The sequence below is a fragment of the Chelativorans salis genome (assembly GCF_025336525.1).
GTDB lineage: Bacteria > Pseudomonadota > Alphaproteobacteria > Rhizobiales > Rhizobiaceae > Chelativorans > Chelativorans salis.
In genome coordinates, this window is sequence record NZ_JAOCZP010000004.1 from 334,619 (window position 1) to 389,711 (window position 55,093).

Sequence of the window (55,093 nt, forward strand, 5' to 3'; positions counted from 1 at the left end):
CCGGCACGGCTATGATCATCGCCTCGGGCAAGGAGATGAACCCGCTCACGGCTATCGGGCAGGGTGCGCGGGCCACCCTCTTCAAGGCAAGCCGCACACCGGTGCGCGCTTACAAGACCTGGATCGCCGGGCAGCTCGAGCCGGCTGGCAGGATCGGCGTCGATGAGGGCGCCCTGAAGGCACTGCGCTCGGGCAAAAGCTTGCTGCCGGCGGGTGTGAAATCCGTTTCCGGCGCCTTTTCGCGCGGCGATACCGTCGCCATCATTGGGCCGGACGGGCATGAGGCGGGGCGCGGGCTGGTTGCGTATGACGCCGCCGATGCCGTAAAGATCGCCGGGCTCAAGACCGGCGACATCGCTGCCGTACTCGGCTACGAGGCACGCGCGGCCATGGTGCACCGCGACGACCTTGTGTTGTCACCGCCGTCGGGTGCGCGCGAGGTGGAGGGACAGAATGCTGAAGGCGCATAAACATACAGGCGAGAACGTCGCCGCGCTGATGGCCGATCTCGGCGCCCGGGCCCGCGCCGCCGCCCGTCCGCTCGCCGTTGCTGCGCCGGAAACGAAGAACGCCGCTCTCCTCGCCATGGCCGAGGCACTTGTCGCGCGTGAGGGCGAGATCCTCGCGGCCAATGCCAAAGACATGGAGAAGGGCAGGGCGGCAGGGCTTTCCGCGTCGCTGATAGACCGGCTGAAACTCGACGGCCAGCGCATCGCCGCGATGGCGGACGGCATCCGCGCCATAGCCGGGCTGGACGATCCGGTGGGCAGCGTGATTGCCGAGTGGGACCGGCCCAATGGCCTACATATCGAGCGCGTGCGCACGCCGCTCGGTGTCATCGGCGTCATCTACGAAAGCCGGCCCAATGTGACGGCGGACGCCGGAGCGCTGTGCCTGAAGGCGGGTAACGCCGTGATCCTGCGCGGCGGCTCCGATTCGGCCCATTCGTCGGCGGCCATCCATGCCTGCCTCGTCGAGGGGCTGCAGAAAGCGGGCCTGCCCGAGGATGCGATCCAGCGCGTGCCGGTGACCGACCGCGCCGCCGTCGGCGAAATGCTGAAGGGGCTTAACGGTAATCTTGACGTCATCGTGCCGCGCGGCGGCAAAAGCCTTGTGGAGCGGGTGCAGAGCGAGGCGCGGGTGCCGGTCTTCGCCCATCTGGAAGGCATCTGCCATCTCTATATCGATAAGTCGGCGAAGCTCGATATGGCAGTTTCCATCGCCGTCAATGCGAAGATGCGGCGCACCGGCATCTGCGGGGCGGCGGAGACGCTGCTCGTCGACCGCACGGCGGCGGACACGCATCTGGTCCTCGTACTGGAGGCGCTCGCCGCTGCCGGTTGCGAAATCCGCGGGGACGAGGCGGTGCACGCCCGCTTTCCCTCCGCAAAACCGGCGAGCGAGGAAGACTGGCATACGGAATATCTCGACGCCATCATTTCGGTGAAGCTGGTGGAGGGCGTGGCCGACGCCATCTCGCACATCGAGACCTATTCCTCGCACCACACGGAAGGCATCGTGGCGGAGGACGCTGCGGCAGTGGAGCGCTTTTTCAACGAGATCGATTCGGCGATCCTTCTCCACAATGCCTCGACCCAGTTCGCCGATGGCGGTGAGTTCGGCATGGGGGCGGAGATCGGCATCGCGACGGGCAAGATGCACGCGCGCGGCCCGGTGGGCGTGGAACAGCTCACCTCCTTCAAGTATCGCGTGCGCGGTACCGGCCAGACCCGGCCTTGAAGCGATGAGTTTTTCCGGGGAGGACGTGCCGGTGCATTACCTGCGCATGCCTCATGTGGAAAAGGGCATGGCGGTGGGGCTGTTCGGCGGCTCATTTAACCCACCCCATGCCGGCCACGCCCTGGTGGCGGAAACCGCGCTCAGGCGCCTGCGGCTCGACCAGCTCTGGTGGATCGTAACGCCGGGCAACCCGCTGAAGGACAATAGCGGGTTGGCGCCGTTGTCCGAGCGTATCGAGCGCTCGGAAGCCTGCGCCAAGGATCCGCGAATCAAGGTGACCGCCTTCGAGGCCGGCTACCGGCTGCGCTACACGGCCGATATGATCGACCTCGTCAGAAGACGCAACCGCGGAGTCCATTTCGTCTGGATCATGGGCGCCGATTCCCTGCGCGACTTCCATCGCTGGGAGCGTTGGCGCCACATTGCGCGGACGGTGCCGATCGCCGTCTTCGACCGGCCCGGCGCCACGCTCTCCTTCCTCTCCTCGACCATGGCCAAGGCGTTCGGCCATGCGCGCATCGATGAGAGCGACGCCCCGCTTCTGGCGCGCATCACACCGCCAGCATGGACCTTCATCCACGGGCCGCGCTCGTCGCTTTCCTCGACTGCGCTGCGTGACGCGGCGCGGAGGGAGGAAGGCCGCTGATCGCCGCGCTACAGAGGCAATCCTTGCGCCGCACAACATCTCTTGTCTTGAAACTGACAAGCATGTCTGCCTATCTATTGGATATCGTGCGGCATGCGCCGGCGATACGGTTGTTCTTGTTGGAAAGGAAAGACACTGAGAACAGCACTTCAGAAGAAGGCAGATATCATGCCTTCGCCGGCCGGGGCGCCTGAAAGCAGCGTGTCTCGCGCCGTAAACGCAGCGCTCAGGAGTCTGGAAGACTCCAAAGCCGAAGACATCGTCTCCATCGACATCCATGGCAAGTCTCCCCTGGCGGACTACATGATCGTAGCCTCCGGGCGGTCGCATCGTCATGTCGCTGCCGTGGCGGAGCATCTCATCCGTGCGCTCAAGAACGCCGGCATCGGCGCGGCGCGGGTAGAGGGCTTGGCAGGCGCAGACTGGGTGTTGATTGATTCGGGCGACATCATCGTTCATGTGTTTCGCCCGGAGGTCCGGGAGTTCTACAACATCGAAAAGATGTGGCAGACGCCGGATCTGGAGGACGAAACGGTGCACTAGCGGCCTGCGCCCGTTTTCGGGCGCGCCGATAGCTTGACGTTGCGCATGGCCGCGGCCGTGCGGAGATGTTGTTCGGCGTCGAGCGGCGCTCGCGTTCTGCGGGCATGATCTCTTCGGGAAACCGGCGTTCCCGGACAGCGCGAAGGATGCGCTTTCAGAAATTGCCTTCTCGAGATTGGCCCGCGATTGGCCCTGGGATGGGAGGAGGGTTCGATTCGGATCGTTGTGCATGCGGTGGGTCGCATGAAGGCGGGCGCCGAGAAAGAGCTCGCCGAGCGCTATTTCGATCGCCTGGCAAAGGCCGGGCCGGCGGTGGGGCTGGAGTTTGCCGGAGTGAGCGAAAGCCCCGAAAGCCGGGCGCGCACGGCGGGCGCGCGCAAGCGTGAGGAAGGGCTGAGGCTGGCGGAAATCGTCAGCGGCGGTACATTGGTCCTGTTGGACGAGCGCGGGAAGAACCTTACCTCTCGCGCGATTGGCGAAAAGATGGCCGCCTGGCGCGATGCGGGCGAGCGCCGCCTGACCATCGCCATCGGCGGACCGGACGGACATGACGAGGCGCTGCGGCACCAGGCGGCTTTGAGCCTGTCTTTCGGGGCGCAGACCTGGCCGCACCAGCTCGTTCGTGTCATGCTGGCCGAGCAGCTTTACCGTGCCGCGACGATCCTGACCGGCCATCCCTATCATCGCGACTGAGCCGGCCGCCGGAGACGGCGCGGCTTGCGTGCTGGATCGAAAATATCTACCTTAGGTTGCGGCTTTGGAAGGCCTATGGTTGATGTTTCGTTAACGAAATCTTCTCTAGAATGGAGATGAAGAGGTTTCCTGCGGCGGTCATATGAAAGCGAGACGGATCAGCCATGCCGGGTGGAGGGCGGCCATGCTCGTGGCCGCCATGTCGCTCGCCGCTATGCTGCCTCGCAATGCCGGGGCGCAGGGTCTCGACGGGCTGGAAATGCGCCAGAGCGAGAGCGTCGAGGAGTATCGGCGCCTGTCGCAGGAACTGGTGCTGTCGGAACAGCGCCAGCAGGAACTGGCCGCCGAAATCGCCGCGGTGAAGGACGACAGCGCAGCGCTGACGGCGGCGCTGATCCAGGCGGTCAAGACCGAACGCAAGCTCAGCGAGGATATCGAGGACATCGAGCGCAGGCTGGTGACGCTCGCCCGGCGGGAGGACGATCTCAGACAATCGCTGAGAAACCGCCGCGGCACGCTCGCGGAGGTGCTGGGCGCGCTGCAGCGGATGGGGCTGAACCCGCCGCCGGCGATTCTCGTGCGGCCGGAGGATGCGCTTTCCTCCGTGCGCAGCGCCATCCTGCTCGGCGCCGTGGTGCCGGAGATGCGGGCGGAAACCGAGATGCTGGTCGTCGATCTCAGGGATTTGGCCCGCGTAATGACGTCGATCCGCACCGAGCAGGAGCGGCTTCACGAAAAGATGACCGCCCAGGCGGAGGAGCAGGAGCGCCTAACCCTGCTCTTGAAGGAGAAGCACCGCGCCAAGGTCGAAGCCGAGGAGCGCATGCAGGAAGAGCGCGCCGCGGCCGAGGAGCTGGCGGCGCGGGCGCAGAACCTGCAGGAACTGATAGCCTCGCTGGAAAATGAGATCGAGACGCTGCGCGAGGCCATGAAAGACGGCGAGGAGGCCGGGCCGGGCCAGCTCTCCGAGGCGCTGCCTTTCGCCCAGCGCAAGGGCCTCGTGCCGCTTCCTGTTTCCGGCCGGTTCGCCAGCCGTTTCGGCGAGGAGGACAGCACGGGAAGCAGCCTCAACGGCGACATTCTAAGAACACAATCGGGCGCAATCGTTACAGCGCCGGCAGATGGAACGGTGCTTTACGCGGGGCCTTTCCGATCCTACGGTCAGCTCTTGATACTCAATCCCGGCGATGGGTATCATATCGTGCTGGCGGGGATGGACCGTCTGAACGTTTCACTCGGTCAATCGGTGCTGGCGGGAGAGCCGGTGGGCATGATGGGCGAGGCAAGATTAGCAAGTATCGCGGCTCCGACTGTGGGCAACACCACGCCGGAGCTTTATATAGAGTTCAGGAAAGACGGGAAACCGGTCGACCCGAAGCCTTGGTGGGCGCGGGAGCTATCTGGAAGGACGGGAAATGATACGTAAATTGTCGCTGCTGTTCGCCGGCGCGCTGATTGGCGCATCTGCCGTGAGCCTTGTCCACGGGACGAACGGCACGGCGGCCAATGCTGCGGGAACGGAAACTTATCGGCAGCTTGCCATCTTTGGCGATATCTTCGAGCGCGTTCGCGCGCAGTATGTGACGCCGCCGGACGAGAAGGAGCTGGTGGAGAGCGCCATCAACGGCATGCTCACCTCGCTCGATCCGCACTCCTCCTATCTCAACGCCGATGCGGCGCAGGACATGCGCGTCCAAACCAAGGGCGAGTTCGGCGGCCTCGGCATCGAGGTGACGATGGAGAACGAGCTCGTCAAGGTGGTCTCGCCCATCGACGACACTCCGGCAGCCCGGGCGGGCGTGCTTGCCGGCGATCTTATCGAGAAGATCGACGGCGAAGAGGTGCGCGGCATGACGCTCGGCGACGCCGTCGACAAGATGCGCGGTCCGGTGAACACGCCGATCGATCTGTCGATCCTGCGCCAGGGGCAGCAGAAGGCGATCAAGATCACCATCGTCCGCGACGTCATCAAGGTGAAGGCGGTCAAGCATCGGGTCGAGGGCGATGTCGGCTATCTGAAGGTCACCTCCTTCACGGAGAAGACGACGGACGATCTTCGCGCGGCGATGGAAGCCATTCAGAAGGAAGTGCCGGAGGATGAGCTGAAGGGCTACGTGCTCGATCTCAGGCTCAATCCGGGCGGCCTGCTCGACCAGGCGGTCAATGTGTCGGACGCCTTCCTCGACCGCGGCGAGATCGTCTCGACGCGTGGCCGGGAGTCCAGCGACATCGCCCGCTTCGGGTCGCAGCCGGGTGACTTGGCCAATGGCAAGCCCGTGGTCGTGCTGATCAACGGCGGCTCGGCAAGCGCCTCGGAAATCGTCGCCGGTGCGCTGCAAGATCACCGCCGCGCCACCGTGCTCGGCACCCGGTCCTTCGGCAAGGGGTCTGTCCAGACGATCATTCCGCTGGGCGAGAATGGCGCGCTGCGCCTGACCACGGCGCTCTACTACACGCCGTCCGGCCAGTCGATCCAGGGCAAGGGCATCACGCCGGACATCAAGGTCGAGCAGCCGCTGCCCGAGGATATGCAGGACATCGATGTGTCGCGCGGCGAATCGGATCTGCGCGGCCACATCCGCGGCGAGGCCGAAAGCGAGGAGGGCTCCGGCTCCATCGCCTACGTGCCGCAGGATCCGGAAGAGGATGAGCAGCTCGCCTACGCGCTGGACCTCCTGCGCGGCGACAAGACCGATCCTGCCTTTCCGCCCAATCCCGACAAGGCGGTCATGAACCAGCAGTAGAAGTACCGGCGCCCTTCTCTCCGAGGGGCGCCGCCGCTCGACCGCGCGGCGGGACTTTGGGGGAAACGCGGCGCGCATGGAACCGGTTTGCAACGACATCGACCAGCCGCTCGGCCAGAAAAAGGCTGGGCGTGGGGCGTTAAGGTGGCGGCGGCTGGAGACAAGTTCCATCTTCCTTACCCTGTGCGCCGTGGCGGTTTTCGCCGGCTCTGGCGCTATCGCATTGCGCGAGCGGCCGTTCCGCAATCCGCCACCGGTAGCGATCTCCGAACCAGGTATCGTCGTGGAAGAGCACGCGGACGCGCGGAGCAGGGCGGACGGCATATCCGTGAAGACCGCTGGAGCGCCGGGCGCCGCAATCATCCGCGTCAATCCGGATGTACCTTCCTCGGGCGACAACGCCATCGTCATTCGTGATCCTTCGGCGTTCGGACAAAACCCGCGTTTCGCCCATCTGCCCGACCGCGCCCTGATCGAGGAATCCCAAACCGGGCCGCTGCCGGTGCGTGACGCTGCGGGGCGACGTCCGTTCGATGTCTATGCGCGGCCCTGGTCCGGCGCACGGGGCGCGCGGATTGCTATCGTCATCGGCGGGCTCGGCATCTCGCAGACCGGCACACAGGAGGCCATCCGCAAGCTGCCGCCGGAGATCACACTGGCCTTCGCGCCGCTGGGCAACAGCCTCACGCGGTGGATGCAGACGGCCCGGCAGGAGGGCCACGAGGTCATGCTTCAGGTGCCGCTCGAACCCTTCGGCTACCCGAACAACAATCCCGGCCGGCACACGCTGCTCGCCGATGCGGCGCCGGCCGAAAATCTCGAAAGCCTGCGCTGGGCACTGTCACGCATCACCAATTACACGGGCGTGGTGAACTACACCGGCGCACGCTTCACCGCGGATGCGGGGGCGATGGACATCTTGATGGGCGAGCTTGCCGAGCGGGGGCTTGCCTATCTTGACGACGGCACCTCGGCGCGCAGCGTGGCCGAAGAGGTGGCGCGGGCCAAGGGCGTTCCCTTCGCCGCCGGAGACACGGTCATCGATGAGGAGAAGGAGCGCGGCGCCATCCTGGACAAACTGGACGAACTGGAGCGCATCGCGCGGGCGCGCGGTTTCGCTTTGGGCAGCGGTTCGGCGATGGAGGCGACGGTGGATGCGGTCGCCGCCTGGGCCAGCGAAGTGCGCAAGCGCGGCATCGAGCTGGTGCCGATGTCGGCCGTGGCAGTCGATCCGGAGCGGAATTGAGGGGGCGGAATGAAGAAGAAGGGCCTCAAGGCCGAAGACCTGCCATACCGGCCCTGCGTCGGCATCATGGTGCTCAATGCGGCGGGCGCGGTGTGGGCGGGCCGGCGCCTGGTCGAGCCCAGGGACGAACTGCACGGCGCCACCATGCTGTGGCAGATGCCGCAAGGCGGCATCGACGCCGGCGAGGACCCGCTGGAGGCCGCCCGCCGGGAACTTTACGAGGAAACCGGCATGCGTAGCGTCTCGCTGCTTGCCGAGGCGCCCGGCTGGATCACCTACGACCTGCCGGAGCACCTTGTCGGCATGGCGCTCAAGGGACGCTTCCGCGGTCAGAAGCAGAAATGGTTTGCCTTCCGCTTCGAGGGCGAGGAAAGCGAGATCGCCATCAACCCGCCGCCGGGCGGACACGCGGCGGAGTTCGACGCCTGGGCCTGGAAGCCGATGGAAGAGCTGCCGGGGCTCATCGTGCCCTTCAAGCGGCAGGTCTACGAGGATGTCGTGGCGGCCTTCCGGCACCTGGTGGCGTAAGGCGCCCTCCCGATAAAGTTACGGATGCCAGACAAGCCGGCCCCGTTCGCTAAGGCGGGGATAGATTTTACCGCACTTTCCCGTCAACCCATTGATCCCCCACAAGCTGCAAACTTTTCTCGCAGGAAAATTCGCCCCCACCTCACGCCGCCCCTATCATGGTCCCATCGCTCTCGCGGGAACCGGGTCCGGACCGGAGATCAGGGAGAGCGGCGGCAGCCTCCCCTCCGGGTCGGTTCCGGAGGCATGTGAGGGCCCGCGAACAGGCCGGAGTCCGGCAGGCCCATCGCAAGATGGGCGATACCGGATGCGGAAAAGCCGCAGGGTTCGGCAAAGGCGCTTCACTGCGTGTGTCCGTCCGGAGCCAGAAAGAGCCCTTAGACCGGTCGAATGTCGGGACAGCGGCCGGTGGGGCGCGTTGCTCGCGCCTTAAAATGAATAGAGTGGCTCGGACAACGCGCCCCGCTTCCCACGTTCTTTGACATAGCCCGGCTTCGAACGAAGCGCGGCAACGAAGAGGTATGGAACAATGTGCGGCCGCCCTCCCCTCAAGGGGGAGGGAGGGCGACATCAGCCTACCGCCACTCGCGAATGTCCACGAAGTGCCCGGCGATCGCAGCCGCTGCCGCCATCGCCGGCGAGACGAGGTGGGTGCGGCCCTTGAAGCCCTGACGGCCCTCGAAATTGCGGTTCGAGGTCGAGGCGCAGCGTTCGCCTGGCTTCAGCCGGTCGTCGTTCATGGCCAGGCACATGGAGCAGCCGGGCTCGCGCCAGTCGAAGCCGGCTTTGATGAAGATCTTGTCGAGGCCTTCGGCCTCGGCCTGCGCCTTCACGAGGCCGGAACCCGGCACGATCATGGCGTTGACGCGCTCATGCACTTTGCGTCCCTCGGCGATCTTCGCCACTTCGCGCAGATCCTCGATTCGGCCGTTGGTGCAGGAGCCGATGAAGACGCGGTCGAGCGCGATGTCGGTGATCTTGGTGCCGGGCGTCAGGCCCATATAGTCGAGCGCGCGCTTTTTCGACTGGCGCTTGTTCTCGTCGGGAATCTGGTCCGGATCCGGCACGGCGCCGGTGACCGAGATCACGTCCTCAGGCGAGGAACCCCAGGTGACAATGGGCGGCAGGCTGGCGGCGTCGAGCTTCACCACGCGGTCGAAATGGGCGCCCTCGTCGGTATGCAGCGTCTCCCAGTAGGCGCGGGCCATGTCCCAGGCCTTGCCCTTGGGGGCGCGGGGGCGGTCCTTGATGTAGGCAAAGGTGGTCTCGTCGGGCGCGATCAAGCCGGCGCGCGCGCCGCCCTCGATGGACATGTTGCAGACCGTCATGCGGCCTTCCATGGACAGTGCGCGGATCGCCTCGCCGGCATATTCCATCACATGACCGGTGCCGCCCGCGGTGCCGATCTCGCCGATGATGGCGAGGATGATGTCCTTGGCCGTCACGCCCTCGGGCAGTTTGCCGTCCACCTGGATCAGCATGTTCCTGGCCTTGCGCTGGATCAGCGTCTGGGTGGCCAGCACATGCTCGACCTCGGACGTGCCGATGCCGTGGGCTAGCGCGCCGAAGGCGCCGTGGGTGGAGGTGTGGCTGTCGCCGCAGACGATGGTCATGCCGGGCAGGGTGAAGCCCTGCTCCGGGCCGACGATGTGGACGATGCCCTGCCTGCTGTCGGCCTCATTGTAATATTCGATGCCGAAATCGGCCGCGTTCTTCGCCAGCGCCTCGACCTGGATGCGGCTTTCCTCGTTCTTGATGCCGAACTTGCGGTCCGGCGAGGTCGGCACATTGTGGTCGACGACGGCGAGCGTCTTTTCCGGGTGGCGCACGGTGCGGGCGGCAAGGCGCAGGCCTTCGAAAGCCTGCGGGCTGGTGACCTCGTGCACCAGGTGGCGATCGATGTAGATGAGGCACGTGCCGTCATCCTGCCGGTCGACCAGATGGTCGTCGAAAACCTTGTCGTAGAGCGTGCGGTGTTTTGTCATGGTCTGCTGTTCCTCGAAAGCGGAGAAGGAAGTGCCCGAAGGCGGTGTTTTTCGTCCGCTCAGGGAAGTCGGCACAGGAGCGCGCCGGAAATGCGCGCGAAAAAGCGGCCCGGCAGGCGCTTCACGTCCTGCAGAACGAAGGTCTTGCAGGATGGATGTGTGAAAAATCTATCCATAGGCGCGTCATACCAGCGTTTTGCGCTTTCGGCAATTGAAGGCGCGGACGCTCCTCACTCCTCATCATCGCGTGTGTCATCATCATGCGCGTCTTTCAGATCAAGCTGTATCTCAAGGCGACGCAGGGCAGCGAGCACCAAAGCGCCCAGAAGGCAGGCGAGCACCGCGATCAGCCACAGGCCGAGTCCCGTCGCAAGGCCGACGGCGGCGGCAAGCCACATGCCGGCGCCCGTTGTGAGCCCGCGCACTTGGCCGCGCTTGAAGATAATGAATCCGGCGGCGAGAAATGCGACGCCCGCGGTGATCGCCTCGACAAGGCGGACGGGATCAGCCCGCACCTGCTCGTCGCTGAACGCCGGCATGGAGACGATCTCCACCGCGACGATGGCAAAGGTGGCCGAGGCGAGACAGACGAGCATGTGCGTCCTCAGGCCGGCCGGGCGGGCGAGCAGTTCACGCTCGAAGCCCACGATACCGCCGAGAAAAATGGACAGGGTGAGGCGGACGGCGATCACCTGCCAGGGTAGCGTCGTCCCCAATGCAAATTCCTGAAGGAGTGCTTCCATGCGGCAGTGAACGTCCTGCAGATGGAAGGGGTTCCGGTTCAGGTCGCCGTACTGCGGCGCAGCCGCCGCTCCAGCGCGCGCAGCGCTAGTGACAGGCTGACCGTCAGGAGCAGGTAGATATAGGCGACGATGGAGTAGGTCTCGAAGAAGCGGAAGGAGCCGGAGGCATAGATCTTGCCCATCTGCGTGATATCGGCGACGCCGAGCACCGAGACCAGCGAAGAGTCCTTCACCATCGCCACGAAATCGTTGCCGAGCGGCGGCAAGATGGTCCTGAGCGCCTGCGGCATGACGATGAGGCGGAAGCGCTGGAAGCGCGAGAGGCCGAGCGCCTGCGCGGCCTCGATCTGCCCCTCGTCCACCGACTGGATGCCGGCGCGGAAGATCTCGGCAATGAAGGCCGAATAGCCGATGGTAAGTGCAATGACAGCGCGCCACAAAAGGGAGACGTCACGCACCTGGAGCGCATCGATCAATCCTGCTTCCTGCAGCGGGGCAGTAAGCACGTTCCAGCCAACCACGAATGCCGGCACGCCGGCGAAGGCAATCCAGAACAGGAGCACCAGAACCGGCACACCGCGGATGATCTCGACATAGAAACGCGCCGTCTGGCGCAGCAGCGCCCTTTTCGACAGCGCCATCAGCGCCACAAGGAGCCCCAGCGCGGAGGCAAACGCAAAGCCGGTGACGGTGACGAAGACGGTGATGAGGACGCCGCGCGATATGGTGGAGATGACTTGGCGGTAGAGATCGCTCGTCGCCACAAAGATGGCGATACCGACGGCAAGCGCCCCGGCGGCGACAAGCCACCAGGGAAACTCCTTCTCGGCTGCGGCGGGGCGGGAAACGGCCATCAGCGGTGGCGGGCGGCAGCCCTTTCACCCTTCACGCGCGGCTTCATTCGCCCAGCTTGTAGTCGAGGAACCACTTCTTGTTGAGCGCATCGAGCGTGCCATCAGCTTCGAGCGCGGCGATGGCGGCGTTGATGGGTTCGACGAGGTCGGAGCCCTTGGGGAAGATAAAGCCGAAGTCTTCCGATCCGAGTGGTTCGCCGATGACTTTCAGCGCTCCGTCGGAGGCTTCGACATAGCCATTAGCGGCCACGCCATCGGTGAGCACGAGATCGACGTCGCCGGCCCTGAGCGCCTGGACCGTGGCGCCGAAGGTCTCAAAGAGCTTGATCCGCGGGTTCTGCTCGTTCCCGTCAAGCACGTCATAGACGGAAACGTAGAAAGGCGTGGTGCCTGGCTGGGCTGCGATCAGCAGGTCCTCCTCGGCCGCAAAGCTCTCTGCATCGGTGAAACGCTCCTCGTCGGCCCGCACCAGCATGCGCATTTCGGAGTGCATGTAGGGGTCCGAGAAGTCGACGCTCTCCTTACGGTCGTCACGGATTGTGATACCGGTCATGCCGATGTCGTACTGCCCGTCGGAGACCGCCTGGATCATCGCGTCCCAGCTGATGTTCTGATAGGTGATCTCGAAGTTCAGCCGTTTGGCGATCTCCTCCATGGCCTCATATTCCCAGCCGATCTGCTGCCCCGATTTGGGATCGACGAATTGCAGCGGCGGATAGGCGTTTTCGGTCACGATAGTGACGTTGCGGCCCTCCAGATCCGGCAGGGCCTGTGCGTGGGCGACAGCCGTAGTGGTGAGGATGGCGAATGCGCCGGCAAGAAATGTGCGAAACGACATGATTGATTCCCCCTGTGGCTGGCCGCAACTGCGGCCGGGTTCGGCGCCGCACCTTAGAGCATCGGGCGAAGAAGGTGGATACCGTTTTGCGCGGTTCACAGGAACCCGCACGGGTGGGAGCAACAAAAAAAAGAGCGCCAGGCGGCGCTCTTTTTCAACAAACATGGCTTAAGAGGTTTACTCGCCCTGCGTCTCGGCGGGGGCCTCTTGGTTGGCGGCTTCCGCTGCCTTGGCCTCGGCTGCTTCCTCCGCCGCCTTCTCCGCGGCCAGCGCTTGTGCCGCGGCGATCTTCTCGGCCTCGATGCGGGCCTTCTCGTCAGCCGCAGCCTGGCGCTCTGCGTCATTCAGCTTGCGGGCGCGGGCACCGGTGTTTTCACTGATGCGCGCGGACTTGCCGCGGCGGTCGCGCAGGTAATAGAGCTTGGCACGGCGCACCTTGCCGCGGCGCACCACCTCGACCGCCTCGACCAGCGGCGAATAGACCGGGAAGACGCGCTCCACGCCCTCGCCGTAGGAGATCTTGCGCACCGTGAAATTCTCGTTCAGGCCGGCGCCGGAGCGGGCGATGCACACGCCCTCATAGGCCTGCACGCGGGTGCGGGTGCCCTCGGTTACACGTACCTGCACGCGAACAGTGTCGCCGGGCGAGAAATCGGGAAGGGTGCGCTGGGCGGTGATCTTCTGAGCCTGCTCGGCCTCGAGCTGACGGATAAGGTCCATCGTCTTGTCCTTTTGTTCTTGACGACCGCCAGAGCGCTCGTCCCGCCGGCAGTCCCGCTTGACCGCCTGAAGGGTGCGCCTCCCCAGGGAAGCGCAAGAGCGAATTCACGTTCTTTAGCTTAAGTTCCGGCCATGGACCCCCATGGCAGCTTCGGTGCGGCGCACATACACCACATTGCATGGGGAATCAACAGGGTGGCTATATCTGCTCAGCGATCATGAACTATCCGACCAGGCATGGGATTCGCCTTGTAGTGCTCCAGCCTCGTTTCAAGCGAGCCAACATGGAGTTCCAGCTTGTGTCCGTCCGGGTCGAGGAAGTAGAGGGAACCTCCCTCGCTTGCGTTGGTCTTCCAGCTTCTTGCGACTTTCTCTATGCGCATGCAAAGCGCCTTGAACGTCGTCGGCGAGATGTCGAAGGCGATGTGTGTATAGTCGGGGTGTGGCAATGTGCGTGCCGCCGGGTCCAGCGACAGGCACAGCCACAGCGCGCCGGCTTCCATATACGCGCCCTCGGGCCATTCGGCTCGGAGAGTCATCCCGAGCGTCTCGCGGTAGAAGGCGATCGACCTGTTCAAGTCGCTCACCGCCAGCGTGATATGATTAAGGCCTGAAACCTTCGGCGTTTCAGTCATACTGGCGCTCACCCGCCGATCCTGCCCAGATGGGTGTCCTTGAAGTCGCTCGTGTGCTTAAGGCCATAACCGAGTGTGCGGTCGATGGCGATGTGGGCGGCGAGGATGAGGGCGATCTGGGTGAGGAGCGGCAGGCCTGCCGCCAGCCCCGCCAGCCAGAGCAGCACCGGCACTATCCAGCTATGCGCGGCGTTATAGCACCAGGCGCCGAGGCGCGGGCTGGCGAGGTAGCCGGCCATAGAGATGTCGGGTACGAGGATGAGCGCGGCGAACAACCACCAGCTTCCTCCGGAGAGCTGATAGGCAACGAGCGCGGCCAGGGCCAATGCCGCGTTTTCAATCCTCAGCAGTGGCTTCATTTGCTTTTTGCCGCCTCCTGATATGCGGCCCACAGGTCAGGCCGCCGCTCCCGGGTGATTTTCTCCGCCTCGGCGAGCCTCCATTCGGCTATTCTGCGGTGATTGCCGGACAGGAGCACTTCCGGGATTTCGCCGCCCTCGAAATTTTGCGGCCGCGTGTAGTGCGGGTGTTCCAAGAGACCGCTTTCGAAGCTTTCCTCGGTGCCGGAGGATTCGTTGCCCATGACACCTGGCAGGAGGCGCACCACCGCATCCAGCAGCACCAAGGCGGCCGGCTCGCCGCCCGACAGGACGTAGTCGCCGATGGAGACCTCCTCCAGGGCGCGTGCTTCGATAAGGCGCTGGTCGACACCCTCGAAACGTCCGCAAAGGATGACGGCGCCGGGGCCGGTGGCAAGTTGGCGTACGCGGGCCTGGGTGAGGGGGATCCCACGCGGGCTCATGAGGAGTTTTGGGCGGGGGTCACCTTCGGGAGCGGCGTGGTCGATGGCGCGGGCCAGCACGTCGGCGCGCATGACCATGCCGGCGCCGCCGCCGGCGGGCGTATCGTCGACGCTGCGATGCTTGTCAGTGGCGAAGTCGCGGATCTGCACGGCTTCCAGCGACCAGGTGCCGGAGGCCTTAGCGCGGCCGGCGAGCGAAACGGCGAGCGGCCCCGGAAACATTTCTGGATAGAGGGTCAGCACGGTGGCACGGAAGCTCACCGGTTGCCTCCCGCCGATTTAGGTCCGCGCGGGCGCGCCTTCGGGTCCGGGTGTGCATCTTCATCGGTCGCCTTCTGATGGTCGAGGCCGGCGGCGGCGCTGTCGAGGTGCACGATGCCCTCTGCGATGTCTACCCTCGGCACCGCTTCGTGGGTAAAAGGGACCATGAGCGTCGGCCCGGCGTCAGGGCGGATTTCGAGAATGTCACTGGCCCCGAAATTATGGATGGCGACCACCTTGCCGACCACCTCCCGCGTCTCGTCGAAGACGGGCAGGCCCACCAGGTCGGCGTGATAAAACTCCTCTTCCTCAAGTTCCTCCGGCAAGGCAGAGCGGTCCACGAACAATGCTTCACCCGTCAGGGCTTCCGCTGTGTCGCGGTCCGTTACGTCTCCGAAACGAACGATCACGACATCCTTGGCGGGCCGGACGGAAGTGACGGTCAGAGCGCGGCCGTCCGCTGTGAAGAGGGGGCCGTAGTGGCCAAGCGCCATGGGATCGTCGGTGAAAGGTTTCACGCGCAGCTCACCGCGGATGCCATGGGCCGCGCCTACAACGCCGAGCTGGACTGGATTCCTAGGCTTTGTCATATGCCGACGCTCTTCTTATCCGTCCTGCCGGTCTGGGTGGCAAATCGCTCGTTCCGCCCGTCGTCCTGGCCGAGGTGGTGTTGCTCCCGTGATGACACGTGAGCAGCGGAAGGGCCAATCACCACGAAACATGTCGTCGACGATATGTTAGGACTTGGCCAGCTTTGATGCCACCGTCTCGATGCGTTCGGCAAGCTCGGCCAACGTGCCGGTCAGCGTAGCATCGTTCTTGTCGGCCTTTGAGAGCGCATCGTCGCGCGTCTTGCGCAGGGTGGCGATCTCGCTCTCCATGCCATGGACCCGTTTCTGCAATTCGGCAAACTCATCCATCACCATGATGCCGGCCATCACCGTGAGACGCTGATCGCCGATTTCGCCGAAAGAGTCCTTCAGATGCGCTACATAGCGGTCAAACCGCTGAGCGAGGTCGATCAGGTGTTCCTCCTGACCCTCATCGCAGGCCATGCGGTAGGCCTTGCCGTCGATGGTGACCGTTACCTGTGCCATGAGCCTATCGATCCAAGACTGCGCGGATGGTCTCCATGGCCGTCACCAGCCTGCGCGAGACCTCTCGATTTACCTCCGCCAGGCGCTCCGCGCGTGCTTCGGACTTGTCGATCTCTTGGGCGAGGCGGGTGCGGTCAGCACCCATGCGCTGCACTTCGGCTTCGGCTTCGGCGTAATCACTTTGCTTCTCGATCCGGTTATCGGCAGCGGCTTCCAGCCCCTCGATGGCTTTACCAAGGCGGCCGATCACTTCTCTGAGTGTGGTATCAGCGTTCATTGCAACCCATTCCCAGCCCGCCCGCCTGCGAATTGTGCGCAATCATAAGATTTTACCACTGAAAGATTACGCGGCGGATGAACCCGCCGTCAACACACTTGGCGGCTATCCCCTGATTTGCTTTTGCTTTCGGGACAGCGTCTGAACTTTCCGGCCCCACCGCCGTTTATTGACTTGGGCAACGCACCTGCTATGTGTCGCCTGCTTTCTCGGGCGCACACCGCCCAATGCCTGAAAATGCCGGCAGCCGACCAGCGAGCAAAGATGATTTCACGCGAAAAACACGACCGGATGGCAAACGCGATCCGCTTTCTGTCCATGGACGCCGTCGAAAAGGCGAAGTCGGGTCATCCCGGCCTACCGATGGGGGCGGCCGATATTGCCACGGTGCTGTTCACCCGCTTCATGACGCACGACCCGAAGAATCCGCACTGGGCGGACCGCGACCGTTTCGTGCTGTCGGCCGGGCACGGGTCTATGCTGCTCTACTCGCTGCTTTACCTGCTCGGCTACGAAGACATCACCATCGACGAAATCAAGAATTTCCGCCAGCTCGGCTCGCGCACGGCCGGCCATCCCGAATATGGCGATGCGGCGGGCATCGAGACGACGACCGGGCCGCTCGGCCAGGGCTTTGCCAATGCAGTAGGTATGGCGCTTGCCGAAAGGCTGCTCAACGCCCGCTACGGCGACGACCTCGTAGACCATTACACCTACACGCTCGTGGGCGATGGGTGCCTGATGGAAGGCATCAGCCAGGAGGCGCTGGCGCTTGCCGGACATCTGAAGCTCGACAAGCTGATCGTGCTGTTCGACGACAACCAGATCTCCATCGACGGGCCAGTCTCGCTGGCCGATTCCACCGATCAGTGCGCGCGCTTCGAGGCGTCGGGCTGGAACACCATGCGCGTGGACGGGCACGACCCGGATGCCATCGCCGCGGCCATCGAGGAGGCGCGCGAATCGGACCGGCCGACGATGATCGCTTTCCGCACCACCATCGGCTGGGGTGCGCCGACCAAGGCGGGCACCAACAAGGCACATGGTTCGCCACTGGGCGCCGATGAGATCGCCAAGACGCGCGAGGCGCTCGGCTGGGACGCCGAACCGTTCGTTGTACCGTCGGACATCCTGGACGACTGGCGGCTCGCCGGCCTGCGCTCTGCCAAAGAGCGCAAGGCCTGGGAGGCGCGGCTGGCCGCAGCGGACACGGAGACCCGCGCCGAGTTCGAGCGGCGTATGCGCGGCGACCTGCCGGAGGCGTTGCCGACGACGATCGCCGAGTACAAGAAGAAGCTGGCGCGGGAAAATCCCAAGGTCGCCACGCGCAACGCCTCGGAGATGGCGCTCGATGTCATCAATGCGTGCGTGGTGGAGACCATTGGGGGTTCGGCGGATTTGACCGGCTCCAACAACACCAAGACAAGCCAGACGGCGGACGTGACGCCCGGCGACTATTCCGGCCGCTATATCCGTTACGGCATCCGCGAGCACGCCATGTCGGCGGCGATGAACGGCATTGCGCTGCATGGCGGCCTCATTCCTTATGGCGGCACCTTCCTCACCTTCTCCGACTATGCTCGGCCGGCGATGCGGCTCGCTTCGCTGATGGGCATCCGCACCATCTTCGTCATGACGCATGATTCCATCGGGTTGGGCGAGGACGGACCGACGCACCAGCCGGTGGAGCATCTGGCCGCACTCAGGGCCATCCCGAATCACCGCGTCTTCCGCCCGGCCGATCCGGTGGAGACCGCCGAATGCTGGCAGCTTGCCCTCGAATCGAAGAAGGCCCCGTCAACACTGGCACTGACGCGACAGAAGCTGGAGCCGGTGCGTCACGAGTATGAGGAAGAGAATCTTTGCGCGCGCGGCGCCTATGAGCTTTTGCCTGCCGGCGACGAGGCGAAGGTGACGCTTTTCGCTAGTGGCTCGGAAGTCGAGATCGCGGTCGCCGCGAAGGCACTTCTGGAAGCGCGGGGGCGCCCGACGCGCGTCGTCTCCGTACCCTGCTTCGAGCTGTTCGAGGCGCAGGACGAAGATTATCGCCAGGCCATCATCGGCAAGGCGCCCGTGCGTGTCGCCGTCGAGGCCGGCATCCGCCAGGGCTGGGACCGCTTCATCGGCTCCGCCGGCGCCTTCGTCGGCATGACCGGCTTCGGCGCCAGTGCGCCGGCGCCGGATCTCTACAAGCATTTCGGGATTACGGCAGAGGCCGTGGCGGCAGCGGCGGAAGAGCGCTTAGCCACTGCTTAAGAATTTTTTAGGTGCGACGCTGGGCCACCCTTTGGCGCCGGCAAGGCCTGTTATTCTGTGTTGGACGCCGCTATGAAAGCGGCGTCTTCCCGTCGTGCCCCGTGGGCACGCATCACGTTCGCCGGAGGTAGTTCATGACCGTTAAAGTAGCCGTCAACGGATTTGGCCGCATCGGCCGTAACATCGTGCGCGCCATCTATGAGTCCGGCCGCAAGGACATCGATATCGTCGCCGTCAATGACCTCGGTCCGGTGGAGACCAATGCGCATCTTCTGCGCTACGACAGCGTGCACGGCCGTTTCCCGGGTGATGTGAAGGTTGAGGGCGATACGATCGTCGTCGGCTCCGACTCCTTCAAGGTGCTGGCCGAGCGGGATCCTACCAAGCTGCCGTGGAAAGATCTCGATATCGACATCGTGCTCGAGTGCACAGGCATCTTCACCTCCAAGGAAAAGGCTTCCACGCATCTGACGGCCGGTGCCAAGCGCGTGCTCGTCTCTGCGCCTTCCGACGGCGCAGATCTCACTGTGGTTTACGGCGTCAACCACGACAAGATTACCGCCGAGCACCGTGTTATTTCCAACGCCTCCTGCACCACAAACTGCCTAGCCCCGGTCGCCAAGGTGCTGAACGATGCCTTCGGCATCGAGAGAGGCTTCATGACCACGATCCACGCCTACACGGGCGACCAGCCGACGCTGGACACCATGCACAAGGATCTCTACCGCGCCCGCGCGGCGGCCATGTCCATGATCCCCACTTCCACGGGTGCGGCCCGCGCCGTGGGTCTTGTGCTGCCGGAGCTCAACGGCAAGCTGGACGGTGTATCGATCCGTGTGCCGACACCCAACGTTTCGGTCATCGACTTCAAATTCGTGCCGAAGAGGAAAGTGACGGTTGAAGAGGTGAACCAGGCGCTGGTGGCGGCGACCAAGGAGGGGCCGCTCAAGGGTATTCTCGCCTATACAGACGAAAAGCTGGTTTCCGTGGATCTCAACCACAATGCTGCGTCCTCGACCTTCGCACTCGATCAGACGAAGGTGATCGAGGGTGAGTTGGTCAGGGTCATGTCCTGGTACGACAACGAGTGGGGCTTCTCCAACCGCATGGCCGACACGGCGGTGGCTTTCGGCAAGTCTATCGGCTGATTAAGCTTCATTTTTGGTTTTTCTGCCATTAACGCCCGGCCAAGCGGCCGGGTGTTCTTCTTTGGCCCTTGCTTACGCTGCCTATTCACCGCAATTTGGTCGCGAATCGCATTTCAGAGAGGGTAATGGATCAAGGCATCTACCTGATAACGCTCATCGGCACCGCACTTGTGCTGTTTGCCGCGTTCTCCAGCCTGATTGCCTTCCGCTTCGGCGCACCATTGCTGCTCATCTTTCTCGGAATCGGCCTTGCCGCGGGTACGGACGGGCTGGGGCTCGACTTCGACAACGCCTCGGTCGCCTTTTTTATCGGCTCGCTGGCGCTGGCGGTGATCCTGTTCGATTCCGGTTTCGGCACGTCCTTCGCCAGCTTTCGCGCCGCTGCACTCCCGGCCATCATCCTAGCCACCTTCGGTGTGCTCCTGACGGCGGGGCTGGTGGGCGTTGCTGCCCACTTTGTGGTGGGCTTTGATTGGTTGGAATCCTTTCTGCTCGGCGCCGCCGTCGCCTCCACAGACGCGGCCGCCGTCTTCTTCCTGCTGCGCGTCGGGAACATCTTCGTGCGCGATCGGGTGCGCTCGACCCTTGAGGTGGAGTCGGGATCGAACGACCCGATGGCGATCTTCCTTACGCTTTCCCTTGTCAGCCTGATCGCCGCCGGCGCCCCGCTGGAGCCGGGCAAGCTCGCCGGTGACGTGGCGCTGGGCTTCCTCAGGCAGATGGGCATCGGGCTCGCCGCTGGGCTTGCCGGCGGCTATCTGATCGTGCGGCTGGTCATGCGGCTCAAGCTCGAGCAGGGGCTGGTGCCTATTTTCGTGCTCGCGCTTTCGCTCCTGGTCTTCGCGCTCACCGGTGCCCTCGGCGGCTCCGGGTTTCTTGCCGTCTACGTGGCGGGCCTCGTGGCCGGCAATGCGCAGATGCGTTCGACAGGGATGCTGAAGCGGTTCCAGGACGGGGTGACGTGGCTGGCGCAGATCATCATGTTTCTGGTGCTGGGGCTGTTCGCCACGCCCTCGCAGTTCGCCGAGATCGCGCTGCCAGCGCTCTTCATCGGGCTCTTCCTCATCTTCATCGCCCGGCCGGTGGCGGTGACGCTGTGCCTGGCGCCGTTCCGCTTCTCACGTGCGGAAACGGCCTTTATCTCCTGGGTGGGCCTGCGCGGGGCGGTCTCGATCCTGCTCGCCATCACGCCCCTGATCGAGGACCTGGAGGGTGGCCGCAGCCTGTTCAATATCGTCTTCATCATCGTGCTCGTCTCGCTGGTGGTGCAGGGGTGGAGCGTTGGGCCGCTCGCCCGCCGGCTCGGACTGGTCGTGCCAACACGCACGGGACCGGTGGACAAGGTGGAGCTGGAGCTGCCGGGCTCCGCGCATCATGAGCTGCTGGCTTATCGCGTCGTCGCCGGGAGCCCGGTCGAGCGCGGCGAGCGCATCCCCCGCTGGGCGCGTCCTTCTCTCGTGGTGCGCGACGGCCGCTCGATGAGTTTCCAATACGCCGGCAGGCTGCAGGCTGGTGACCGCATCTATATCTTCGTGCCCGACCGCTATCCAAGGCTCCTCGACCGGCTTTTCGCCAGTCCGGCGAGAGTGGATCCGGAGGATGCGGAGTTCTTCGGCGCCTTCGCTGTGGACCCGGAGCGGCCCGCCGCCGACATCGAAGCCGCCTATGCGCTCGGCCTCGACGCGGAGGAGCAGGCGCTTTCCATCGCCGATTTCGTGCGCAAACGGCTGGGCGGACGCGCGGAGTACGGCGATCGTGTTCCGCTTGGCAGCATCGAGCTCATCGTGCGTGAGGTGGATGAGGACGGTGCGATCACTGGTATCGGCCTTTCCGTCGACCCACCGGCAAAGCCGGCCGAAGTGCCCGTCTTCATCAGCCCCAGCGAGGTGGCAAGCCGGCTTTGGGGCTTCGTGCAGCGCTGGCGGGCGGAAAGGCGCCGGCGTGCGGCGGATGCCACGACGGAGCGGCCCGACAAGTGATCGTGTCTTGCCTCGTGCGCCGTGGCCTGTATGTTCGCGAGCGCAATCATCACATTCTCGAGGCAGCGGATCGATGGCCGACTTCAGAACCCTGGACCACCTCAAGGATATCGCCGGCAAGCGTGTGCTTGTGCGTGTCGACTTGAACGTGCCGATGAAGGAGGGCGCGGTGACCGATGCGACGCGCATCGAACGGATCGCTCCGACCATCACCGAGCTTTCCGACCGCCGGGCAAAGGTCATCCTGCTTGCGCATTTCGGCCGGCCGAAGGGGGAACCGGCCACGGAGTTTTCGCTTAAGCCGGTAGCTAACGCCATGGAGGCCATACTCGACCGCCGCATCTATTTCGCCGCCGACTGTGTAGGCGAGGCCGCCAGGGAGGCCGTCGAGGAGATGAACGATGGCGACATCCTGCTTCTCGAGAACACGCGCTTTCATACCGGCGAGGAAAAGAACGACGCGGATTTCGCCAGGACGCTGGCCGAGAACGGCGATATCTATGTGAACGATGCCTTCTCCGCCGCCCACCGCGCACATGCCTCCACGGAAGGCCTTGCGCATCTCCTGCCGGCCTATGCCGGGCGCACCATGCAGGCGGAACTTGAGGCGCTGGAGAGGGGCCTGGGACAGCCGAAGCGGCCGGTGCTGGCCATCGTCGGCGGCGCCAAGGTTTCCACCAAGATCGACCTTCTTCTGAACCTCGTGAAGAAGGTGGACGGGCTGGTGATCGGCGGCGGCATGGCAAATACTTTCCTCGCCGCACGTGGCACGAAGGTCGGCAAGTCGCTATGCGAGCACGATCTTGCCGAGACAGCCAAACAGATCATGATCGACGCGGCCACCGCCGGCTGTGCGCTCATCCTTCCGGCCGACGCGGTGGTGGCGAAGAAGTTCGAGGCGGGGGCAGAGAGCGAGGTGGTCGACATCTCTGCCGTTCCCGAGGATGCGATGATCCTCGACGTCGGGCCGAAGAGTGTGGAAGCGGTCAATGAATGGCTCGACCGGGCCGACACGGTGGTGTGGAACGGGCCGCTGGGTGCGTTCGAGATCGAACCGTTCGACAAGGCTACCATGGCCGCCGCGCTTCACGCGGCGCAGCGTACGCGCGAAGGGCTTTTGGTTTCCGTTGCCGGAGGCGGGGATACGGTGGCCGCCCTCAACCAGACTGGCGTGGCCGACGATTTTACCTACGTGTCGACGGCGGGCGGTGCTTTCCTAGAATGGATGGAGGGTAAGACACTGCCCGGTGTTGCAGCACTGTCAAAATAATTGCTTTTCTTTCAATCGATTAGGTAGACGCGCCCCGCATTCCGTTTTTTTCTTTCATCTGGTAACGGCTTCTGAAACGTGTACAGGAGGCATGGAAGATGAGCGAACGGCTTGAAGATATCGCGGCCAGGATGACGGCCACCGGCAAGGGCATTCTGGCGGCGGACGAAAGCACAGGCACTATCAAGAAGCGTCTCAATTCGATCGGAGTGGAATCCACCGAGGAGACACGCCGTGATTACCGGGAAATGCTATTTTCCGCCCAAGAGGCGATGACGAACCATATCTCCGGCGTCATCCTCTATGACGAAACCATTCGCCAGAAGGCGAAGGACGGAACGTCGTTGGTGGAGGTTATCGCCAGCTCGGGCGCTGTCCCCGGAATCAAGGTGGATAAGGGCGCGAAGCCTCTGGCGGGCTTTCCCGACGAGAAGATCACCGAGGGCCTGGACGGCCTGCGAGAGCGGCTTGACGAGTACTACCGACTCGGCGCGCGCTTCGCCAAGTGGCGGGGCGTGATCGCCATTTCCGACGATTTGCCGACATGGGGCGCGGTGAAACAGAACGCGCAGGCGCTGGCGCGCTATGCGGCCCTTTGTCAAGAGGCGGGGATCGTGCCCATCGTCGAGCCGGAAGTGCTGATGGACGGGGCGCCGGGCGACCATTCCATCGACCGTTGCTACACCATCACCGAATGGGTTCTGAAGACGGTGTTCCAGGAGCTCTACGACGCGCGTGTCTCGCTGGAAGGCATGGTGCTGAAGCCGAACATGGTTATCGACGGCAAGAACGCACGCAAGGCGAGCCGCGAAGAGGTGGCGGAGAAGACCGTGCGCTGCCTGAAGGCCACGGTCCCGGCGGCAGTGCCCGGCATCGCATTCCTGTCGGGCGGCCAGTCGGACGAGGAGGCGACCGCGCACCTATCTCTCATGAATGCCGGTTACGACGTGCCGTGGACGCTGACCTTCTCCTATGGCCGTGCGCTGCAGGCGGCAGCACTGAAGGCGTGGGGCGGTAAGCAGGAGAACGTGGCCGCCGGCCAGCGTGCCTTCGCCCATCGTGCAAAGATGAACGGGCTTGCCGCGCGCGGCGATTGGAAGGAAGAGCTGGAGAAGGCCGCCTGATCCAGGCCGCGCTCAGCCGCGGCCGTGGCTGAGCGCGACGGTGAGCATGATGGCGGCGAGCGCCACGATGGCGAGCTTCCAGAAATCGCTGCGTTTCTTCAGGCCGGGAAGGCCGAGCGGCCGGATGATGTGCAGGATCATCATGGCCACGATCAGAAGCGAGAGGATTTTTGTCATTGGGCGCCCGGCACTGGGTGAGTGTTTGCCCTTGTGCCCTCCTTTCGGCTGCCGTGTCAAAAAGCGGTTGCCGCGCTTAAGGCCTCATCAGAAGCAGCTTGACCTGGCGCCGGCGCCGTCACAGGTTCCCGCCGAATGAAACGATCGAGGTGAGACGATGGCACTGGACGGGAAAACGGCAATCGTGACGGGCGCTGCCGGTGGCATCGGCTATGCCATCGCGGAGCGCTTCCTGCGCGAGGGCGTGCGGGTGGTGATCGCGGATGTTGACGCAGAGAAGGGCGCCAAGGCGATCAAGGATTTGGAGAAGCTGGGCGAGGTCGGTTTTGTCAAGACAGACGTGGGGAAGAGCCTCGACGTGCACAATCTCGTTGCCTCGACCATCGATTCGCTGGGCGATATCGATATCCTCGTCAACAATGCCGGTATCGTGCACGGTGCGGATTTCCTCGATCTCAAGGAAGAGGACTTCGACCGGGTGCTGCGGGTGAACCTGAAGGGCGCCTTCCTGGTGGGGCAAGCGGTCGCCCGCTACATGGTCGACAAGGTGAAAGGTGGCGGGGCACCCGGGGTCGTCATCAACATGTCGTCGGTCAACGCCGTCTTCGCCATTGCCAACCAGGTGCCTTATTCCGTCTCCAAGGGCGGCATGAACCAGCTCACCAAGGCAATGGCGCTGTCGCTTGCACCGCACGGCATCCGCGTCAACGCCATCGGACCGGGCTCGATCATGACCGACATGCTGGCGAGCGTGAACGCCGACCCGGCGGCCCGCGACCGTATCCTCTCGCGCACACCCATGGGACGCATCGGCGACCCGCAGGAAATTGCCTCCATCGCCGCATTTCTCGCCTCCGACGACGCCAGCTACATCACCGGCCAGACCATCTACGCCGACGGTGGGCGGCTGCCGCTCAACTACACAGTCGAGGTGCAGCCGCAGGAGTAGGCGGCCCTGCAGGCTCCTGACAAAACGTTGGCAGCACGGTCGTGCGATAATCCTCCGGCAATCACGTTGGAGGATGAGAGGCCATGACCGCTACACGCTATTCGATCTCCCGCACTGTCCACCGCTGGGCCAGCGCCTATCGGCGGCGCAGGCGCCGCAAGCTCACGGAACGGATCATGAACGACTTGCCGCCTAGCCTGCAAAGGGATATCGGTTGGCAACCGACGGGGCCGACGTGGCAGCGCTGAACCCCGCCGAGCCGAAGAGGAGGGTGCCATGGAACAGTCGAAGACGGTCGGTCTCGTTTTCATCGAGAAGTTCGCCGATTGGGAATTCGGCCTGCTGGCTGCTTCCGCTGTCGAGTGGTTCGGCGCACGCGCCGTCGCGCTCACGCCCGAAGCGGGCTCCGTGCGCTCCGCCGCCGGCCTCCAGCTTGCCGGCGAGCGCGGGTTGACGCCGCAGGAGAATGAGGATCTCGACGCCGTGGCGCTGATCGGGTCGGACAACTGGGCGTCTCCGGATGCGCCCGACGTGACGCCGCTTCTCAAGGCGGTCGCCGGGCGCGGCGGGGTCGTCGGCGGCATATGCGCCGGCACGCTGGGGCTGGCGCGCGCCGGCCTTTTCGAGGGCCGAGGCCACACCAGCAACGGCCGCGACTGGATCAACGGGCACGTACCAGGCTATGTGGGCGCTGAAGGCTATCAGGACGTGCCGCACGCGGTGAGCGACGGCAGCATCGTTAGTGCGCCGGGTTCCGCACCCGGCACCTTCGCCGCCGCATTCCTGGAGGCGCTTTTCCCCCAGCGCGCCGAGACGGTTGGCGAGATGCGCGAGCTGTTCGCGCGCGAGCACGCGGCGGCCTGACCGGCTCCACCCTATCTCACCCGCTGACAGGCTCCTGACGGTATGTTGTCAGGAGGGGTGTGCCACTCTGGCGGCATACCGAAGAGGAGAGATCGATGATGACACCGTTTTTGCCCGCCCACGCGGCCGTATGGTTTGAAATCCCGGTGAGCGATATGGGCCGCGCCAGGGAGTTCTACGGCGCAGTGCTTCAGAACGAGCTGACGGACATGGAAGGGCCAAACCCTATGGCTCGTTTCGCGGCAAAGGAGGAAAACTCCGTCGCCGGCCATCTTTACCCCGGAAAGCCTGCTTCCGAGGGCACCGGCATCACCATCCATCTGGCCGTTTCCACGCCTCTGGAAGAAGCCATGGAGCGGGTGACGGCGAATGGCGGCAAGGTCGTCTCTCCCGTCATCACTATTCCTGGGGGCCGTTTCGTGTATTGTCTCGATCCGGACGGCAATAGCTTCGGGCTGTTTACGTAAGGAGCGGCCTTTATGCGGCGCGCGGACCGGCTCTTTCAGATCGTTCAACATTTGCGCGGAGGGCGGCTTGTCACCGCGCGCCTTCTCTCGGAGCGGCTCGAGGTTTCCGAGCGCACCATCTACCGCGATATTGCCGACTTGCAGTCGACCGGCGTGCCCATCGACGGGGAGGCTGGCGTCGGCTACCTGATGCGCGAAGGCTTCGAGCTGCCGCCGCTGATGTTCACGCGCGATGAGATTGTGGCACTTGTGGCCGGCGCGCGCATGGTGCGCGCTTTTGGCGGTGCCGCCATGGCGCGCGCTGCCGAGGAAGCACTGATCAAGATCAGTACCGTACTGCCGGAAAACGAGCGTGAGCGCATTTCACGCACCGAAATCCACACGCCCAACTGGGTGATCAGCGATGCAGAGCGCCAGGCCATTGACGCGCTGGAGCATGCGGTCGAGAGCCGGCGCGTGCTGCGCCTCGATTACCGCGACGAGGCCGGGCGCATGAGCCAGCGCGATGTGCGGCCGCTTGGCCTATGGTTCTGGGGTAAGGTGTGGACACTGGTCGGCTGGTGCGAGCTGCGGGACGATTTCCGCGCTTTTCGTATCGACCGCATTGTCGTCATGCAGGAGGCCGGGCGCGGCTTCAGGCCGGAGCGCGGCAAGCAGCTAGGGGATTTCTATCGGCAACTGGAGCTCCGCGAAGGCTCAGGCAATGGGCATGCGTGAAGCATGCCCATCCTTTTGCTGGGACTGGAAAGCGATTAGTCCCGCTTCCTTGCCGCCAGCGTCCTCAGCCGCAGAGCATTGAGGCGGATGAAGCCTTCGGCGTCCTTCTGATCGTAGGCGCCGCGATCGTCCTCGAAGGTCACCAATGCATCGGAGTAGAGCGACTTATCGGAGCGGCGGCCGGTGACGATGACGTTGCCCTTATAGAGTTTCAGCCGTACCTCGCCCTCGACATCCTCCTGGCTCTTGTCGATCGCCGCCTGCAGCATCTCGCGCTCGGGCGAGAACCAGAACCCGTTGTAGATGAGCTCCGCATAGCGCGGCATCAGCTCGTCCTTGAGGTGCGCGGCACCCCGGTCGAGGGTGATCGATTCGATCGCGCGGTGGGCGGCGAGCAGGATGGTGCCGCCTGGCGTCTCGTAGACGCCGCGCGATTTCATGCCGACGAAGCGGTTCTCCACCAGGTCGATGCGGCCGATGCCGTTGTCGCGGCCGAGGTCGTTGAGCGCGGCAAGCAGCGTGGCTGGCGACACGGCTTCGCCGTTGAGCGAGACGGCGTCGCCGCGCTTGAAGCCGATGGTGATTTCCTTCGCCTCGTCAGGCGCGTCGAAGGGCGAGACAGAACGCTGGTGTACATATTCGGGCGGCTCGTTCCACGGATCCTCCAGCACCTTTCCTTCCGAGGAGGAGTGCAGCAGGTTGGCATCGACCGAGAACGGGGCCTCGCCCAGCTTGTCCTTGGGCACTGGAATCTGATGTGCCTCGGCAAAGTTGAGAAGGTCGGTGCGCGACTTGAAGGTCCAATCGCGCCAGGGTGCGATAACCTTGATGTCCGGGTTGAGCGCGTAAGCCGATAGTTCGAAACGCACCTGATCATTGCCCTTGCCGGTGGCGCCGTGGGCGATGGCGTCGGCGCCGGTCTCGGCGGCAATCTCTACAAGGCGCTTGGAGATGAGCGGCCGGGCGATGGAGGTGCCTAGAAGATAGATGCCCTCGTAGAGCGCGTTGGCGCGGAACATTGGAAAGACGAAGTCGCGGACGAATTCCTCACGCAGGTCCTCGATGTAGATCTCCTTGATGCCGAGCATCTCGGCCTTCTTGCGCGCCGGCTCCAACTCATCGCCTTGGCCGAGATCAGCGGTGAAGGTGACGACCTCCGCACCGAATTCCGTCTGCAGCCATTTCAGGATGATGGAGGTGTCGAGGCCGCCCGAATAGGCCAGAACGACCTTCTTTACGTCTGTGTGCTTCGCCATGGTCTTTTCCGGTTTAGGATGCCCGGCGCGCCCGGGGCCCGTTTGCGCGGGCACTATTATCAGGAAAAGACAAAGGGGCAAGCCGCCCCTGCGGGGGCGACCACTTCCGCTTGCCCGCTTGCCCGCTTGCGAGGCTGCAGGCGCAGCCTTACTTGCAGCTCTGGATCGAATCGAGCGCGGCCGTCATGCCCAGAAGCGAGAAGGTATAGCGGGTATCGTTGCCGCGGCCGGACTTTGCTGCCACCGTCATGTCGGAGCCGGCCTTCATGGCCGCGATCAGCTGTGGCTCCTCCGCCGCATTCTCCAGCCACGCCGATTTCTCCTGCGTGAACATGTTGAACGACCGGCCACCCACCGTCACCGTGACCTTCGAGCCGTCCTGGAGGTTATAGCCGGCGATGAATTGCGGCTCGTAGGCTACGTTCTGGCCCGGCTTCTGGCTGACGAAGAAGAAGATGTCGCCGTGATCAAGGCTTGAGGGCTCCTTCTGCTTCGGCACGCTCATCACGTAGCAGACCTTGCCGTTGCCAGACTGGTAGCTGTAGGTGCCCCAGTCGCGGTGCTGTCCGACGGCTGTCGCCTGTGCGAAGGCCGGCCCTGCGGCCGCGACCGCGCAAAACAGAAAGAGCGACGAAAAAATCCCACGCATTGTCCCTGACCGTTTCTTTGTCTGCCGTGTGTTTGTAAAGCACATCAGAGGCTTACGCCCGATGGCTTCATTTTTATTTAATCTGGGTTACCAAAGAGTGAAGCTGCATGAAATATTGCCCGCCTCTTCCTGAAAAAGAGTTTGCCGAGCGATCCTGCCTGCCGCTTCACACCCCACGTAAAAGGTTGAATCGGATGAAAAAGGCGAGAGTTTGACCCAATTGTGAGGTGTCAGATGCCGCCACGCTTCATTCGGCGTCTTCGAGGGCGCGCTTGGCGGCTAGCCGGTGGGCAGGGGTGATGTGCGAGCGCACGGCGCTGAGCGCTGCAACCAGAACAGCCACATCATCGGTAAAGCCGAAACCGGCGAGAAAGTCGGGCACCATGTCGAGGGGCAGGACGAAATACGCGAGTGCTGCGAGCAGGATGCCGCGCACGCGCGCCGGCGTTTCGCGGTCGAGCGCGCAATAGTAGCCGGCGATCACATCTTCCATGAACGGCACCTGGCGGGCCGCTTTCTTGGCGGTGCGCCAAAATTTGCGGCGAACATCCTCTTCGCGGCGGCTGTGCTCGTCGGCGCTGCCGGGAACAAGGATCTCGCCGATCTTCACGTCGTCCATAACTGTCGCTCCTTGCCGGGATGATGTGGGGAGAACGGCGCTCCGATGCAATGGCAGCTAGCGCGCAGCAAAGGCGTTCATCCTCTTCGCCAGCTTGAGATCGAGTTCCGTCAGGCCGCCGGCATCGTGGGTGGTGAGCGTGACATCGACGGTCTTGTAGACATTCGACCACTCGGGATGGTGGTTGAGCTTCTCCGCGGCCAGCGCTGCCCGCGTCATGAAGCCGAAGGCTTCGTTGAAATTGGCGAAGACGAAGCGGCGCTCGATGGCCGCACCGTCGCGCGCGAGGCTCCAGCCATCGAGCGCCGCCAGCGCTTCCTCCACCTGCTTGCTACCGAGTTTCTCCATTGCCATGAAACCTCTCCGTGCTATCGCATAGGGCATGAAGGATAATGCATCTCGCGCAGGCGAACAGGCCCGCACTGCCATTCTCTTCGTTTGCCTCGGCAATATCTGCCGTTCGCCGCTGGCGGAAGGCATCTTTCGTGCTGTCGTTGCGGAGCGCGGCCTGGAGCACGCTTTCCATCTCGATTCCGCCGGCACCGGCGCTTGGCACACAGGCACACCGCCGGATCCGCGGTCGGTGGCCACCGCGCGCCGCTTCGGCCTCGATATTTCCGGGCAAAGAGCGCGCCAAGTGGACCCGGCGGACTTTTCCCGCTTCGACCTCATCCTCGGCATGGACCGCGCCAACGTCAATGCATTGCGCCAACGAGCACCGAAGGAGGCGCATGACCGCGTCCACCTTTTCCTCGACTATGCGCTCGGCAGGCCGGAGGAGGTGCCGGACCCCTATTACGGTGGGGACGACGGCTTCGCCCTCGTCTATCGCACGATCCGCGAAGCCTCCGACGCACTGGCACTGAGGCTGGCCGAGCGCGCCGGCTCCGCGCGCATCAGCGGCCAGGCTTCCTCGACGATATAAGGTCCACCGCCGATCGATTCGCGTGCCGACATCAGGACGAAACGCCCGACCCGGAACGGCACGGCGGCAAAATTGCCGCGCGCCGACAGATAGGCAGCGACTTCGTGGGGGCTTGTGTTTTTCAGCCGCGCCAGCGTCACATGCGGGGTGAACTTGCGCGGGTCCGGGGCGAGGCCGAGACGCTGGCAGATGCGCTCGATCTCGCCCTGCAGGGCATAGAGATCAGGAGATGCTGCCACACCTGCCCACACCGCATGCGGCTTCTTCTGACCAAAGGCGCCGACACCGGAAAGCGTGAGCGAGAAGGCCGGCCGCCGTACCCGGTCGAGCGCGTTGGCGATCTCGTCAGCCACATGGCCTTCAACGTCGCCGATGAAACGCAGGGTGAGATGGTAGTTCTCGACATCGACCCACCGGGCTCCCGGCAGGCCGCCGCGCAGAAGCGAAAGGGACAGCGCCGCATCGCGCGGAATCTCGAGGGCGGTGAAAAGTCGCGGCATGGCAACCTCCTCGAATCTCTATGTCTGTCGTCAGCGAATCATCGATTGAGCAACGGAGCAAGCGCTTTCTGGCGCTCGCTGCTCACATCTCCGGCTTTTCCCCTTCGACGAGGGCGTCGACGGCTGGCAGCATTCGCTCCACCATCAGGTCTACACCCTTTGCGTTGGGGTGCATGCCGTCCTCGAGCAGCAGAGAGGCGTTGGCCGCCACGCCGTCAAGGAAGAACGGCACCAGCGGCAGACCGTGCTTTTCCGCCAGTCGTGGATAGATGGCGTTGAATGCCTCTTGATAATCCGGTCCCAGATTGGGCGCGGCGTACATGCCGACGAGCAGCACGTCGATGTCGCGCTCGCGAAGCCGGGTTAGCATCTCGTCCAGGTTCTTTTCCGTGGTGGTGGGGGAGAGTCCGCGCAGCATATCATTGGCGCCGAGTTCCAGGATCACGAGGTCCGTACCCTCGGGCACCGACCAATCGAGCCGCGACAGGCCGCCGCTGGTGGTATCGCCAGAGACGCCGGCATTTGCCACGGTGACGTCGCTGCCGCTGTCACGCAATGCAGCCTCCAGCTTCTCCGGAAAGGCCTCTCCCGGCGCCAGTTGGTAACCGGCCATCAGGCTGTCGCCGAAGCCGACGATATTAAAGACTTCCGCCCACGCCGGCCGCGCGCTGAACGTCAGCAGCAGGACGAGGACAATGGCCGATGACATTTTCGTGAGCGACAGGACAACACCGGAAATCTTGTCCAAAGGTTTGAATAGCATGAAACTCAACCCATATCTGCCGGAACCGCGCCCGCAATGTCCCTCATATAGGACGCCTCGCCCGTGACCAAACCCGTCATCGATCTGCATAATGTTTCCCTGTGGCTAGGCGAGGGCGCTTCGTCCGTCCATGTGCTCAAGGGTGTCAGCCTGGCAGTCGAACATGGCCAATCCACGGCCATCGTCGGCCCCTCCGGCTCCGGCAAGTCGACATTGCTCATGGTGATCGCCGGGCTGGAGAAGGTAGACAGCGGCATAGTGTGCGTCGCCGGCCAGACGCTCAACGGCTTGAGCGAGGACGCAGTTGCCGCCTTCCGCGGCCGCACCATCGGCATCGTCTTCCAGTCTTTTCACCTGATCCCGAACATGACAGCACTGGAGAACGTTGCCGTGCCGCTGGAACTCGCCGGCCACGACGATCCCTTCGGACTTGCAGAGAAGGAGCTTGAAGCTGTGGGGCTGAAGGACCGGCTGACCCATTATCCGGGCGAGCTCTCCGGCGGCGAGCAGCAGCGGGTGGCGATCGCCCGTGCGCTGGCGCCGCAGCCGGCCATCATGATCGCCGACGAGCCGACAGGCAATCTCGACCAGGCGACGGGGCGGCAGATCGCCGATCTGTTGTTCGAGACCGCGCGCGAACGCGGCACGACGCTGGCGCTGGTGACTCACGATCCCGCGCTCGCCGCGCGCTGCGACCGGCAGGTGGACATGCGCTCCGGCCGGATCGAAGAGGCCGCACCCGAACCTGCTTCTGCCGGCTGAGGCGCGCTCATATGTCTCGCTCCGACGCCACGACTATCGACGCGAAAACGGGTAGCCTTGCCGCCGGAAGTCGGAGACGTGGCGGGGCCGGGTCTGCACTGGCGATGCGCTTTGCCCTGCGCGAGATGCGCGGCGGGCTTTCCGGCTTCTTCATCTTTCTCGCCTGTATCGCGCTGGGGGTGGCGGCTATCGGCGGGGTAAACTCCGTCGCTCGCGCCATCAGCGCCGGTGTGGCATCGCAGGGCCAGGAATTACTCGGCGCCGACATCCGCTTCGAGCTTAACCAGCGCCGCGCCGACGCGGCCGAACACGCCTGGCTGGCGGAGACCGGACGGCTCGCCGAAAGCGCCAATATGCGCTCGATGGCCCGTCTGGCCGATGGTTCCGACCAGGCATTGGTCGAGGTGAAGGCGGTGGACGAGGCGTACCCGCTTTACGGGACGCTCGTCACCGAGCCGGCACTTTCCCGCGATGCGCTCTTCGGCCTTGCGGATGGCGCTTACGGCGCGGCCGCGCCTTCGCTCCTGTTCGACCGGCTGGGCCTTTCCCTAGGTGACAGGCTGATGCTTGGCGGGCAAGAGTTCGAGCTGCGCGCCGAGCTTGTCACCGAGCCGGATGCCGTCTCCGATGGTTTTGGCTTCGCGCCACGCCTGATGGTTTCGCTGGAAGGGCTGGATGCCGCCGGTCTCGTGCAGCCGGGCAGCCTGGTGGAGCATGTCTATAAGCTGCGCCTCGACGGCGAGCCCGGCAACTCGGAGCTGCGCGCCCTGCGCGAGGAGGCGAGCACGCGCTTCCCCGAGGCAGGGTGGAGCATCCGAACGCGGCTTAACGCCGCTCCGTCGCTGTCGTCAAACGTCGAGCGTTTCTCGCAATTCCTCACCCTTGTGGGGCTGACTGCGCTGGTGGTGGGCGGCGTCGGCGTGGCGAATGCGGTGCGTGCCTACCTGGACGGAAAACGCGCCGTCATCGCCACCTTCAAGAGCCTCGGGGCCTCGGGCGGCTTCGTTTTCTCCGTCTACCTGATGCAGATCCTCATCATCGCCATGATGGGGATCTGCGCAGGCTTGGTACTCGCCGCGCTGATGCCTTTTGCGGCAAGTGCGGCGCTTGCCGCGGTCCTGCCGGTGCCGAGCGAGGGCGGCATTTACCCCTCGGCGCTCGGTCTTGCTGCGCTATTCGGCGTTCTGACCACGCTCGCTTTCGCGCTGCTGCCGCTCGGTAGGGCGCGTGACGTGCCGGCAACGGCGCTTTTCCGCGAGATGGGGATCGACGCCAAGGGCTGGCCGCGTCTCTTCTACGTAGTCCTGTCCGTCGCCATCGCTGCCACACTTGCGCTGCTCGCCATCCTCTATTCCGAGGAGCGGAGTATAGCCGCTATCTTCGTCGCCGCCGCCATTGCCGTCTTCCTGGTGCTGCGCGGCGTGGGCTGGGCGGTGCAGGCCGCCGCCCGCCGCGCCCCAAGGGTACGCTCGACCGCACTCAGGCTCGCCATAGGCAACATTCATCGCCCCGGCGCGCTGACGCCGTCGGTGGTGCTGTCGCTTGGCCTTGGCCTCACGCTGATCGCCACTCTGGCACTGATAGACGGCAATCTGAGGCGGCAGATCGCCGGCAACCTGCCGGAGGTGGCCCCGAACTTCTTCTTCGTCGATATCCAGGCGGACCAGGTGGAGGATTTTGCTTCGCTGGTCGAAGAGCAGGCGCCTGACGGCAAGCTTATCCGTGTGCCGATGCTGCGCGGGCGCATCATCGCGCTCAACGACGTCAATGTGCGCGATATCGAGGTGCCGCCGGAAGGCGGCTGGGTGCTGCGCGGTGACCGCGGCATCACCTATTCGAACAATCAGCCGGAAAACTCGACCCTGACGCAGGGTGAATGGTGGCCCGCGGGCTATGAGGGAGAGCCTCTGGTCTCGTTTACGGCGGACGAGGGTGCTGCGCTCGGCCTGAAGCTCGGCGATACCCTGACGGTGAATGTGCTCGGGCGCAACGTCACGGCCCGCATCGCCAGCTTCCGCCAGGTGGAGTGGGAGACGCTGGCCATGAACTTCGTCATGGTCTTTTCTCCGAATACCTTTGAGGGTGCGCCCCATGCCTGGCTGGCAACGCTGACAGACGCCAACGCGACGAGCGTCGACGAGGCGCGCCTTCTGAACGCCGTTACACGCAACTTCCCTACCATTACCACCGTCCGTGTGAAGGACGCGCTCGACGTGGTGAACCAGCTCGTCGGGCAACTCGCCACCGCCATCAGAGCGGCGGCGGCGGTGGCACTCATCGCCTCCGTGCTCGTGCTTTCGGGCGCACTCGCGGCGGGCAACCGCGCCCGCGTGCACGATGCCGTGGTGCTGAAGACGCTGGGGGCCACGCGGCGCACCCTGATTTCGGCTTTCGCGTTGGAGTACCTCCTGATCGGCCTTGCCACAGCACTCTTCGCGCTGGCCGCCGGCGGTGTGGCGGCATGGTATGTGGTGACCCGCATCATGACGCTTCCATGGAGCTTTCTGCCGGAAGTGGCGCTGTCGACCGTCGCCATTGCCTTGGTGTTGACGGTCGGCTTCGGGCTCGTCGGTACCTGGCGCGTGCTTGGCCACAAGGCCGCACCTGTTTTGCGGAACCTATGAGCTGGGAAGGGATCGGTGTCCCCTGGAGCGGGAGTGCAGGCGTGGTGCGCTTTTCCGCTGCGGAAGGTCTTGCTCTTGTCTTGAACAGACATCATATTTGAACAACGCATGCTGGACCCCCGCCAGCGGCGAGCGGCCCCATGGCCGACACCCGACGGGAGAGTGCGAGAAAAGAGGAAACAATGGCTGACCTTCGTAACTATCAGCCGCGCATGGCGAGCGATGCCCGCGCGGGCGTGGCCATCGACGAGGGCCTGCGCGCCTACATGCTTCGGGTTTACAACCTCATGGCTCTCGGGCTGGCCATCACCGGAGTGGCGGCATTTGCCACTGCGCAGATGGCGGTATCTAGCCCGGCGTTCGCGCAGGTTATGTATGGAAGTCCCCTACGCTGGGTGGTGATGCTCGCGCCGCTCGGCCTTGTGTTTTATCTGAGCGCGCGAATCCACAAGATGAGCGTTTCAGGTGCCCAGGCCGCCTTCTGGATTTTTGCCGCGGTCATGGGTCTGTCGCTGTCATCGATATTTCTCGTCTTCACGGGCGAGAGTGTGGTGCGTGTGTTCTTCATCACCGCCGCCTCCTTTGGCGCATTGTCGCTGTGGGGCTACACGACGAAGCGTGATCTTTCCGGCATGGGTTCCTTCCTCTTCATGGGGCTCATCGGCATCATCATCGCCATGATCGTAAACATATTCCTAGCCTCTTCGGCGCTGCAGTTCGCCATCTCGGTGATCGGCGTGCTGGTGTTCGCCGGGCTGACGGCTTACGACACGCAGCAGATCAAGGAGATGTATTACGAGGGCGACAGCCAGCTCGTGGCCGGCCGCAAGGCCATCATGGGTGCGCTCAGGCTCTACCTCGATTTCATCAACCTGTTCATGTTCCTGCTGCAGTTCCTCGGCAATCGCGAGTAACGGGCGGAACTGGAACGACCAGGAAAAGGCGGCTTTCGAGCCGCCTTTTCTTTTGCCCGGTATCCTGCCATGAAGATGGAAACCATACCGAACGAACCGCCGATGACCACTATCACCATTCGCCCGTCGGCATCCGCCGACATTCCCGCCATCACGCAGATCTATGCCCACGCCGTTGAAAGCGGCACCGCAAGCTATGAGCTGGAGCCGCCGGGTGAGGAGGAGATGGCTTCACGGCACGAGGCGCTGGTTTCCCGCGGCTATCCTTATCTGGTAGCGGAAGTGGAAGGGCAGGTGCTCGGCTATGCCTATGCCGGGCCGTTTCGTCCGCGCCGCGCCTATCGCTTCATGGTCGAGGATTCGGTCTACATCGCGCCGCAGGCGCAGGGGCGTGGCCTCGGCCGACGGCTGGTAGAGGCGCTGATCGAGGAATGCCGGAAACTGGGTTTCCGACAGATCGCCGCCGTCATCGGCGACGGCTCGCCGGAGAGCGCCTCAGTGCGCTTGCATAAGGCCTTGGGTTTCCGCCATGCCGGCGTCCTGGAAGGCAGCGGCTACAAGCACGGCCGCTGGCTGGACACGGTCTTCATGCAGCTTGAACTCAACGGCGGCGCGGGAAGACCGCCGGATGCCGAATCGCTGCCCGAGAGGCTGTTCCGGGAGGGGCATTAGGCCGGTCCATCGTCTCACGGATGATCCGGTCCAACCCGTTGCTTTATCCCAGTTCCGGGCCGGAATACCTGCTCTTTCCGGAATCGCTTCGGCTCACGCCCGCACGAGCTTGAGCTTGCGATCGAACAACGCCAGAACACGGCTCAACTCGTGCCCGCGCTTCAGGATTGCGCCGGTGGCGGCTATGACGCTGTAGGCGCCTTGCTTGCGGGCGAGCTTTGGAGTTTTCACGATTTGGAACAGCGGCACCTCACTGGTGCGGCGGAAGACGGAGAACACCGCCCTGTCCCTTAGATGATCGATGGCGTAGTCACGCCACTCGCCTGTGGCCACCATCTGCCCGTAGAGGCGCAGTATCTGGTCCAGCTCGCGGCGTTCAAAGGTCACCGGCAGGTCAAGTCGTGCCCGCCGCACCTCGCTGAGCCGGACGAGTACTCCGGAATCGTCGCCGTCCTCCCCGGCGCTTACAAAATCAGCCATGTTTAGTTCGGACCCTCATGACAATTTATGACAAGAAAGTTGGCGTGCCGGGCCGGGAAATGCAACCCCATATGGCCGCTATGGTGCGCCATCCTACTTTCACGAACACAAGACGCCCTGTCGGATTTGGTGATCGCCTGCCTCATTCTCGCCGTTTTCTTTCCAAGCTCCCGCCCGATTTTGAAGCCAGCATTCCTATGTTGCCTGAGACGGTTCGATCCGGAGGCGGCGCCGTACCCCAAGCCCCCCCGCCCACGGTGTCGTAGCCGGATCGAACCAACTCCGGCGCTTTGTGCGTCAATCTCGCAAAGGCAACGATCCCGAACTGGATCAGCGCCGGTACAGGCTAGCGCCGTACCGGCGTTTTTTCTTTTCCAGGAGAGTGGTGGGCGCTTACCAGCTTTCGGCGGTGCGTGCGGCACCTAAAATGGCGCCCGGCCGCCCTTCGGCATCGAAGGACTGAAGCAGCACGGCGCAATGGCCGCCTTTCTTCACCATCTCGCTCTTCGGCAGCTCGAGGCGCATTGCCTTGCCGTGCCACATGCCGACGGTCTGGAAGCTGGTGACAATGTTACGGTATTCGATCGACCGTCCCCGGTTCTCGCCGCCGCGGATCGACACCACCCGGCGTGGCTTATAGTAGACGACGACGATGTGCGTATCGGCCGGGGCCGTCTCGGCCGCGCCGACATTGACGAAGACGCTTCCGTTGCTGGAAGAGATGTCCACATCGACTGGCAACGCCGCGTTACCTTCCGATCCCTTGTCGATGGCTGCATAAATTTCCTTACGGTGCGAGCCGACGATGTCCCGCTGCCCGTTGACAACCACCTGTGGGGTGTAGACCGAGCGATCGAAAGTCTCTCCGTAGGCGCGCTGCCGGGCGGAATTTTCCGGCGTGGCCATCTCGTCTTTCCAGCCAAGATAGTCCCAATAGTCGACGTGGTAGGCAAGCGCCACCACATCGTCCCGCTCTGCCAGTTCAGCCAGCAGGGCATCCGCAGGCGGGCACGAGCTGCAGCCCTGGCTGGTGAAAAGCTCGACCACCCCTGCAGGCCTCTCCGCGGCCTGAATGTGGAATGGTATAATGAGCACCAGAAGGAGGATGGTCAGCTTCATCGCGCTCACATGGATGCGCGCGGGAAAGGTTCGCATATCCTTTTCGCCTGTCGGTCCGTGTCTACCCCAATCGCACCGGCACGTCGCCGGTTCCGCCATCTTTCCGCATTCATGTAGCGTAGCGGCTGTCGGGCTTAGTTGGGAAGTCACGTTGCGGTGAAGCCCTGGTGCTTCAGCCGAGCTCGGCTATCACCGGTACGTGATCGGAAGGGCGCTCCCAGTTGCGCGCTTCGCGCAGGACCTCGATGCGCTGTAGCGCCGGGGCGAGGTTAGCGGAAGCCCAGATATGATCGAGCCGTCGTCCGCGGTCCGACACCTCCCAGTCCTTGGCGCGGTAGCTCCACCAGGTAAAGAGCTTTTCCTCCGGCGGGACATGTCTGCGCATGAGGTCGACCCAACCTCCCTTGTCACGCAGGTTGTCCAGCCCCTCGGTCTCCACCGGTGTGTGGCTGACCACGTTCAGGAGTTGCTTGTGCGACCACACATCCGTCTCCAGGGGGGCGATATTGAGATCGCCGACCAGGACTGTCGCTGTGTCAGCCTCCTCGGCCGGACGCACCGCGTGCATCTCCTCAATGAAGTCGAGCTTGTGGCGGAACTTGGTATTGATCTCGGGGTCCGGCTCGTCGCCGCCCGCCGGGACATAGAAGTTGTGCAGGAGAACACGCCTTCCATCCACGTCCAGCACCGTCGAGACATGCCGGCTGTCGACGATGCCGCAGAAGCCGCGCTTTTCCACCAGCTGCATGGGCCGGCGCGAGATGGTCGCCACGCCATGATAGCCCTTCTGGCCATGAATTTCGATGTGTGCGTAACCGAGCTTGCGGAAGGCGGCCAGCGGGAACTGGTCGTCCGGACACTTGGTTTCCTGCAGGCACAGGACGTCCGGCTGGTGTTCTTCTAGGAAGCGCTGCACCAGCGGCAGGCGCAGGCGAACGGAATTGATGTTCCAGGTGGCGATCTTGAGGGGCATTCGGCGCTCGGCTTGCAGCTTCTTCATACAGAGCGGCAATAGCGCGCCGAATGAGCCGATGGCAAGCGCAGTGCTGCAATCAGCGGCCGCGGTTCAACTCGTTGACGCGGCGGTAATCGATCGCAAACACGCTGGGATCAAAGGTGACGCCTTCTTGCACGTTGTAGATCATCACCGTCGTGTCCTTGCCCTGGGCGTCGGTGATGGTCCACTGGCGCAGTTGGTAAGTGCTGGCATCGAACATCATGGTGATGGTCGAGCTACCAAACACCTTCCGGTCCGCCAGCTTGACGGTCGTCAGATCCTCGTCCTGCTGGACGCTCTGTACCTTCTCGCCGGAAAGATCGATGCGTTCATCAAGGAGCAGCTTCAGAGGCGTCTGCGACAGCGGATAGACATCCGCGGTGTTCATCCGCTTGTTCCGCACCACCACGGACGTTCCGTCGGAGACGACCCGGAAACCAGACGAACCCTCATAGTCGAAGCGGAGCTTTCCAGGCCGCTCGATGTAGAACTTGCCGCCGGTCTGTTCGCCACGGGGGCCGAACTGCACGAATTCGCCTGTCATGGTGCGCACGCTGGAAAAATGCGCGGCAATGCGCTGGGCGGTATCCGCAGCGGCCTGCGCCGCGCTGACCGTCAAGATACCCAGCGCAAGGGCGAGGAAGGCGGCCAAGGGGCGAAAAAACGCCAGGCGGGGGGCGGTGATGTTGCGCTTGGCTGGAGTGGCCATGCTTTTCTGCTCTCCGAAACAGTTTGTCATTTGACGAGACGCTATCGCCTTAACAGGGCCGAATTTGGGCTCCCGGCGTGAACGTCCCGGCGTGATGCGCAGCCTTCGGCTCTCAGACGTCCTCCTGCTCCGTCGGCACGAGGATCTCGCGCTTGCCGGCGTGGTTGGCAGGGCCAACGATGCCTTCCTGCTCCATACGCTCGATGATCGAGGCGGCGCGGTTATAGCCGATGCCCAACCGCCGCTGGATATAGCTCGTCGACGCCTTGCCGTCGCGCAGGACCACGGCGACCGCCTGGTCGTACGGGTCTTCCGAATCGCCCAGATTGCCGGTGTCGCCACCGCCGCCGCTGGAGGAATCGTCGCCGTCGTCTTCCGTCACCGCATCAAGATAGGCCGGCGCGCCTTGGGTTTTCAGATGTGCGACGATCTGTTCCACTTCGGTGTCCGAGACGAAGGGGCCATGCACGCGCTGTATGCGCCCGCCGCCGGCCATGTAGAGCATATCACCCATGCCGAGGAGTTGTTCAGCGCCCTGCTCGCCCAGGATGGTACGGCTGTCGATCTTGGAGGTGACCTGGAAGGAGATGCGGGTCGGGAAGTTGGCCTTGATCGTGCCGGTGATCACATCGACCGACGGGCGCTGGGTGGCCATGATGACGTGGATGCCCGCCGCACGTGCCATCTGCGCCAGGCGCTGCACTGCGCCCTCGATGTCCTTGCCGGCGACCATCATAAGGTCGGCCATCTCGTCGATGATGACGACGATGAAGGGCATCGGGTCCAGATCGAGATCCTCGGTTTCGTAGATCGCTTCGCCGGTCTCGCGGTCGAAGCCGGTCTGCACCGTACGGGTGATCGACTGGCCCTTCTTCTGGGCCTGGGCAATGCGCTGGTTGAAGCCCTCGATATTGCGTACGCCCACCTTGGACATCTTGCGGTAGCGATCCTCCATCTCCCGCACGGTCCATTTCAGCGCCACCACCGCCTTCTTCGGGTCGGTGACGACGGGCGTGAGAAGATGCGGGATGCCGTCATAGACGGAAAGCTCCAGCATCTTCGGGTCGATCATGATCAGGCGGCATTCATCCGGCGTCATGCGGTAGAGCAATGACAGGATCATCGTGTTGATGGCGACCGACTTGCCCGAGCCGGTGGTGCCGGCGACGAGCAGATGCGGCATCTTGGCGAGGTCGGCGATCACGGCGCTACCGTTGATCGTCTTGCCCAGGCCCAGCGCCAACTTCGTTTTGGTGGTCTCGAACTCGCGGCTGGCCAGCAACTCGCGCAGGAACACCATCTCGCGGGTCGCGTTGGGCAGTTCGATGCCGATGGCGTTGCGCCCTGGCACCACGGCAACGCGGGCGGCGATCGCGCTCATCGAGCGGGCGATATCGTCAGCAAGGCCGATGACGCGCGAGGACTTGATGCCCGGCGCAGGCTCCAGTTCGTAGAGCGTGACGACGGGGCCGGGCCGGACATGAATGATCTCGCCCTTGACGCCGAAATCCTCAAGGACTCCTTCCAGAAGCCGTGCATTCTGCTCCAGCGCTTCCTTGGAGAGGCTTGCATCCTTGGTCGTGGCCTTCGGCTCGGCGAGAAGATGCAGGGAGGGAAGCGTAAACTCGCCCGAGTCGAGGAACGAGGGCTGTGCCTCGCGGCGCACGCGCGCACCGGCTGCCGGGCGGGGCGCAGGATTGCCTACCCGCGCTGCAGGCTGTTGCTGCGCCATCTGACCTCTCGGCTCGGGTGCGACGGAAAAATCGTCGAAGGGTGCTGTGTCGAAGCCATCGGCATCGAAATCGGGCTCGATGCGCGCATCGTCCATCGCCGCCGGCTGGGGCATCGGCGTGTCGAACTCCGGCGCCAGAGGGTCGACATTAACGGCGAAGCGGCGGCGCCAGAAGGCGCGCACCGACAGCCACCAGTGCACAAGCACGCCAAGCGTGACGAAGCCGCCGTCCTCCTCGTCTTCGTCAAGGTCGTCGAAGGTGTCTGCCTCCGGCTCAGCGGCGGGTGCGGGAGCTGCGGAGCGGCCGAAGACGCCGGCGCCGTAAAGGGTCAGCCATATGGCGGGCCCGGCAAGCAGCGCCGCGACTACGATGCCAAACCAGCCCTGCGGGTAAGCGCCACTAAGCATGGCGGGGGCGGCCAGGACGAAGTCGCCGAAAACACCACCGAGCCCGGTCGGCAGCGGCCATGTCTCCGGCGGGGTCATGCAACCGACCACGCCGGCAGCCAACACGCTACCACCAAACCAGGCGGCCGAGCGGCGCCAGGGCCTGTCGATACCGCGTGCAGCAAAGAGGAAGATGCCCCAGAAGACTGCCGGCACGAGGCCAGCTACCGAGGCGAGGCCGAAAAACTGCATGGCGATGTCGGAGTAGACCGCGCCGGGATAACCCATGGCGTTAGTCACCGGATTGTCGGTGGCATAGCTGAAGCTCGGATCGGCGACGTTCCAAGTGGCAAGACTTGCCAGGCAGAAGGCGACGAATCCCAGCGTCAGCAGTCCAAGCCCGCGTGCCGCTTGCCGTCGCAAGAAGCCGTGCACCCCGAAACCGCCGTCATTCATGGCAAACGCCGCGGAAGAACCGGAACTCATTCGCATTTCCCCGTCCACAGGACATCGATAACGCGCTCGCGCGCGCCCTGACACCGGACCTACCCTAGATGGGGGAAGGTTAAGGCGGCATTAACCATGGGAGTGGGTGGCGCGGTGGAGAACACGCTGGAATTCCGCGCAGGGCATAGGGTTGCCGTACTGCCCGCTTCAAAAAAAAGGCCCGAAGTCCGGGCCGATAGGTGGCAGCAGTCAGGGATTGCTGCAGCGGGAGTTTCTTCATCCGGCCGTTGCCCGGCCGGATGAGTTTTGCTTCTGTCCGACGGCCCTAGCGGACCCGCGAGGCGATGAACTCTGGATAGGCTTCGACGCCGACCTCGCCCACGTCCAGCCCCGTCTGCTCTTCCTCGGGGCTGACCCGCAGGCCCATCGTGGCCTTCAGGATGAACCAGACCACCAGAGAGGCGACGAAGGTGAAGACGCCATAGGCGAGGATGCCGACGAACTGAGTGCCGAAGCTCGTGTCGCCGTTGGTCAATGGCACGGCCAGGGTGCCCCAGATACCGGCGATCAGGTGAACGGGGATGGCGCCGACCACGTCGTCGATCTTGAGCTTGTCGAGGAGCGGCACCGTGAACACAACGATGACGCCGCCGACCGCACCGATGAGGATTGCGGCAAAGGGGCTCGGCGTCAGCGGTTCGGCGGTGATCGAGACGAGACCGGCAAGCGCGCCGTTGAGTACGAAGGTGATGTCGACCTTCTTGTAGACGAGCTGCGTGAGGATCAGCGCCGCCACCACGCCGCCGGCGGCGGCAAGGTTCGTATTGGCGAAGATGCGGCTGACGTCGGAGGCATCGGCGTTGGAGCCGAGGGCCAGCTGCGAAGCGCCGTTGAAGCCGAACCAGCCAAGCCACAGGATGAAGGTGCCGAGCGTGGCAAGCGCCATATTCGAGCCGGGGATCGGCTGCACCTGGCCCTGCGGGCCGTATTTATCGGAACGCGCGCCAAGCAGGATCGCGCCGGCGAGCGCAGCCCAGCCGCCGACCGAGTGGACGAGCGTCGAGCCGGCAAAGTCGGAGAAGCCCATCTCGGACAGCCAGCCGCCGCCCCACTGCCAGGAGCCGGCGATCGGATAGATGAAGCCGGTCAGCACCACGACGAAAATGAGGAACGGCCACAGCTTGATGCGCTCGGCGAGCGTACCCGAGACGATCGAGGCGGCGGTCGCCACGAACACCATCTGGAAGAACCAGTCGGAGGCCACTGCATAGTCGCCCTCGTTGGCAACGCCGGCGTCCGGCCAGCTATAAGGCCAGAAGGTGCCGATATAGCCGTTCACGTCGACATACATCAGCGAATAGCCGACGACCCAGTACATCAGGCCCGCGATCGAATAGAGGGCGATGTTCTTGAGAAGCTGCATGGAGACGTTCTTCGAGCGCACCATGCCGGCTTCCAGCATGGCGAAGCCCGCCGCCATCCACATGACGAGGAACCCGCCCATGAGGAAAAGAAGCGTGTTGAAGACGAAGGCCGTATCTCCGGCCGCCGCCTCCGCGGCTTCGGCTGCCCCTTCAGCGGCTTCCTGCGCGAAAGCCGGCAGCGATGTGAAGGCGGTGAGCGCGAGTGCCCCAAGCCCAACCCCGCGTCCCGCGAATGTCATTTTCGGAAATCTCATCTTACTCTCCCTGAAAAGCCGGGACGCTCACAGCGCGTCGGCGTCGGTCTCGCCGGTGCGGATGCGCACGGCTTTCTCGATGTTGTGGACGAAGATCTTGCCGTCGCCGATCTGGCCGGTCTTGGCGGCGGTCGTGATGGCATCGACGGCCCTGTCGGCCGTACCGTCGTCGACTGCCACCTCCACCTTGACCTTCGGCAGGAAGCTCACCGCATATTCGGCGCCGCGATAGATTTCCGTGTGCCCCTTCTGCCGCCCGTAGCCTTTAACCTCGGTGACGGTCAGCCCCTGAATGCCTAGCTCGGTCAGCGCTTCACGCACCGCCTCCAGCTTGAACGGCTTTATGATTGCCATGACGAGTTTCATCAGGATTCACCCCTGCCTCTGCGGACGGACCGCGTTGCATGTGCCGCCGGCGCACCAAAGGCGTTGCCGGCAGTGGCAAAGGCGAATCAAATGCCGTGCCAATTGCGCGGTATTGCACTCAAGCTTTTTTATTCATTGAAGAAAATCGGCCGACACAGAAGCGGCAAGCGGTATACTTGCAGAGGGAGGGATTAAAAACTGGGCAAAATTTCAGAATTGCCTATTTTTTGCGCAGACGCACGAGTCCCTCTTGTGCGACGGAGGCGACGAGCACGCCGTCACGCGAATAGATGCTTCCGCGCGAAAAGCCTCGCGCGCCACCGGAAGAGGGGCTGTCCTGGGTGTAGAGCAGCCAATCGTCAAGCGGATGCGGCCGGTGAAACCACATGGCGTGGTCGAGGCTGGCCATCTGCAACTCGGGATCGAAGACCGAGCGCCCGTGAGCGAAGGTGGCGGTGTCGAGCAGCGTCATGTCGGAGAGATAGGCAAGTACCGCTGCCTGGATAGCGCGGTCCTCGGGCACGGGGCCTATTGCCCGCAGCCACACATGCTGGAAGGGCGGCAGCTTATTTCGCGTCGTGTAGTGCTCGATATGGACGGGGCGGATTTCCACCGGGCGCTCACGCTCCCAATAGCGGCGGATGTTTTCCGGTACGCTGTCGCCGAAGGCAGCAAGAAACTCGCGCTGCGGGCGCAAGGTTTCGGGTGCCGGAACGTCTTCCGGCATCGGCAGCTGGTGCTCCATCCCCTCCTCGTCAAGCTGGAAGGAGGCGGCAAGGGAGAAGATGGCATGGCCGTGCTGAATGGCAACGGCGCGCCTGGTGGCGAAGCTGCCGCCGTCGCGAATCCGGTCGACCTCGTATATGATGGGGACCGCCGGGTCTCCCGGACGCATGAAATAGCAGTGCAGGGAATGTACGTGACGATCGTCGGGCACCGTGCGTTGTGCGGCCACCAGCGCCTGGCCGATCACCTGCCCGCCAAAGACGCGCTGCCAACCGACCTGCGGGCTGCGACCGCGAAACAGGTTGTGTTCGAGCGCCTCGAGATTAAGTATGTCGAGGAGCGCCTGCATGGCCGATGACATGTGGACTGGTCCCCTCTGGTAGCGTTGCGGTAGCGGTGACAAACCGAAGGGCGAGGCGCAAGTCAAGGCAGCAACGCATTGCGGAGGAAAACCCATGGCCGGCAAGAACAAGGGTGAAGGCTTCTCCGACCGCCTCGACGTGGTGATTGCAGGTGCAGGCTATGTGGGGCTGGCCATCGCCGTTTCGCTCGTCCAGGCGCGGCCGGGGTTGAAAGTGCTGGTCGTCGATGCTGCGCCCGAAGGCGTTTGGCAGCGCGATGGACGCGCTTCGGCCATAGCGGCGGCGGCAGCGCGCATGCTGCGCCAGCTCGGCTGCTGGGACGAGATCGCGCCGGAAGCCCAGCCGATTGTCGATATGGTCATCACCGATTCGCGCACGTCCGATCCCATGCGCCCGGTGTTTCTCACCTTCGGCGGCGAGGCCGCGCCCGGCGAACCCTTCGCTCATATGGTCATGAACCGCGATCTTACCGGGGCGCTGCGCCGGCGCGCGGATGAGCTGGGCATCGACATCCTTCAGGGTGTGGCGGTCGAGGGCTTTGAGATAGAGCCGGCCGAAGTCGTCATCCGCCTCGGGGACGGCGCCGGCCTGCGCACGCGCCTGCTGGTCGCCGCCGACGGAGTGAAGTCGCGCCTGCGCAACATGGCCGGCATCCGCACGCTGAACTGGGAGTACGGCCAGTCGGGCATCGTCTGCACTGTTGCGCACGAGCGTCCGCACGAGGGCAGGGCGGAAGAGCATTTCCTGCCAGCCGGTCCCTTCGCCACGCTGCCGCTTAAGGGCAACCGTTCCTCGATCGTGTGGACCGAGCGTACGGAGGATGCCGAGCGCCTGGTGGCAGAGGATGATATCGTTTTCGAGCATGAACTCGAGCAGCGTTTCGGCCTAAAGCTTGGGGAGATCCGGGTCGAGGGGCAGCGCCGCGCATGGCCGCTGGGCCTGACCTTGGCGCGCGACTTCGTGCGCTGGCGCTTTGCGCTCGCCGGTGATGCGGCCCACGGCATCCACCCCATTGCCGGCCAGGGCCTCAACCTCGGCTTCAGGGATTCTGCCGCGCTCGCGCAGGTGGTGGTGGAAGCGGACAGGCTGGGCGAAGATATCGGGGCGCTCGACGTGTTGCAGCGCTATGAGCGCTGGCGCCGCTTTGACACGGTACAGATGGGGGTGACGACGGACGTGCTTAATCGTCTTTTCTCCAACGATATCGCACCGGTCAGGGCGATGCGCGACATAGGACTAGGCTTGGTGGACCGCATGCCGGGCATGAAGAGCTTTTTCGTCCGCCAGGCCTCCGGCCTGTCCGGTACCGCACCGCGCCTGCTTCAGGGCGAGGCAATCTGAGCGCAAACACAAGGAGATGAAGGATGAAGCGTCACGCGAATGCCATCTGGAAGGGATCGCTTACCAGCGGCTCCGGCAGGCTCGACACCCAGAGCCAGGCCATCGGCGACCTGCCGATCGGCTTCAAGGCCCGCTTTGAAGACGAGACCGGAAAGTCCGGCACCAATCCGGAGGAGCTGATCGCCGCGGCACACGCAAGCTGCATTGCCATGCAACTCGCCCACATGCTGGCCGAGAACGGCACGCCCCCCGAGACGCTTTACTCCAAGGCCGAGGTCGACCTGCAGCCGGCCGAAGGTGGCGGCTTCGAGATCCGCTCCAGTGCCATCACGATGATCGGTAAAGTGCCGGGGATGGAGGAAGACAAGTTCAAGGAGATCGCCGCCAAGGCGAAGGAAAGCTGCCCGGTTTCCAAGGCGCTCGGGGCTATTGAGATCACCCTCGACGCGCGGTTTGCCTGAGTTCGGCGCATAAACGACAGTTTTGCGATGGTTTCTTGCCGCGAGCGCAATGGTCGGTCGCGGCAAGGTGTTATTTAGCAACCAAAAATCCGCCGGTGAGCCTACATTTATATGCAGATGAGTTGTTCGGGAGGAACACCATGCTGCATGTTCGCGAACCGCGCACGCTGAGGAAGCCCGCCGGTAAATCCAAACTGACGATTTCCGACATTACCGCGGATGCCGTGCGCCTTTCCGCCTATGAAGGCCATGAGCGTATCTGGCTTGGCCGCGACAATGAAAGCGGACTTACCGCCATCGTCGCGATCCACAATACCGCGCTGGGCCCGGCGCTCGGTGGAACACGGGTCTGGCCGCACGAAAGCTTCGAGGCTGCGCTCACGGACGCGCTGCGCCTGTCGCGTGGCATGACCTACAAATCGGCTATCGCCGGCACGGCGTTTGGTGGCGGCAAAGCAGTTATTATCGCCGATCCCAAAACGGAGAAAACGCCGTCGCTGCTTTCCTCCTATGCCGACATGCTGGCGGCGCTCGAGGGGCAGTTCTTCACCGCCGAGGATGTCGGCCTCTCACTGGCGGATGCAGACTTCCTTCGTACGCGCGCTCCCAACGTGGTCGGTACCGGGAGCGGCAGCGGCAATCCTTCACCGGTGACGGCGCATGGCGTCTTTTTCGGCATCAAGGCGGCGCTCAAGCACCGCCGGGGCACCGATAGCCTGAAGGGCATAGGCGTCGCCGTGCAAGGCCTCGGCTCCGTCGGCTGGGCACTGTGCGAAAAGCTGCACGAGGACGGCGCCGCACTGACGGTGACCGATATCGATACGACGCGCATCGAGGAGGCGAAGAGAGCGTTCGGCGCAACCGCGCTGGCACCCGACGCTATCCTTTCCGCTGAAGCAGACGTCTTTGCGCCCTGTGCGCTCGGCGGTGTGCTCTCGCGCGAGACGATCCCTTCGCTGAAGGCCGAGATCGTCGCAGGCTCGGCCAATAACCAACTTGCCCGGCACGAGGATGCCCGTCTTCTGATGGAGGCCAGTATCCTCTATGCGCCGGACTACGTCATCAATGCGGGCGGCCTCATCAACGTTGCGGCCGAATTGGCGCCCGGCGGGTACGACCGCGCCGCGGCGATGGCCCGGGTGGCGCAAATCCCGAAAACGCTGAGCGATATCTTCGCCCGCGCCGAGAGGCAGCGTCGGCCGACCAACGAGGTTACCGCCGAGATCGCTATGGAGCGCATAAAGGCCGCCGCCGCGGCATAAGCCTATGCCGCCTAGACCGCGTTTCCGCGCGTCAGCGTTGGCCTGCTGTCGATGATGGTTTCAAGACAATCTGCGGTGGTGAGCCTGCCGTAGTGGCAGCTATCCCCGCCGCCTTGCCGTCGCCCCTGCGTCGATGGCGCCGCCGTCCGCGCTGAGCACTACGCCGAACAGCGCTTCGGCCTGCTCGGCCGTGTAGTATCCCAGCGCCACGTCCCGCAGAACCAGCTCCGGCTTCCGCTCGAGCGGATCACCGTATCCGCCGCCGCCTGGCGTGCCGACGGATACCCGGTCGCCGGCCTTCAGCGGGATATCCTGCTCCTTGGAAAGATGCGGCGGCACGTGTGCCTCGCCATCGCGCCAGACGGTTACGGTGTTCACTGCCCCGTCCGCCCCGCCGAGCGCACCCTGCGGTCCGGTGCGGCCGTGATCCATGACGAAGGAGGCACGAGCCTCCCCGCGCAGAAGCTCCACCTCGTAGGCAAGCCCGAAGCCACCGCGCTGGCGCCCCGCCCCGCCCGAGCCCTCGCGCAGCGCATAGCGCCGGTAGAGCACGGGAAACGCCTGCTCCATCACCTCGATGGGCGGCGACTTTGAGATGCCGATGGTCGAGCAGCCGTTGGAAAGCCCGTCATGGCGCGCGTTGCCGCCATAGCCGCCGCCCGAAATCTGGTACATGACGAAGTCGCGCCCGCGCGCCGGATCGTGCCCGCCCAGTGCAAAATTGCCGCTGGAGCCGGCAGGTGCAGCCGTCACCTCATCTGGAAGCGCCTTCACCATGGCGGAGAAGACGGCTTCCGCGATGCGCTGCGAGACCTCCGCCGCACAGCCTGAGACAGGGCGCGGATAATGCGCATCGAGGAACGTGCCTTCCGGCCGCTTGACGACAAGCGGGTCGAAGGCGCCGGCGGAAAGCGGCACCTCCGGGAAGATATGCCGCATGGCGAGGTAAACGGAGGAGAGCGTCGTCGCCAAAACGCTGTTCATCGGCCCGGCACAGGGTGGACTGGAGCCGGCGAAGTCGAAGATGAGTTGGTCGCCCTTTTTCTCGACCGCCAGCGCGATCGTCAGCGGCGCATCCACCACCCCGTCCGAATCCACATAAGCCTCGCCCCGGTAGACGCCGTCGGGAATGTCGGCGATGCGCGCCCGCATCTGCGCCGCCGCGCGGGCGCGCAGCTCCGCGATCGCCGCGCGCACCGTGTCGTCGCCGTAGCGGTCGAGCACTTCCGCCAGCCGTTCGGCACCCACTTCGAGCGCCGCCGCCTGCGCGCGGATATCGCCGATGCGCTGGTCCGCCACGCGGATGTTGGACGAGATGATGGCGTAGATCTCGGGATCGAGCGCGCCTTTCTTGAAGAGCTTCACCGGCGGCAGACGCAGCCCCTCCTGCTCGACCGCGGTGGCGGAGGCGGAAAACCCACCCGGCACTGCACCGCCGATATCCGGCCAGTGCCCGGTGTTGGAGAGCCAGCAATAGATCTCGCCGTCGCGCCATACCGGCATGGCGAACCGCACATCCATGAGATGCGTGCCGCCCAGATAGGGGTCGTTGACGATGTAGATGTCGCCCGGCTCGGGCGCCGCCGTCAGACCCTCGCGGATACGCTCGATCAGCGTCCCGGTCGAATACTGCATCACCCCGACGAACACCGGCAGCCCGCCCGCCCCCTGCGCGATCAGCGAGCCGTCCTCGGCCGAGTAGATACCATCGGAGCGGTCGTTGGCCTCGGCGATGACGGGAGAGAAGGCGGCGCGGGAGAATACCAGGTCCATCTCGTCGCAGACCTGCTGCAGCGCCGCCTGGATAACAGAAAGAGTTATGGCGTCGAGTTTGGCTGCCGTCATCCTTCAGCCCCTCCCACGGTGATAAGGATATTCCCGTCACCATCCATCGCCGCCCTGTCACCAGGCTCGATCACCGTTGTCGTGTCGAGCTGCTCCAGGATAGCCGGTCCCTCGATGACAGCGTCGAGCGGCAGCTTCGCACGGCTGTAGACGGGCGTGTCGTGCCAGGCACCGTCAAACCACACCGGCCGCGTCTCCACCAGCGCCTCCTCCAGCCGCTGCATACGGCCCGCAGGGTCGATCAGCGTGGCGAGGTCGATCTCGGGCCGTACGCCGACGACGGAGGTGTTGAGGTTCACCAGGTTAGCGCGGATTTCCGGCAGCCGCACCTTGAAGCGGGTGAAATAGGCTTCCTCGAAGAGTGCCTGCAACGTCTCGCGGTCCACCTCGGGGCCGGGCAGCGGCACGTTCAAGAGGTGCGTCTGACCGACGAACTGCATGTCGGCTGAGTGCGTATACTTCATGCGCTCCGGCCGCACGGTCTCCCCGGCGATCAGTGTTTCGCCCTCTGCGCGCTGCGCCTCGAGCACCCCGCGCACCAGGTCGAGATCGAGATCGGCGACCGGCCGGTTCACCGTGTTGACGAAGTCGTGCCTGAGGTCAGCCACCACGCAGCCGAGCGCATTGGTGATGCCCGGCCGCGCCGGCACCATGACGCGCGGGATGCCAAGTTCGCGGGCAAGCGCCGAAGCGTGCAGCGGCCCGGCACCGCCAAAGGCGAAGAGGGCGAAATCGCGCGGGTCGTGCCCCTTGCCGAGTGAGACCATGCGGATGGCGCCCGCCATCTTGATATCGGCGAGCTTCAACAAAGCACCCGCCGCCTCCACCGCGCCGAACCCCATATGCCGGCCGAGTTTCTCCGTAAAGACCGCCTTCACGTCGTCGACCGATACCGGGCTATCCACCGACAGCAGCTTTTGCGGGTTCAGTCTCCCAAGCAGCAGGTTGGCATCGGAGATTGTGGGCTCCATTCCGCCTCGGCCGTAGCAGATCGGTCCCGGGACCGCACCGGCGCTCTCCGGCCCCACCTCGATCAGCCCCGCATCGTTGACCCTGGCGATGGAGCCGCCGCCCGCGCCCACCGTGTGCACGTCCACCATGGGTACATGGATCGGCATGGCATATTCGATCTCGATTTCGTTGGAGACGGCAGCCTGCCCCCCGCGCACCAGCGCCACGTCGGTCGACGTGCCGCCCATGTCGTAGGTGATCAGGTTCTCCACCCCTGCCCGCCGCGCCGTATAGGCAGCGGCCATGACGCCGGAAGCCGGGCCCGACATCACCGTCTTCGCCGCCTCGCGTGCGACGTTCGCCGCCGAAATCATCCCGCCATTGCCGTTCATCACGAGGAAATCGCGTCGGTAGCCGAGTGTCTTCAGCTCCTCCGACAGCCGGGCGACGTAGCGCTCGAGGATCGGCTGTACGGCGGCGTTGACGGCCGCCGTCACTCCGCGCTCGAACTCCCGCGCTTCCGACAGCAGCGAATGGCCGGTGGTGATGTGGTCGGTCGGCCAGATCTCCTGCGCGATCTCCGCCGCGCGCTGCTCATGCGCCGGGTTGGCATAGGCATGCAGGAAGTGGATGACAAGGGAAACGCAGCCGGCGTCGAGCAGCTGGCGCAGCGCTTCACGCAGCCCCTCTTCGTCGAGCGGCTCCAGCAAGCGTCCCGAGGCATCCATGCGCTCGGCGACTTCCAGGCGCAGATTGCGCGGGATGACGGGCGTGAAGGTGCCGGTCATGCCATAGGCTTGCGGCCGGGTGCGCCGGCCGAGCTCGATCACATCGCGAAAGCCCCTGGTGGTGATCATGCCCGTCACCGCCAGCCGGCGCTCGAGCACGGCATTGGTGGTGGTCGTCGTGCCATGCACGATGAGGTCGATTTCCGAGGCCGGCACGCCGGCCTCGTGAAGCGCGTTCACCACGCCGTGGGCCTGATTGTCAGTCGTTGTGGGTGTCTTGGCGACGGCTACGCGGGCAGGACCACCGCCACGCCCGTCGACCAGCAGAAGGTCGGTAAATGTACCCCCGACGTCGATGCCTGCTACGACGTGGCCTGATTCTGCGCCGCTTTTCTCACTCATGCTGAAAATCCGGAATGCAAAACCTTTTTCCAGGCGGCGTTTTGGAATAGGTCTTTTCCCCTAGGAGCTTGACCCTAAAATCATTTGTATACTAATAATCTTGTGAAGCAAGAGTGCGCTCGCAAGACAGGCTGGAACCGCGACGGACATAAGGATCAGTCCATGAACACTGCCGCCCTGCGCAACACCGAAGCCGTCCAGGCGCTGGAGTTCCCGATTCCCGCCGGCGTCTATGCCGAGCGCGTGGTTTCGGTGAAGCATTACACGGACCGGCTCTTCTCCTTCCGCATCACGCGGCCGCAGAGCTTCCGCTTCCGCTCCGGCGAGTTCGTCATGATCGGCCTGCCGAACGCGGAGAAGCCGGTCTTCCGCGCCTATTCCATCGCCAGCCCCAACTGGGACGAGGAAGTGGAGTTCTTCTCCATTAAGGTGCCGGACGGGCCGCTTACACAGCACCTGCAGAAGATCCAGCCGGGCGACACCGTGCTGATGCGGCAGAAGTCGACGGGCACGCTGGTCAACGATGCGCTGACGCCGGGAAAGCGCCTCTACATGATCTCCACGGGCACCGGCATTGCGCCCTTCGCCAGCCTTATGCGCGACCCCGAGACCTACGACAAGTTCGAGCAGGTCATCCTCACCCACACCTGCCGCGACGTGGCGGAGCTGAGGTACGGCGAGGAACTGATCGAGACAACCCGCGAGGATCCGCTGATCGGCGAGTTGACCGAGGGCAGGCTTCACTATTTCGCCTCCACCACGCGCGAGCCCTCGCCGCACACGGGTCGCATTACGACGCTCATCGAGAACGGCGAGTTGTTCAAAGCGCTGGGCACCGAGCCCTTAGACCCGGCGACCGACCGCGTGATGATCTGCGGCTCCATGAACATGCTGAAGGACGTAAAGGCGCTGGCGGAGAAGGCCGGCCTCAAGGAAGGCTCCAACGCCGAACCCGCCGATTTCGTGGTGGAGCGTGCCTTCGTCGGGTAGGCGAAGCCGGACGGCTCAAAAGTCGCTGGCGATGCCTTTGACTTCCCAGTCGCCGTAGCGCGCCGGATCAAGACCTTTCCGGCCACCGATCTCCCGCGGAGCATTCTTTTCCCGCTCTGCCTGCTGTCGCCGCCGCTCTTCCGCCTCCTTTAACGCGCGCTGTGCGGCGGGCGGCAGCTCGCGTGGCATCCCAGTTTTGTTCGTGTCTTCACTCACAGGCTTCATTCCGTCGCGGCCAAAGGCGCGTTTGTTGAATATGCATTGCTGCCTTCCCATCATATAGGCGAATGGATCGCCGCCGTAAAATGACGGCGGAGAGAATGTACGGGATGCGTCCCCCGCCTGCTCCGGCCGGTCGGGCGGCGAATGGAGCCACTGGCCATGAACATGATTCGTACGGCAATGCTTCTGGCGTTCATGACGGCGCTCTTCATGGGCGTCGGCTATCTCGTCGGCGGAACGGGCGGCATGATGATCGCCCTTGCCATCGCCGCCGGCATGAACCTGTTCAGCTACTGGAATGCCGATAAGATGGTGCTCAGGATGCACCATGCGAAAGAGGTCGATGAGCGTACCGCGCCGGAGTTCTATCGTATCGTACGCGGCCTAGCCGCGAATGCCGGCCTGCCCATGCCGCGCGTTTATGTCATCGACAATCCGCAGCCCAACGCTTTCGCCACCGGCCGCAACCCGCAGAACGCCGCGGTCGCCGCGACGACGGGGCTTCTAAGCCGCCTGTCTGCAGAGGAGGTGGCCGGCGTCATGGCGCATGAGCTGGCGCACGTGCAGAACCGCGACACGCTAACCATGACGATCACCGCCACGCTGGCCGGCGCCATCTCGATGCTGGGCAATTTCGCGCTGTTCTTCGGCGGCGGGCGCAGCAACAACAATCCGTTCGGCTTCATCGGCATTCTCGTCGCCATCATCGTGGCGCCTCTGGCGGCAATGCTGGTGCAGATGGCGATCAGCCGCACGCGCGAATATGCCGCCGACCGGCGCGGCGCGGAGATCTGCGGCCAGCCGCTGTGGCTCGCCTCGGCACTCGGCAAGATCGCCCGGGGTGCGCAGCAGGTCGTGAACCAGGATGCCGAGCGCAATCCTGCCACCGCGCACATGTTCA

General features: G+C 64.1%; 58 protein-coding genes (2 of these 58 cut by a window edge). 29 read left to right on the top strand and 29 right to left on the bottom strand.

Annotated features, from left to right (window positions below; all coding sequences use genetic code 11):
• From proB to N5A92_RS15390, 9 genes are all read left to right on the top strand, one after another.
• Window positions 1–470, top strand: the final stretch of a protein-coding gene (gene proB, locus N5A92_RS15350) for a glutamate 5-kinase (RefSeq protein ID WP_260904317.1). 694 nt of this gene lie to the left of the window's left edge; the window shows 470 of its 1,164 coding nt (coding positions 695–1,164); the start codon falls outside the window, past its left edge; it ends in the stop codon at window positions 468–470.
• Window positions 454–1,740, top strand: a complete 1,287-nt coding sequence (locus N5A92_RS15355) for a glutamate-5-semialdehyde dehydrogenase (protein ID WP_260904319.1) — start codon at window positions 454–456, stop codon at window positions 1,738–1,740. Before proB ends, N5A92_RS15355 begins: the two co-directional genes overlap by 17 nt.
• Before the next feature lie 4 nt (window positions 1,741–1,744).
• Window positions 1,745–2,386, top strand: coding sequence for a nicotinate-nucleotide adenylyltransferase (locus tag N5A92_RS15360; protein WP_260904321.1), 642 nt, complete (start codon window positions 1,745–1,747; stop codon window positions 2,384–2,386).
• A gap of 168 nt (window positions 2,387–2,554) precedes the next feature.
• Window positions 2,555–2,929 carry a ribosome silencing factor gene (rsfS, locus tag N5A92_RS15365; RefSeq protein WP_260904323.1) on the top strand — a complete coding sequence of 125 codons (375 nt, stop codon included), beginning with the start codon at window positions 2,555–2,557 and terminating at the stop codon, window positions 2,927–2,929.
• A 213-nt stretch (window positions 2,930–3,142) separates the two neighbouring features.
• A complete protein-coding gene (gene rlmH, locus N5A92_RS15370) occupies window positions 3,143–3,622 on the top strand; it encodes a 23S rRNA (pseudouridine(1915)-N(3))-methyltransferase RlmH (RefSeq protein WP_260904702.1) in 480 nt (159 codons plus the stop codon).
• Window positions 3,623–3,806: 184 nt separating this feature from the next.
• Window positions 3,807–5,048 (top strand): murein hydrolase activator EnvC family protein, encoded by a 1,242-nt coding sequence (locus N5A92_RS15375; RefSeq protein WP_260904325.1) that lies wholly within the window; start codon window positions 3,807–3,809, stop codon window positions 5,046–5,048.
• Window positions 5,038–6,366, top strand: a complete 1,329-nt coding sequence (locus tag N5A92_RS15380; protein ID WP_260904326.1) for a S41 family peptidase — start codon at window positions 5,038–5,040, stop codon at window positions 6,364–6,366. Before N5A92_RS15375 ends, N5A92_RS15380 begins: the two co-directional genes overlap by 11 nt.
• Window positions 6,367–6,442: 76 nt before the next feature.
• Window positions 6,443–7,612, top strand: a complete 1,170-nt coding sequence (locus N5A92_RS15385) for a divergent polysaccharide deacetylase family protein (protein ID WP_260904329.1) — start codon at window positions 6,443–6,445, stop codon at window positions 7,610–7,612.
• Between the two features lie 9 nt (window positions 7,613–7,621).
• Entirely contained in the window at window positions 7,622–8,140 is a 519-nt protein-coding gene (locus tag N5A92_RS15390; protein WP_260904330.1) for an RNA pyrophosphohydrolase, read from the top strand.
• A gap of 575 nt (window positions 8,141–8,715) precedes the next feature.
• On the opposite strand, the gene leuC is transcribed toward N5A92_RS15390, so the two are convergent.
• From leuC to N5A92_RS15445, 11 genes are all read right to left on the bottom strand, one after another.
• The gene (gene leuC / locus N5A92_RS15395) at window positions 8,716–10,125 is read right to left on the bottom strand and encodes a 3-isopropylmalate dehydratase large subunit (protein ID WP_260904331.1); all 1,410 of its coding nucleotides are present in this window, start codon (window positions 10,123–10,125) and stop codon (window positions 8,716–8,718) included.
• 230 nt (window positions 10,126–10,355) lie between these two features.
• On the bottom strand, window positions 10,356–10,868 hold the full coding sequence (locus N5A92_RS15400; protein ID WP_260904333.1) for an MgtC/SapB family protein: 513 nt from the start codon (window positions 10,866–10,868) through the stop codon (window positions 10,356–10,358).
• Between the two features lie 38 nt (window positions 10,869–10,906).
• Window positions 10,907–11,722: an amino acid ABC transporter permease gene (locus tag N5A92_RS15405; protein WP_260904335.1), complete on the bottom strand. Its 816-nt coding sequence runs from the start codon at window positions 11,720–11,722 to the stop codon at window positions 10,907–10,909.
• Between the two features lie 43 nt (window positions 11,723–11,765).
• Entirely contained in the window at window positions 11,766–12,560 is a 795-nt protein-coding gene (locus N5A92_RS15410; RefSeq protein ID WP_260904337.1) for a transporter substrate-binding domain-containing protein, read from the bottom strand.
• Between the two features lie 177 nt (window positions 12,561–12,737).
• Complete coding sequence (gene rplS, locus N5A92_RS15415; protein ID WP_260904345.1) at window positions 12,738–13,280, bottom strand: 50S ribosomal protein L19; 543 nt, start codon at window positions 13,278–13,280, stop codon at window positions 12,738–12,740.
• Window positions 13,281–13,489: 209 nt separating this feature from the next.
• The gene (locus tag N5A92_RS15420) at window positions 13,490–13,915 is read right to left on the bottom strand and encodes a fosfomycin resistance glutathione transferase (RefSeq protein ID WP_260904346.1); all 426 of its coding nucleotides are present in this window, start codon (window positions 13,913–13,915) and stop codon (window positions 13,490–13,492) included.
• Between the two features lie 8 nt (window positions 13,916–13,923).
• Window positions 13,924–14,274: a DUF4260 domain-containing protein gene (locus N5A92_RS15425; protein ID WP_260904348.1), complete on the bottom strand. Its 351-nt coding sequence runs from the start codon at window positions 14,272–14,274 to the stop codon at window positions 13,924–13,926.
• Entirely contained in the window at window positions 14,271–14,978 is a 708-nt protein-coding gene (trmD, locus tag N5A92_RS15430) for a tRNA (guanosine(37)-N1)-methyltransferase TrmD (protein WP_260904350.1), read from the bottom strand. The genes N5A92_RS15425 and trmD overlap by 4 nt, the downstream gene beginning before the upstream one ends.
• Window positions 14,975–15,568 carry a ribosome maturation factor RimM gene (gene rimM, locus N5A92_RS15435; protein WP_260904351.1) on the bottom strand — a complete coding sequence of 198 codons (594 nt, stop codon included), beginning with the start codon at window positions 15,566–15,568 and terminating at the stop codon, window positions 14,975–14,977. Before rimM ends, trmD begins: the two co-directional genes overlap by 4 nt.
• A 147-nt stretch (window positions 15,569–15,715) precedes the next feature.
• Window positions 15,716–16,075 (bottom strand): cell division protein ZapA, encoded by a 360-nt coding sequence (locus N5A92_RS15440; RefSeq protein WP_260904354.1) that lies wholly within the window; start codon window positions 16,073–16,075, stop codon window positions 15,716–15,718.
• Window positions 16,076–16,079: 4 nt separating this feature from the next.
• Window positions 16,080–16,352 carry a DUF4164 domain-containing protein gene (locus N5A92_RS15445; RefSeq protein WP_260904356.1) on the bottom strand — a complete coding sequence of 91 codons (273 nt, stop codon included), beginning with the start codon at window positions 16,350–16,352 and terminating at the stop codon, window positions 16,080–16,082.
• A gap of 264 nt (window positions 16,353–16,616) precedes the next feature.
• Here N5A92_RS15445 and tkt point away from each other — a divergent pair, with 264 nt between their 5' ends.
• From tkt to N5A92_RS15470, 5 genes are all read left to right on the top strand, one after another.
• Window positions 16,617–18,608, top strand: a complete 1,992-nt coding sequence (tkt, locus tag N5A92_RS15450) for a transketolase (protein WP_260904359.1) — start codon at window positions 16,617–16,619, stop codon at window positions 18,606–18,608.
• Between the two features lie 134 nt (window positions 18,609–18,742).
• Window positions 18,743–19,756 (top strand): type I glyceraldehyde-3-phosphate dehydrogenase, encoded by a 1,014-nt coding sequence (gene gap, locus N5A92_RS15455; protein ID WP_260904361.1) that lies wholly within the window; start codon window positions 18,743–18,745, stop codon window positions 19,754–19,756.
• Between the two features lie 125 nt (window positions 19,757–19,881).
• A complete protein-coding gene (locus N5A92_RS15460; RefSeq protein ID WP_260904362.1) occupies window positions 19,882–21,735 on the top strand; it encodes a potassium/proton antiporter in 1,854 nt (617 codons plus the stop codon).
• Between the two features lie 73 nt (window positions 21,736–21,808).
• A complete protein-coding gene (locus N5A92_RS15465) occupies window positions 21,809–23,005 on the top strand; it encodes a phosphoglycerate kinase (protein WP_260904363.1) in 1,197 nt (398 codons plus the stop codon).
• Window positions 23,006–23,103: 98 nt separating this feature from the next.
• Window positions 23,104–24,129, top strand: a complete 1,026-nt coding sequence (locus N5A92_RS15470; RefSeq protein ID WP_260904364.1) for a class I fructose-bisphosphate aldolase — start codon at window positions 23,104–23,106, stop codon at window positions 24,127–24,129.
• Window positions 24,130–24,141: 12 nt separating this feature from the next.
• Here the strand turns inward: N5A92_RS15470 and N5A92_RS15475 are convergent, their stop codons facing one another.
• Window positions 24,142–24,306 carry a hypothetical protein gene (locus tag N5A92_RS15475; protein ID WP_163265143.1) on the bottom strand — a complete coding sequence of 55 codons (165 nt, stop codon included), beginning with the start codon at window positions 24,304–24,306 and terminating at the stop codon, window positions 24,142–24,144.
• A 157-nt stretch (window positions 24,307–24,463) separates the two neighbouring features.
• On the opposite strand from N5A92_RS15475, the gene N5A92_RS15480 reads away from it, so the two are divergent.
• The 5 genes from N5A92_RS15480 to N5A92_RS15500 all read left to right on the top strand — a co-directional run bounded on the left by N5A92_RS15480 (window position 24,464) and on the right by N5A92_RS15500 (window position 27,303).
• Window positions 24,464–25,255, top strand: a complete 792-nt coding sequence (locus N5A92_RS15480) for an SDR family NAD(P)-dependent oxidoreductase (protein WP_260904373.1) — start codon at window positions 24,464–24,466, stop codon at window positions 25,253–25,255.
• 83 nt (window positions 25,256–25,338) lie between these two features.
• A complete protein-coding gene (locus N5A92_RS15485) occupies window positions 25,339–25,503 on the top strand; it encodes a hypothetical protein (protein WP_260904374.1) in 165 nt (54 codons plus the stop codon).
• 28 nt (window positions 25,504–25,531) lie between these two features.
• Window positions 25,532–26,119, top strand: a complete 588-nt coding sequence (locus N5A92_RS15490) for a DJ-1/PfpI family protein (RefSeq protein ID WP_260904375.1) — start codon at window positions 25,532–25,534, stop codon at window positions 26,117–26,119.
• A gap of 98 nt (window positions 26,120–26,217) precedes the next feature.
• Complete coding sequence (locus N5A92_RS15495) at window positions 26,218–26,586, top strand: VOC family protein (protein ID WP_260904704.1); 369 nt, start codon at window positions 26,218–26,220, stop codon at window positions 26,584–26,586.
• Window positions 26,587–26,598: 12 nt separating this feature from the next.
• Window positions 26,599–27,303, top strand: coding sequence for a helix-turn-helix transcriptional regulator (locus N5A92_RS15500; RefSeq protein WP_260904377.1), 705 nt, complete (start codon window positions 26,599–26,601; stop codon window positions 27,301–27,303).
• A 35-nt stretch (window positions 27,304–27,338) separates the two neighbouring features.
• Here N5A92_RS15500 and N5A92_RS15505 read toward each other — a convergent pair whose 3' ends face one another.
• The 4 genes from N5A92_RS15505 to N5A92_RS15520 all read right to left on the bottom strand — a co-directional run bounded on the left by N5A92_RS15505 (window position 27,339) and on the right by N5A92_RS15520 (window position 30,181).
• Window positions 27,339–28,559, bottom strand: coding sequence for an argininosuccinate synthase (locus tag N5A92_RS15505; protein ID WP_260904378.1), 1,221 nt, complete (start codon window positions 28,557–28,559; stop codon window positions 27,339–27,341).
• Between the two features lie 148 nt (window positions 28,560–28,707).
• Entirely contained in the window at window positions 28,708–29,208 is a 501-nt protein-coding gene (locus N5A92_RS15510) for an invasion associated locus B family protein (protein WP_260904379.1), read from the bottom strand.
• 247 nt (window positions 29,209–29,455) lie between these two features.
• Window positions 29,456–29,827, bottom strand: a complete 372-nt coding sequence (locus tag N5A92_RS15515; RefSeq protein WP_260904380.1) for a YkvA family protein — start codon at window positions 29,825–29,827, stop codon at window positions 29,456–29,458.
• A 57-nt stretch (window positions 29,828–29,884) separates the two neighbouring features.
• On the bottom strand, window positions 29,885–30,181 hold the full coding sequence (locus N5A92_RS15520) for a 4a-hydroxytetrahydrobiopterin dehydratase (RefSeq protein ID WP_260904381.1): 297 nt from the start codon (window positions 30,179–30,181) through the stop codon (window positions 29,885–29,887).
• A gap of 28 nt (window positions 30,182–30,209) precedes the next feature.
• On the opposite strand from N5A92_RS15520, the gene N5A92_RS15525 reads away from it, so the two are divergent.
• The gene (locus tag N5A92_RS15525; RefSeq protein WP_260904382.1) at window positions 30,210–30,752 is read left to right on the top strand and encodes a low molecular weight protein-tyrosine-phosphatase; all 543 of its coding nucleotides are present in this window, start codon (window positions 30,210–30,212) and stop codon (window positions 30,750–30,752) included.
• Here the strand turns inward: N5A92_RS15525 and thpR are convergent.
• Both thpR and N5A92_RS15535 read right to left on the bottom strand, forming a co-directional pair.
• The gene (thpR, locus tag N5A92_RS15530; protein WP_260904384.1) at window positions 30,653–31,252 is read right to left on the bottom strand and encodes an RNA 2',3'-cyclic phosphodiesterase; all 600 of its coding nucleotides are present in this window, start codon (window positions 31,250–31,252) and stop codon (window positions 30,653–30,655) included. The genes N5A92_RS15525 and thpR overlap by 100 nt on opposite strands.
• Window positions 31,253–31,334: 82 nt before the next feature.
• Window positions 31,335–32,015 carry an arylesterase gene (locus N5A92_RS15535; RefSeq protein ID WP_425248595.1) on the bottom strand — a complete coding sequence of 227 codons (681 nt, stop codon included), beginning with the start codon at window positions 32,013–32,015 and terminating at the stop codon, window positions 31,335–31,337.
• Window positions 32,016–32,078: 63 nt separating this feature from the next.
• Here N5A92_RS15535 and N5A92_RS15540 point away from each other — a divergent pair, with 63 nt between their 5' ends.
• From N5A92_RS15540 to N5A92_RS15555, 4 genes are all read left to right on the top strand, one after another.
• Entirely contained in the window at window positions 32,079–32,777 is a 699-nt protein-coding gene (locus tag N5A92_RS15540) for an ABC transporter ATP-binding protein (protein ID WP_260904386.1), read from the top strand.
• Between the two features lie 104 nt (window positions 32,778–32,881).
• A complete protein-coding gene (locus N5A92_RS15545) occupies window positions 32,882–35,401 on the top strand; it encodes an ABC transporter permease (RefSeq protein WP_260904708.1) in 2,520 nt (839 codons plus the stop codon).
• 182 nt (window positions 35,402–35,583) lie between these two features.
• Window positions 35,584–36,315 (top strand): Bax inhibitor-1/YccA family protein, encoded by a 732-nt coding sequence (locus N5A92_RS15550; RefSeq protein ID WP_260904387.1) that lies wholly within the window; start codon window positions 35,584–35,586, stop codon window positions 36,313–36,315.
• A 102-nt stretch (window positions 36,316–36,417) separates the two neighbouring features.
• Entirely contained in the window at window positions 36,418–36,987 is a 570-nt protein-coding gene (locus tag N5A92_RS15555; RefSeq protein WP_260904389.1) for a GNAT family N-acetyltransferase, read from the top strand.
• A gap of 93 nt (window positions 36,988–37,080) precedes the next feature.
• Here N5A92_RS15555 and N5A92_RS15560 read toward each other — a convergent pair whose 3' ends face one another.
• The 8 genes from N5A92_RS15560 to tesB form a co-directional block, all read right to left on the bottom strand.
• Window positions 37,081–37,467 carry a DUF2794 domain-containing protein gene (locus tag N5A92_RS15560; RefSeq protein ID WP_260904392.1) on the bottom strand — a complete coding sequence of 129 codons (387 nt, stop codon included), beginning with the start codon at window positions 37,465–37,467 and terminating at the stop codon, window positions 37,081–37,083.
• Window positions 37,468–37,860: 393 nt separating this feature from the next.
• The gene (locus N5A92_RS15565; RefSeq protein ID WP_260904394.1) at window positions 37,861–38,622 is read right to left on the bottom strand and encodes a DUF1223 domain-containing protein; all 762 of its coding nucleotides are present in this window, start codon (window positions 38,620–38,622) and stop codon (window positions 37,861–37,863) included.
• 136 nt (window positions 38,623–38,758) lie between these two features.
• Window positions 38,759–39,559, bottom strand: coding sequence for an exodeoxyribonuclease III (gene xth, locus N5A92_RS15570; protein ID WP_260904396.1), 801 nt, complete (start codon window positions 39,557–39,559; stop codon window positions 38,759–38,761).
• A 79-nt stretch (window positions 39,560–39,638) separates the two neighbouring features.
• On the bottom strand, window positions 39,639–40,292 hold the full coding sequence (locus N5A92_RS15575) for an outer-membrane lipoprotein carrier protein LolA (protein WP_260904398.1): 654 nt from the start codon (window positions 40,290–40,292) through the stop codon (window positions 39,639–39,641).
• 112 nt (window positions 40,293–40,404) lie between these two features.
• Window positions 40,405–42,897: a DNA translocase FtsK gene (locus N5A92_RS15580; RefSeq protein WP_260904400.1), complete on the bottom strand. Its 2,493-nt coding sequence runs from the start codon at window positions 42,895–42,897 to the stop codon at window positions 40,405–40,407.
• A 286-nt stretch (window positions 42,898–43,183) separates the two neighbouring features.
• Entirely contained in the window at window positions 43,184–44,536 is a 1,353-nt protein-coding gene (locus N5A92_RS15585; RefSeq protein WP_260904402.1) for an ammonium transporter, read from the bottom strand.
• A gap of 27 nt (window positions 44,537–44,563) precedes the next feature.
• Window positions 44,564–44,902 (bottom strand): P-II family nitrogen regulator, encoded by a 339-nt coding sequence (locus N5A92_RS15590; protein WP_260904405.1) that lies wholly within the window; start codon window positions 44,900–44,902, stop codon window positions 44,564–44,566.
• 220 nt (window positions 44,903–45,122) lie between these two features.
• A complete protein-coding gene (gene tesB, locus N5A92_RS15595) occupies window positions 45,123–45,989 on the bottom strand; it encodes an acyl-CoA thioesterase II (protein ID WP_260904406.1) in 867 nt (288 codons plus the stop codon).
• A gap of 94 nt (window positions 45,990–46,083) precedes the next feature.
• Here tesB and N5A92_RS15600 point away from each other — a divergent pair, with 94 nt between their 5' ends.
• From N5A92_RS15600 to N5A92_RS15610, 3 genes are all read left to right on the top strand, one after another.
• Window positions 46,084–47,331: a ubiquinone biosynthesis hydroxylase gene (locus N5A92_RS15600; RefSeq protein ID WP_260904410.1), complete on the top strand. Its 1,248-nt coding sequence runs from the start codon at window positions 46,084–46,086 to the stop codon at window positions 47,329–47,331.
• Window positions 47,332–47,354: 23 nt separating this feature from the next.
• Window positions 47,355–47,792: an OsmC family protein gene (locus N5A92_RS15605; protein WP_260904412.1), complete on the top strand. Its 438-nt coding sequence runs from the start codon at window positions 47,355–47,357 to the stop codon at window positions 47,790–47,792.
• A gap of 140 nt (window positions 47,793–47,932) precedes the next feature.
• Window positions 47,933–49,054 (top strand): Leu/Phe/Val dehydrogenase, encoded by a 1,122-nt coding sequence (locus tag N5A92_RS15610; RefSeq protein WP_260904413.1) that lies wholly within the window; start codon window positions 47,933–47,935, stop codon window positions 49,052–49,054.
• Window positions 49,055–49,153: 99 nt separating this feature from the next.
• On the opposite strand, the gene N5A92_RS15615 is transcribed toward N5A92_RS15610, so the two are convergent.
• The gene (locus N5A92_RS15615) at window positions 49,154–50,899 is read right to left on the bottom strand and encodes a hydantoinase B/oxoprolinase family protein (protein ID WP_260904416.1); all 1,746 of its coding nucleotides are present in this window, start codon (window positions 50,897–50,899) and stop codon (window positions 49,154–49,156) included.
• Complete coding sequence (locus N5A92_RS15620; RefSeq protein ID WP_260904418.1) at window positions 50,896–52,980, bottom strand: hydantoinase/oxoprolinase family protein; 2,085 nt, start codon at window positions 52,978–52,980, stop codon at window positions 50,896–50,898. Before N5A92_RS15620 ends, N5A92_RS15615 begins: the two co-directional genes overlap by 4 nt.
• A 162-nt stretch (window positions 52,981–53,142) precedes the next feature.
• Here N5A92_RS15620 and N5A92_RS15625 point away from each other — a divergent pair, with 162 nt between their 5' ends.
• Window positions 53,143–53,970 (top strand): ferredoxin--NADP reductase, encoded by an 828-nt coding sequence (locus N5A92_RS15625; RefSeq protein WP_260904420.1) that lies wholly within the window; start codon window positions 53,143–53,145, stop codon window positions 53,968–53,970.
• Window positions 53,971–53,985: 15 nt separating this feature from the next.
• On the opposite strand, the gene N5A92_RS15630 is transcribed toward N5A92_RS15625, so the two are convergent.
• Window positions 53,986–54,195 (bottom strand): DUF1674 domain-containing protein, encoded by a 210-nt coding sequence (locus N5A92_RS15630; protein WP_260904710.1) that lies wholly within the window; start codon window positions 54,193–54,195, stop codon window positions 53,986–53,988.
• A 156-nt stretch (window positions 54,196–54,351) separates the two neighbouring features.
• On the opposite strand from N5A92_RS15630, the gene htpX reads away from it, so the two are divergent.
• Window positions 54,352–55,093: the 5' portion of a zinc metalloprotease HtpX gene (gene htpX, locus N5A92_RS15635; protein WP_260904422.1), read on the top strand. It continues 224 nt past the right edge of the window; only the first 742 of its 966 coding nucleotides appear in the window; the start codon lies at window positions 54,352–54,354; its stop codon lies beyond the right edge, outside the window.

Bases quoted from the DNA above. Each gene is read 5' to 3' on its own strand.
- N5A92_RS15490 (WP_260904375.1), top strand. From the start codon at position 25,532: ATGGAACAGTCGAAGACGGTCGGTCTCGTTTTCATCGAGAAGTTCGCC.
- N5A92_RS15605 (WP_260904412.1), top strand. From the start codon at position 47,355: ATGAAGCGTCACGCGAATGCCATCTGGAAGGGATCGCTTACCAGCGGC.
- N5A92_RS15625 (WP_260904420.1), top strand. From the start codon at position 53,143: ATGAACACTGCCGCCCTGCGCAACACCGAAGCCGTCCAGGCGCTGGAG.
- N5A92_RS15410 (WP_260904337.1), bottom strand. From the start codon at position 12,560: ATGTCGTTTCGCACATTTCTTGCCGGCGCATTCGCCATCCTCACCACT.
- N5A92_RS15580 (WP_260904400.1), bottom strand. From the start codon at position 42,897: ATGAGTTCCGGTTCTTCCGCGGCGTTTGCCATGAATGACGGCGGTTTC.
- N5A92_RS15400 (WP_260904333.1), bottom strand. From the start codon at position 10,868: ATGGAAGCACTCCTTCAGGAATTTGCATTGGGGACGACGCTACCCTGG.
- N5A92_RS15480 (WP_260904373.1), top strand. From the start codon at position 24,464: ATGGCACTGGACGGGAAAACGGCAATCGTGACGGGCGCTGCCGGTGGC.
- N5A92_RS15575 (WP_260904398.1), bottom strand. From the start codon at position 40,292: ATGGCCACTCCAGCCAAGCGCAACATCACCGCCCCCCGCCTGGCGTTT.
- N5A92_RS15520 (WP_260904381.1), bottom strand. From the start codon at position 30,181: ATGGCAATGGAGAAACTCGGTAGCAAGCAGGTGGAGGAAGCGCTGGCG.
- N5A92_RS15385 (WP_260904329.1), top strand. From the start codon at position 6,443: ATGGAACCGGTTTGCAACGACATCGACCAGCCGCTCGGCCAGAAAAAG.
- thpR (WP_260904384.1), bottom strand. From the start codon at position 31,252: ATGCCGCGACTTTTCACCGCCCTCGAGATTCCGCGCGATGCGGCGCTG.
- N5A92_RS15420 (WP_260904346.1), bottom strand. From the start codon at position 13,915: ATGACTGAAACGCCGAAGGTTTCAGGCCTTAATCATATCACGCTGGCG.
- N5A92_RS15485 (WP_260904374.1), top strand. From the start codon at position 25,339: ATGACCGCTACACGCTATTCGATCTCCCGCACTGTCCACCGCTGGGCC.
- N5A92_RS15610 (WP_260904413.1), top strand. From the start codon at position 47,933: ATGCTGCATGTTCGCGAACCGCGCACGCTGAGGAAGCCCGCCGGTAAA.
- N5A92_RS15405 (WP_260904335.1), bottom strand. From the start codon at position 11,722: ATGGCCGTTTCCCGCCCCGCCGCAGCCGAGAAGGAGTTTCCCTGGTGG.
- N5A92_RS15475 (WP_163265143.1), bottom strand. From the start codon at position 24,306: ATGACAAAAATCCTCTCGCTTCTGATCGTGGCCATGATGATCCTGCAC.
- N5A92_RS15535 (WP_425248595.1), bottom strand. From the start codon at position 32,015: ATGCTATTCAAACCTTTGGACAAGATTTCCGGTGTTGTCCTGTCGCTC.
- N5A92_RS15380 (WP_260904326.1), top strand. From the start codon at position 5,038: ATGATACGTAAATTGTCGCTGCTGTTCGCCGGCGCGCTGATTGGCGCA.
- N5A92_RS15550 (WP_260904387.1), top strand. From the start codon at position 35,584: ATGGCTGACCTTCGTAACTATCAGCCGCGCATGGCGAGCGATGCCCGC.
- xth (WP_260904396.1), bottom strand. From the start codon at position 39,559: ATGCCCCTCAAGATCGCCACCTGGAACATCAATTCCGTTCGCCTGCGC.
- N5A92_RS15600 (WP_260904410.1), top strand. From the start codon at position 46,084: ATGGCCGGCAAGAACAAGGGTGAAGGCTTCTCCGACCGCCTCGACGTG.
- N5A92_RS15505 (WP_260904378.1), bottom strand. From the start codon at position 28,559: ATGGCGAAGCACACAGACGTAAAGAAGGTCGTTCTGGCCTATTCGGGC.
- N5A92_RS15500 (WP_260904377.1), top strand. From the start codon at position 26,599: ATGCGGCGCGCGGACCGGCTCTTTCAGATCGTTCAACATTTGCGCGGA.
- tesB (WP_260904406.1), bottom strand. From the start codon at position 45,989: ATGTCATCGGCCATGCAGGCGCTCCTCGACATACTTAATCTCGAGGCG.
- N5A92_RS15445 (WP_260904356.1), bottom strand. From the start codon at position 16,352: ATGAACGCTGATACCACACTCAGAGAAGTGATCGGCCGCCTTGGTAAA.
- N5A92_RS15460 (WP_260904362.1), top strand. From the start codon at position 19,882: ATGGATCAAGGCATCTACCTGATAACGCTCATCGGCACCGCACTTGTG.
- N5A92_RS15375 (WP_260904325.1), top strand. From the start codon at position 3,807: ATGCTCGTGGCCGCCATGTCGCTCGCCGCTATGCTGCCTCGCAATGCC.
- N5A92_RS15360 (WP_260904321.1), top strand. From the start codon at position 1,745: ATGAGTTTTTCCGGGGAGGACGTGCCGGTGCATTACCTGCGCATGCCT.
- leuC (WP_260904331.1), bottom strand. From the start codon at position 10,125: ATGACAAAACACCGCACGCTCTACGACAAGGTTTTCGACGACCATCTG.
- N5A92_RS15465 (WP_260904363.1), top strand. From the start codon at position 21,809: ATGGCCGACTTCAGAACCCTGGACCACCTCAAGGATATCGCCGGCAAG.
- rimM (WP_260904351.1), bottom strand. From the start codon at position 15,568: ATGACAAAGCCTAGGAATCCAGTCCAGCTCGGCGTTGTAGGCGCGGCC.
- N5A92_RS15495 (WP_260904704.1), top strand. From the start codon at position 26,218: ATGACACCGTTTTTGCCCGCCCACGCGGCCGTATGGTTTGAAATCCCG.
- N5A92_RS15630 (WP_260904710.1), bottom strand. From the start codon at position 54,195: ATGAAGCCTGTGAGTGAAGACACGAACAAAACTGGGATGCCACGCGAG.
- N5A92_RS15510 (WP_260904379.1), bottom strand. From the start codon at position 29,208: ATGCGTGGGATTTTTTCGTCGCTCTTTCTGTTTTGCGCGGTCGCGGCC.
- N5A92_RS15470 (WP_260904364.1), top strand. From the start codon at position 23,104: ATGAGCGAACGGCTTGAAGATATCGCGGCCAGGATGACGGCCACCGGC.
- N5A92_RS15560 (WP_260904392.1), bottom strand. From the start codon at position 37,467: ATGGCTGATTTTGTAAGCGCCGGGGAGGACGGCGACGATTCCGGAGTA.
- N5A92_RS15585 (WP_260904402.1), bottom strand. From the start codon at position 44,536: ATGAGATTTCCGAAAATGACATTCGCGGGACGCGGGGTTGGGCTTGGG.
- N5A92_RS15545 (WP_260904708.1), top strand. From the start codon at position 32,882: ATGCGCTTTGCCCTGCGCGAGATGCGCGGCGGGCTTTCCGGCTTCTTC.
- rsfS (WP_260904323.1), top strand. From the start codon at position 2,555: ATGCCTTCGCCGGCCGGGGCGCCTGAAAGCAGCGTGTCTCGCGCCGTA.
- tkt (WP_260904359.1), top strand. From the start codon at position 16,617: ATGATTTCACGCGAAAAACACGACCGGATGGCAAACGCGATCCGCTTT.
- N5A92_RS15440 (WP_260904354.1), bottom strand. From the start codon at position 16,075: ATGGCACAGGTAACGGTCACCATCGACGGCAAGGCCTACCGCATGGCC.
- N5A92_RS15565 (WP_260904394.1), bottom strand. From the start codon at position 38,622: ATGCGAACCTTTCCCGCGCGCATCCATGTGAGCGCGATGAAGCTGACC.
- N5A92_RS15515 (WP_260904380.1), bottom strand. From the start codon at position 29,827: ATGGACGACGTGAAGATCGGCGAGATCCTTGTTCCCGGCAGCGCCGAC.
- N5A92_RS15555 (WP_260904389.1), top strand. From the start codon at position 36,418: ATGACCACTATCACCATTCGCCCGTCGGCATCCGCCGACATTCCCGCC.
- N5A92_RS15590 (WP_260904405.1), bottom strand. From the start codon at position 44,902: ATGAAACTCGTCATGGCAATCATAAAGCCGTTCAAGCTGGAGGCGGTG.
- N5A92_RS15620 (WP_260904418.1), bottom strand. From the start codon at position 52,980: ATGAGTGAGAAAAGCGGCGCAGAATCAGGCCACGTCGTAGCAGGCATC.
- gap (WP_260904361.1), top strand. From the start codon at position 18,743: ATGACCGTTAAAGTAGCCGTCAACGGATTTGGCCGCATCGGCCGTAAC.
- N5A92_RS15390 (WP_260904330.1), top strand. From the start codon at position 7,622: ATGAAGAAGAAGGGCCTCAAGGCCGAAGACCTGCCATACCGGCCCTGC.
- N5A92_RS15355 (WP_260904319.1), top strand. From the start codon at position 454: ATGCTGAAGGCGCATAAACATACAGGCGAGAACGTCGCCGCGCTGATG.
- rplS (WP_260904345.1), bottom strand. From the start codon at position 13,280: ATGGACCTTATCCGTCAGCTCGAGGCCGAGCAGGCTCAGAAGATCACC.
- N5A92_RS15615 (WP_260904416.1), bottom strand. From the start codon at position 50,899: ATGACGGCAGCCAAACTCGACGCCATAACTCTTTCTGTTATCCAGGCG.
- N5A92_RS15525 (WP_260904382.1), top strand. From the start codon at position 30,210: ATGAAGGATAATGCATCTCGCGCAGGCGAACAGGCCCGCACTGCCATT.
- N5A92_RS15425 (WP_260904348.1), bottom strand. From the start codon at position 14,274: ATGAAGCCACTGCTGAGGATTGAAAACGCGGCATTGGCCCTGGCCGCG.